We start from the raw sequence: 54,990 nt of genomic DNA, 5'->3' as shown, positions 1-54,990 counted from the left end.
TTCAATGCACGACAAAGCCCCCAAGCTGAGGCCTTGCACATGACTTCAAAGGCGTTACTCGTGGACCTGAACCTGTCGTTATTGTTGGCCTATGCACTCAGCGTACTGATGCTGGTGGCCACCCCGGGGCCAGTGGTGGCCCTGATCGTCAACACCAGCATGAACGCCGGGCCGCGTCAGGCCGTGTTGACCGCCCTGGGCACCAATGCCGCGTCGCTGCTGCTGGCACTGTTGGCGGTGCTGATGCTGACCACCGGCCTGGCGCTGGACCCACGCCTGATCGGCTGGGTCAGCCTGCTGGGCTGTTGCTTCATCGGCTGGCTGGCCTTGCAGGGGCTGCGGGAGGTGTTTGGCCCAGCCCCCGCACCCGCGCCGCCACGCACCAACAAGGGCCGCCAGGGCCTGGCCAGCGGTTTCCTGGTGGGGATCGGCAACCCCAAGGACATCATTTTCTTTGCCTCCTTCTTCCCCCAGTTCATCCAAGTCACCCGCTCCTTGCAGCACAGTGCGCTGCTGCTGACGCTGGTCTGGGTAGTGGTGGATTTTGCCGTGCTGGGGGCTTACATCCTGGTGGCGCGCCAGGGTTTCTCGCTGAAGTACAAACGCCTGGTGACCGGCCTCTCCAGCCTGGCGCTATTACTGGTGGCACTGCTGGGCCTGGGCTACGCCGTGCTGGAGTTGTGCAATGCCGGCGCCCAGCGATGACGCGTGGCTTTGCCCGGGACATTCGTAGTTCATGGAAACATTGCGGAAAAACCGCCCGCCAGCCGATAAAAATCTCCTGTGGGAAGCACGCCATGAATTAACATAGCCAAGCGCTATCCACCCCTCAGGACCACCCCCTTCCATGCTGTCCAGAATCCGATGATTGCTGTCTGGTCCCTACTGTGTCTGACCCTGTTGCTGGCCCTGCTGGCGTTGTGGCTGCTGCGCCGCGAACGCCGCGCCCAGGCCCAGTTGCGAGCCTATCGCACACTCGCCGAAGGCTTGCCCGACGACGCCGAGCGCTTCAAGCGCAGCCAGTACTTCGCGCGCATCGGCACCTGGGATTGGGAAGTGGACACCCAGCGGCTGTACTGGTCGGAAGCCATCTACGGCATGTTCGGTTTCAAGGTCGGTGAAGTGGTGCCCTCCTACGAACTCTTCTGCTCCTGCGTGCATCCGGACGATCGCGAACGGGTCCGCGCCGGCGAGTTGCGCTGCCTGGAAACCGGCGAGAACCATGATGAGGAATACCGCGTGGTGTGGCCCGACGGCAGCATCCACTGGCTGCGGGAAACCGGCAACGTGGTGAAAAACGTGCACGACACCACCATCAAGATGATGGGGGTGGTACGGGATATTACCGATGAAAAAGTCTCCACCAGCCAGCTGCAGCAACTGGCGCACTTCGATCCGCTGACCGGCCTGCCCAATCGCCTGATGCTGGAACAGCGCCTGTCCCGGGCCCTGGAGCAGGCACGTCACAACCAGACCCGAGTGGCCCTGGTATTCGTTGACCTCAACGGTTTCAAGGCGATCAACGACCAGTACGGCCACGCCGCCGGAGACCGGGTCCTGAGCGCCACGGCCCAACGTCTGCAAGGCATCCTGCGCACCAGCGACACCGTGGCGCGGATCGGCGGCGACGAATTCGTAGTGATTCTGGAGGGCCTGTCCCCGGGGCTCGACCTGGAAGAAGAAGCCCGGCGCATCGGCGAAAAGATCTTCAATCAACTGTCGCCCCCGGTGGAGGTGGACAGCCATCGCCACAGCATCGGCAGCAGCCTGGGCGTGGCGGTGTTTCCCGACCATGCCGGGCGCATGGACCAGTTGCTGCACGTCGCCGACCTGGCGATGTACGAAGCCAAGCGCAGTGGCAACAACCAATACCGCCTGGGGCAGTAATACCCGGCAGCCGGGTCTAGGCCTCGCGACCCGCGCCGAGCAACCGCTCATGCAGAAAGCCCAGGGCCGCTTGAAACAGCGGGTGCCATTGGGCCGACGGCGGGCTGGCCAGGGGATGCCAGAAAAACTCGAAGTGATGGCCGCCATCATCCTCGGTGAAATGCGTCCAGCACTCTGGCAATTGCGCCCCCACCCGACACTCATGAAAGGCCCACACCTGAGCGGAAAAACCCGAGTGCCAGAGCCCCAGAAAGCGGCTTTCCTCGGCCTGGACGCCAGCCTCTTCCGCCAGCTCGCGGACCGCCGCGGCGGCCGTCGACTCTCCCGCCTCCACCGTGCCCTTGACCAGTTGCAGACCCGCCAGCGGGTGGCGAAAAGCCAAGACCTCAAGCTCAGTGGTGTGGCGCAGCAGTACCGCACAAGCCTTGTTGGCAGGCATCGGCCTTTCTCCTGAGGTTCGGGCCTCAGCCTCAATCATCCCGGGTCAGCACTTCCAGCAACTCGATCTCGAAGATCAGGTTGGAATTGGGCGGGATCGCGCCCATGCTGCGCTCGCCGTAGCCCAGGTGCGCCGGCACCAGCAGTTTGCGCTTGCCGCCCACTTGCATGCCCATCAGGCCCTGGTCCCAACCCTTGATCACCCGCCCAGTGCCGATCACGCACTGGAACGGCTTGCCGCGATCATAGGAGGAATCGAAGCTGCTGCCGTCCTCCAGAAAACCCCGGTACTGGGTGGTGATCAAAGCCCCCTTGACCACGGCCTTGCCATCGCCCGGCTGGATATCGATCACCTGCAATTCGTCGCTCATGCTTCACTCCCGTTCAAACATTGCCCCGTCACGGGACCGCGGCGGGCTTTTTCGCAGAATTGCCGCTGCCTGGCAATCACTGCGCTGCGCCCGGCCCGTGCTGGACCTGGATACCGGTGTCGGTGCCGACAAACATCTCGCCGAACGCCGCCTCGACCTCCTCGACGCTGGCCAGCCCTGCATCCCAGCTGACTTCAAGGCTGGGCAAGGCCCGGCACCAGGCCAGGGTGCGGGAAAAATGCAGGGTCAAGCGCCCCGGCGCCAATTGCAGCCGCTCGATGCCGCCGTAGCCGGCCACGTCCTGCCCGCCCAGCTCTACATAGTAAGTGTCCATGCCCAGTTGCCGATCCTGCTCGTCAACGCATTCGGCACGCTGCAGCAGCAGGTAGTGCCCTGGCTGTTGCCCATCATCGGCAAAGCCCAGGATCTGGACTTCGTCCTCAGTGCAGGCACTGTAGGTGGTTGCATGAAACTTGAAGCTCATCAGCCTTTACTCCTTATACCGTTCACTGGCGCAACAACCCGGACTCATAGTCCAGCCAACCCTGTTCAAAGCATGCCTGCAGGTAGTCCAGCACGCTGTCCAGCAGCACCGAGGCAGGCACATTGATTGAGTAGAAGGCCTTGCTCATGCCCTCCCAACGGCAGCCCAGGGCATTGATCCGTTCCAGCACCTCGGGTGCCCGGGCCCGGCCGGTTTCAAAAAACACCAGGCGCAGCGTGCTGTTGCCACTGCTGCGCGCGATGTGCTTGAACCACTTCAAGCCATCGGCCTGCACCTGGACTGCTACGTCGTCCTCGTAACAGACATCCGGGGAATAGAAGGGAATATTGGCGATACGGTACAGGCCGTCTGGCTGCTGCTGCGCCCAGACACCTTCGCTGGCTGCCGGCGGATAGTCGTCGACCACGGTCAACCTGAGCATGATCTTGTCCATCACCTGTCCCTGGTTCATTGAATAAAAAGCGCCCGGCCGAGCTTGAGGCCGGCGAACGCCGAGCGCTTTTTCGCAGAATTGCCGGCCCGTGGCAATCCTTGAATCGCGCTCGGGCAAAGGTCTGTCGCTGCCCGGGAAGTTTCCGTTACCATTGCCGCCCCCACGCCCCACCCCGATAAGGACATCCCATGGCCACCGCCGATATCGTCACCCTGGTGCTGCTCGCCTTGCTGGCGCTGTACCTGGTCAGCCTCTACAACCGCCTGACGACCCGGCGCAACCGCTTGCGCAATGCCTTCGCCCAGATCGAAGTGCAACTCAAGCGCCGCTACGACCTGATTCCCAACCTGTTGGAAACCGTCAAAGGCTACCTGCAGCACGAGCGCCAGACCCTGACCGCCCTGGCCGAAGCGCGCAACAGTGCCCGGGACAGTCTGCAAGCGGCCGCCGCGCAACCCGGCGACAGCGCACGCATCGCCCGCCTGGGCCAGGACCAGAGCGCCCTGGATCAGGTTCTCGACCGCCTGCACCTGAGCCTGGAGGCCTATCCGGAACTCAAGGCCTCGCAGAACATGGCGCAGCTCAGCGAAGAGCTCACCAGCACCGAGAACAAGGTCGCCTACGCCCGCCAGGCCTTCAACGACGCCGTGACCGACTACAACCTGTGCAAACAGCAGGTGCCGGCGCTGTTTTTCGCCGGGCTGTTCGGCCACCGGGCCGACGCCGCCCTGCTGCAATTCGCCGACAGCGCGCAAATTCAAGACGCCAGCAAAGTATCGTTCCAGTAACCCCGCCGCCTGCCCCCGGAAGCTTGCATGAAGTTCTTTCAACACCAGGCCCGCGCCCGGCGCCACACCCTCAAACTGCTGCTGTTGATGACCCTGGCGGTGACCACCCTGGTCAGCCTCAGCAGCCTCGGGCTGGGCTTGTTGTGGCGCGAGCTGAGCCAGGAGTACGGCCAGCCCAAGGTGCTGAACTGGACCGTCGTCGCGGTCGTGGCACTGCTCATGCTGCTGGTGGTGGTGCTGGGCAGTTGGTACAAGACCTGGCGCCTGCGGGCCGGCGGCAAGGTGATCGCCGAGCATCTGGGCGGGCGCCTGATCAATGACTCACCGCGGGGCAGCGAGGAACAGCGACTGCTCAATATCGTCGAGGAAATGGCCCTGGCCTCCGGCGCCTCGATGCCGGCCGTGTATGTACTGCCGGAAGACGCAATCAATGCCTTCGCCGCCGGGCTGACGCCGCAGCAGGCGGTGCTCGGAATCACTCGCGGTGCCCTTATCCACCTGGACCGCGACGAGTTGCAGGGCATGGTCGCCCATGAGTTCAGCCACATTCACAACGGCGACATGCGCCTCAACACCCACTTGCTGGCGGTGATCCACGGCCTGCTGGTGTTCAGCCTCGCCGGCATCGCGGTGCTGCGCCAGGCCGAAAAGCAGCACCTGGGCAGCGACCGCCACCGCTTCTTCTGGCAGATCGTGTTCGCCGTGCTGGGCCTGGCCCTGCTGATCTTCGGCTCCCTGGGCAGCCTGCTGGGCAACCTGATCAAGGCCGCCATCTGCCGCCAGCGCGAGTTTCTCGCCGACGCCTCGGCGGTGCAGTTCACCCGCAACCCCCAGGGCATTGCCGGCGCCCTGAAAAAGATCGGCGGCAGCAGCGCCGGTTCACGCCTGCGCGCCTTCGCCGCCGCCCAGTACAGCCATCTGTATTTCCATCAGGGGGTGAAACTGCGCCTGGAGCGCCTGATGGCCACCCACCCGCCGCTGGCCGCGCGCATCCAGCGCCTGGACCCGCAGTGGGATGGGCGCTTCAAGCCGCTGTAAATGCGCTACCAGAGGGCAATGTCGTAAGTGATGTAGAGGCGGTTGCTGTCGCGTCCACGGGAGTAGTCGGAGCGATACACATAATTGCGCAGCTTCACCCCCAGCCCCTTGAGCGAGCCTTGCTGGAGCACATAGGCCAGTTCGCTGTCGCGCTCCCACTCATCGACGCGGGTCTTGGACTTGCCGTCATTGCCGCTCAGGTAGCGCGAGCTGAAGGTCAGGCCGGGGACACCCAGGCTGGCGAAGTTGTAGCCATAGCCGAGCATCCAGGTCTTCTCGCCCTCCTCGATGAACTTGCCGATGCCGGCGTTACTGAAGGAGTAGACCGTGGCGCCGCTGATATACGGCAAGCCGGCATCGCCACTGAGGCGCTGATAGCCACCGCCGAGGGAATGCCCGGCGATCGCGTAGGTCAGTTGGCCGCTGAGCATGCGGTTGGCGATCTTGCCGTCAAAGGCCGCGCCTGAGTCGGCGCTGCGGAAGTAGCGCAGATCGCTGGTCAACGTCCCCTGCCCCAGCGCCAGGTCGTGCTGAAGACCGACAAAGTCCTGTCGATAGAAGTTCTCAAGCTGGCCATGGAAATAGCTCAGGCGCAGGTTCTTGCTCCACTTGTATTCGGCCCCGCCGTAACGGAAGTCCCCGGACTGGCCGCCGCTGTAGCCGTCGGGCACCAGCCCCACGCTGTCGGTGGAATCCCGCAGTTTGAAGCGCTGCAGATAACCGCCCGTCAAACTCAAGCCGTCGATATCCGTGCTGCTGAGCTGGGTCCCCTGATAGGTCTGCGGCAGCAGACGGGCATCGTTGTAAACCAGCACCGGGGTCTTGGGCAGCAGGGTGCCGTACTTGAGCGTGGTCTTGGCCAGCCGCACCTTGGCCGTGGCGCCGGCACTGGCAAATTCGCCGGCGGCGCGACCGTCGTCATGCACCGGCAGCAGCCCGGTTCCACTGCGCCCCTTGCCGGAATCGAGCCGAACCCCCAGCAGCCCCAGGGCATCGACCCCGAACCCCAGGGTGCCGGGGGTGAATCCGGACTGATAATCGAGCAGGAAACCCTGGGCCCATTCGGTGCGCTCGCTCTTGGCGGTGCGCGCAGCCTTGGCGCTGAGGCCGTGTTCGTCGCGGAAGTTTTCGTTGAAATAGACGTTGCGCAATTGCAGCTTGAGGCTGCTGTCGTCGATGAAGTCAGCGGCCTGGAGCCCCGCCACCGGCGGCAGGCTCAAGCAGGAAAATACCGTTGCGCGAATCAGCAAATGGCTCATGTCGTACTTCTCGTTGTTGTTATTCAAGGCGCAGTTCGCCAAGCGCCCCGCAAGCAGGCGCGCCAGGCAACGAAAGAGGGTTTTGAACGAATCAGACGAACAGGGTCAGGGCGCCTGTCAGCAAGGCCAGGGCGGTAATGACCAGAGAGGTCAGCACGGCCCACTTCACCGTGGCTTTCTGGAAGTCGCCTATATCACGGTCCACCATGCCCACCAGCAGCAGGGTCGAGGCCACCAGCGGACTCATCAGGTGCACCGGCTGACCGAGGATCGAGGCCCGGGCTATTTCCAGGGGAGAAATGCCATAGGCCGCCGCCGCGTTGGCCAAAATCGGCACCACGCCGAAGTAGTAGGCATCGTTGGACAGGACGAAGGTCAACGGCATGCTGGTCAGCGCCACCACCAGCGGGAACAGGTGGCCCCAGGATGGCGGAATCCAGTCCACCAGGGTCTGTGCCAGGGCGTCGACCATCTTGGTGCCGGAGAAAATACCGGCGAAGATCCCCGCGGCGAACACCAGCAGCACCACGGTCATGGCGTTGCCCGAGTGGGCGAGAATGCGCTCTTTCTGAATATCCAGTTGCGGGTAGTTGATCATCAGCGCCAGGACAAAACCGATCAGGAACAGCACCGCCGAGTGCATCAGGCCCAGCACCAACGCGGTCATTACCGCCACCACCAGCAGCAGGTTGACGTAGGCCAGCTTGGGCCGCTTGTGCGGGGTGTCTTCCAGAATCGCCTTGATGTAGCAGTCACCGCCACCGCTTTGCAGTTGGGTATTGCCGATACGCTTGCGCTCGGCTCGTCCCAACAGGTAGGCGGTAAACACCACCCAGGCGGCGCCGCCGATCATGGTCGGCAACAGCGGCACGAAGTACTCGCCGGCATCCAGGCCAAGGGCGGCGATGGCGCGCGTTGCCGGTCCGCCCCACGGGGTCATGCCGCTCATGATGCTCAGGGACAACATGGAGATGGTGGCGAGGATCATCGGGTTCATGCCGATGCGCTTGTACAGCGGCAGCATCGCCGCGCAGGTAATCATGTAGGTGGTGGTGCCGTCACCGTCCAGGGCCACCACCAGCGATAGCAGAGCGGTGCCGATGGCGATCTTGGTCGGGTCGCCATTGACCCGCTTGAGAATCTTGCGGATCAGCGGATCGAACAGCCCCGAATCGATCATCAAGCCGAAAAACAGAATGGCAAACAGCAACAGCGCCGCCGACGGCGCAACCATTTTCAGGCCGTCGAGCATCATCTTGCCGGTGCTGCCGGCAAATCCGCCGAGCACTGCAAAGACAATGGGCACCACCGTCAAGGCCACGATGGGCGACAGGCGCTTGGTCATAATCAGGACGGTAAAGACCACCACCATGGCGAGGCCGAGCAAAGCGAGCATAGGTCGATTCTCTTGTTTTTATGATGAACGTGGCCGGCACGCAGGCGCACGGCCACCTGGGCGCCGGGCGGCCCGATCAAGGCGCCCGGCACAGGCAATAAATGGGGGGTTGGCAGTGTTGCCTTGCAGGTCTAGCTGAGCTTGCTGGCCAGCGTGGCGGGCGGGGTTTGCTCGACACTCTGGGCCGGGGCCGGCTCGCCGTTGAGCGTGCGCATCAGCACCTGGCGGTCGCACGCCTGCTCCGAGAGGGCGATCACCACCGTCGCCACGGCGTTACTGGCCAGGCTGGTCAAGGCCCGGGCCTCGGACATGAAGCGATCGATGCCGATCAGCAACGCCAGGCCGGCCAGGGGAATGTCATGAATCACCGTCAAGGTCGAGGCCAGCGCCACGAAACCGCTGCCGGTCACGCCGGCGGCGCCCTTGGACGACAGCAGCATGATCGCCAGCATGGTGACGACCTGGCCGGCACTCAGCTCGATGTTGCACGCCTGGGCAATGAAGATCGCCGCCAGGGACAGGTAGATCGCCGTACCGTCGAGATTGAACGAATAGCCGGTAGGCAGCACCAGCCCCACCACGCTTTTGCGGCAGCCCAGGGCCTGGAGTTTTTCCAGCATGCGCGGCATCACCGGCTCCGTGGACGAGGTGCCGAGCACCACCAGGAACTCTTCACGCAGGTAGCGCAACAGCTTCCACAGGCTGAAGCCATTTGCCCGACAAATGCCGCCCAGGACCACGCAGACAAAGAAGCCGCAGGCGACATAGAGGGTCATGATCAGCTTGGCCAGGGCGCCCAGGGAAGTGATGCCGTACTGGCCCACGGTAAAGGCCAGGGCCCCGAAGGCGCCGACGGGGGCGAAACGCATCAGGTAGGAGAAAATCTTGAACACCATGTGCGAGGCCGACTCCAGCACCTCCAGCACCGGCTTGCCGCGCTCGCCCAGGGACGACAGGGCAAACCCGCACAGCACCGCGATAAACAGCACCGGCAGTACCTCGCCTTTGTTGAAGGCGCCGACAAAGGTCTCGGGAATGATGTGCATGAAGAACTCCACCACCCCCAGCTTGGCTGCCGAATCGGTGTACTGGGACAGCCCCTGGGTATTCAACCGGGTGGGATCGATGTTCATTCCCGCGCCGGGCTGGAACAGGTAGACCGCCCCCAGGCCGATGAACAGGCTGATCAGCGTCAGGCCCAGGAACAGCAGCATCGTCTTGCTCAACAGGCGTCCCAGGGAACGCTTGTCGCTCATGCCGGCAATGCCGGTGACGATGGTGCAGAACACCACGGGGGCGATCATCATCTTGATCAGCTTGATGAAGGCATCTCCCAGAGGCTTGAGGGCAATGGCCTGCGCGGCCCAGAAGTGCCCCACCAGAACCCCGAGGAACACGGCGCAGAGGATCTGGAAGTAGAGCGATTTAACAACTTTCATGGCATCACCCATTTTTAGAATTGTGTGGATGCAACGCGGGTCGACAGCAACGACTAACCGGCCAGGCGCTGTGAAGCCGGCGCGTAGACAAACCCGGAGAACAACCGGCGGGCAGTGCGAACCACCGAGGCGCGGATGGTCTCAGGGTTTTTTCCGCTGTAGGACAATACGACATCTATTGCCCCGCTGGGGTGCTCGATACGGACCTTTTGCAAACGCGGTTCGTGGCCCCCGCCCAGCATCTCGGCCACCACGCTACCGGCGGTGACACAGGCGGTAGCCAGGCCGATGGAGCCGGTGATGGCCAGGGCCCGATGGCAGTTGTGGGGCATGAAATAGCGCACCGCGAGAGTGCCCCCCAGCCGGGCCTGGGACACCAGGACCGGCTTGGGGATCACTTTGTCGCTGACATCCCCCAGGCCCATGGCCAGGCCGGCCTTCAGGCGCAGGCTTTCCAGGCGCTGGAGAAAGTCCGCATCGGCGTCCAGTTCGGTCGGCGTTTCATCGCCGCGCTTGCCCAGACAAGCCGCCTGCACCAGCACCATGGGCATGGCCATGTCGATGCACGTCACGGCAATGCCGTCGATCAAATCCTGGGGCTGGCCCGTGGGGAACAACTGGCCGGTCTTGCTGCCGGCAGCATCGAGAAAGGTCAGGGCCACCGGCGCCGCGCTGCCCGGCACGCCGTCAATGGTGGTGTCGCCTTCGTAGCTGACCTTGCCATCGGGAGTCTGCACCTGGGCATTGACCAGGGTGCCGGTGTTGAGGTTGCGAATCCGCACCTGAGTCTGTGCGCCCGTGGCCTTGACCAGCCCCTGCTCGATCGCGAAAGGCCCAACAGCGCACAGCATGTTGCCGCAGTTGGGCGCGGTATCGACCCGACGCTGGGACACCATGACCTGAACGAACAGGTAGTCCACATCGGCATCCGGGTGCAGCGACGGACTGACGATCGCCACCTTGCTGGTTTGCGGGCTGCCGCCGCCGATACCGTCGATTTCCAGCTCGTGGCCGGAGCCCATCAGGTTGAGCAACAGCTCATCACGCTCGGACACCGCCACCGGCAGATCCCAGGCCAGAAAAAACGGCCCTTTGGAGGTGCCGCCGCGCATCAACACACAAGGAATTCGTTGCATGAACACTGACTCTTGTTAATCAATCGAGGTAATTGATGTTCTGGACACAAGAGTGTCAGGGATTAAAAAGTGTTTCCAATGCAAAGATCAGAGAGATTATTGCGTTACACGCATGAATTAAATATCGTGTCCGGCAGCGTTCCACCCGCCTCCCCGCCTTGAGAAACCAGCATGGAATATGAGCTCCAGGACATAAGATCTTTCGTGAAAATCGCCGAACTGGGGAGTTTTCACGAAGCGGCCGACGCCTTGCACCTGTCCCAACCCGCCCTGAGCCGGCGCATGAAGAAGCTGGAAGAGGGCCTGGGCACCGCCCTCCTCGACCGCACCACGCGCAAGGTCAGCCTGACCAGCGTCGGTCGCGATTTTCTGCCCAAGGCCCGACGCCTGCTGGACGACTTCGACGACTCGATCCTCAACATCCGTGAGCTGGCAGAACGGCAGATCGGTCAGGTGACCCTGGCCTGCATCCCCACTGCGGCCTTCTACTTCCTGCCGTCGGTGATCCGCCTGTACAACCAGCGCTACCCGAAAATCCGCATCCGTCTGCTCGACCTCAGTGCCAACGAAGGCCTTGAAGCGGTGCTGCGCGGCGAAGCGGACTTCGGCATCAACATGATGAGCGGTCAGCACCCGGACATCGAGTTCGTGCCACTGGTCAACGAGCCCTTTGTCCTGGCCTGCCGGCGCGACCACGAACTGGCCGAGCGCAGCTCGGTGACCTGGTCGGAACTGAGCGACTACCGCTTGATCGGCGTCGGTCGCCTGAGCGGCAACCGCATGCTGCTGGACCACGCCCTGTCCGGCTTGAGCTGGCGTCCCCAGTGGTTCTATGAAGTGCAGCACCTGTCCACGTCACTGGGCATGGTGGAGGCTGGCCTCGGGGTGTCGGCGATGCCGAGCCTGGCCATGCCCGCCGCCGATCACCCAACCCTGGTCAGCGTTCCGCTGACCGAGCCTGTGGTCAATCGCACCCTGGGCCTGGTGTACCGCCGCGGTGCATCGCTGTCGCCGGCCGCGGAAAAATTCGTGGCGATCCTGCTGGAGCAGTGGCCGCACTGACCCGCGCGCCCCTCCCGCGCGCCCTACACACCGACGTGCCTTGAAGGGCGCACCGCCAGTCTCAGAACATCCCCGCCGTTTTTATCCGGGCGCAGACTGGCAACACCCATGCGCTCATCGTCACCGGCGAGCCTTTATCATCACCTGCGCCCCGTTCTCCCTGGAGTCCCCCCGATGCCCCATGAAGGCAACCTGCTACAAGCCGCCGTCGTGTTCCTCTGCGCCGCCGTGCTCATCGTGCCCCTGGCCAAGCGCCTGCAACTGGGGGCCGTGCTCGGCTACCTGCTGGCCGGGGTGCTGATCGGCCCGTCGGTGCTGGGGCTGGTGGGTAACCCGCAAAGCGTCAGTCACATCTCCGAGCTGGGGGTGGTGCTGCTGCTGTTCATCATCGGCCTGGAGCTTTCCCCCAAGCGCCTGTGGGTGATGCGCAAGGCAGTGTTCGGTGTGGGGCTGGCCCAGGTGCTGTTGACCGGCACAGTGATCGGCGTGGTGGCCCTGTTCCTCTTCGGCCAATCGCTGAACAGTGCCATTGTCCTGGGCCTGGGCCTGGCGCTGTCGTCCACCGCTCTGGGCCTGCAAAGCCTGGCCGAACGCAAGGAGCTGAACAGCCCCCACGGGCGCATGGCCTTCGCCATCCTGCTGTTCCAGGACATTGCCGCCATTCCCTTGATCGCCATGGTCCCGGTGCTGGCCGGCAGCGATCACCACACCAGCAGCGCCGAGGATCTGCGTCATGGCCTGCAAGTGCTGGGCAGCATCGCCGTGGTGGTGGTGGGCGGACGCTACCTGTTGCGCCCGGTGTTTCGCATTGTCGCCCGCACCCGCTTGCCGGAAGTGTCCACCGCTACCGCCCTGCTGGTGGTGATCGGCACGGCCTGGCTGATGGATCTGGTGGGCGTGTCCATGGCCCTGGGCGCCTTCCTCGCCGGCCTGCTGCTGGCGGACTCGGAATACCGCCATGAACTGGAAGCGCAGATCGAGCCCTTCAAGGGCCTACTGTTGGGGCTGTTCTTCATCAGCGTCGGCATGGGCGCCAATATCAGCCTGCTGCTCAGCGCGCCCATTGCGGTGCTGGGCCTGACCCTGCTGCTGATCGGCCTCAAGCTGCCGCTGCTGTACGCGGTCGGGCGCCTGGCCGGCGACCTCAATCGCGAGAGCGCGGTGCGCCTTGGCGTGGTGCTGGCGGCCGGTGGCGAGTTCGCCTTCGTGGTGTTCAAGATCGGTCGCGACCAGGGCCTGTTCGAGGCCCGCCTGCATGACCTGCTGGTGCTCACCATCACCCTGTCCATGGCCCTGACGCCGCTGCTGTTGCTGGCCTGCTCGCGCTGGCTCAAACCCAAGGCCAAGCCCGTGGAAATGCCCGCCGAATACCGTCAGATCGACGCCGACAGCCCGCGGGTGGTGATCGCCGGCATGGGCCGCATGGGACAGATCGTGGCGCGTATCCTGCGGGCGCAGAAAATCCCCTTCGTCGCCCTGGACACCTCGGTGGATACCATCGAACTGATCCGCAGCTTCGGCGGCATGCCGGTGTTCTACGGCGACCCCATGCGCCCGGAGATCCTCAGCGCGGCCAAGGTCGGCACAGCGGAGTACTTCGTCATCGCCACTGATGATCCGGAAACCAACATCAAGACCGCCGAACAGGTACGCAAGCTCTACCCGCACCTGAAGATCATCGCCCGGGCGCGCAACCGCCAGCACGTGCACCGGCTGGTGGACCTGGAGGCCCAGGCCGTGCGGGAAACCTACTACTCCAGCCTGGAAATGAGCCGCCGCACCCTGGTGGGCCTGGGGCTCAGCCAGGCCCAGGCCGACTCGCGAATCCAGCGCTTTACCGAGCATGACGAACAACTGCTGGCGGCCCAGCACGCGGTGTACGACGACGCGGCCAAAGTGCTGCAGACCGCCCAGGAAGCCCGCGCCGAACTGGCCCGACTGTTCGCCGCCGACGAGCAGGACGAGCAGATCGAGAGCCCCCTGCCGCCGATGCGCTGAGCCGCCGGCCCTGCGCCACCTCGCAGGAGTCGGCTTGCCGGCGAAGGCGGTCTCAGGGACGCCGGGGAATGATCTGAGGGCCGTGGTGTACCCTTCGCTGGCAAGCCAGCTCCTACGGTGGCCCAAACACCGCATTTCGCTGTAGGAGCCGGCTTGCCGGCGAAGGGGCCCGTAAGTCATGCATCGCCCCGGCCGACGCCTTCGCTGGCAAGCCAGCTCCTACGGTGGCCCAAACACCACATTTCGCTGTAGGAGCCGGCTTGCCGGCGAAGGCGGTCGTGAGGGCGCCGGAAAGTGCTTTGAATCTCGCGGTGCACTTGAGCGACTACCGTCAGGTTCTGTCAGGAGCGCTTGTGTAAAGTGAGCGCCGCCTCGCCTTTGAATGGATACGCCCGATGAGCTCGACCCCAGAGAACGCCCCGGCCCTCAAGGAAATCTTCAACCAGCAACGCCTGGAACATATCGCCGACGCCATGCTCGCGGTGTATCCGGCCTTCGACCGTCAACGCTTTGTGCAACAGGCCAGCCACAACCTCGCCGAGCTGTCGTTGATGCAGCGTCTGGCGCGGGTCAGTCAGAGCCTGCACCAGGTGCTGGAGTTGGACTACCCCACCAGCCTGGAGTTGCTGCACGCCCTGGCACCCCGCCTGAACAATCGCTTCGTGTGCATCTTCCTCCCGCACTACGTGGCCAGCTACGGTCTGCATGACTTCGAACTGTCGATGGCGGCCTTGAAGTATTTCACCCGCTTCGGCTCCTCGGAATTCGCCGTGCGGCATTTCCTGCGCCAGGATTGCACCCGCAGCCTGGCCCTGATGGAGCAATGGGCCGACGACCCGGATGAACACGTACGCCGCCTGGCCAGCGAGGGCAGCCGCCCGCGCCTGCCCTGGTCGTTTCGCCTGGAACAGCTGCAGGCCGACCCGCAGCTGGCGGCGCCGATCCTCGAACACCTGCGCAACGACCCCAGCCTGTACGTGCGCAAATCCGTGGCCAATCACCTCAACGACATCACCAAGGACCATCCGCAGTGGGTCCTGCAGCGCCTGGAAGGCTGGCCCCTGGAGCAGCCCCACAGCGCCTGGATCGCCCGTCATGCCTTGCGCAGCCTGATCAAGCAGGGCGACCGTCGGGCCCTGGCGATCATCGGGGCCGGGACCCGGCCCGAGGTCGAAGTCGACCGCTTCCAGGTGGCTCCCGGGCAACTGCGCCTGGGAGACAGCCTCAACCTGTCCCTGACCCTGGTCTCCACCAGCCCCCGCAACCAGCGCCTGGTGGTGGATTACGCCATCGACTACGTCAAGGCTTCAGGCGCCACAGCGAGCAAGGTGTTCAAGCTCAAGACCTTCACCCTGCAAGGCCTGGCCCGGGTGGAACTGGGCCGCAACCAGCAGATCCGCGAACTGACCACCCGCCGTCACTATCCCGGACGCCATGGCGTGCAGTTGCTGGTCAACGGCGAGCGCCTGGCCGCCAGCCATTTCGACTTGCTCATCCCCTGACCTTCAAGGAAGACCTCGTGGCAATCATCAGCAAATGGGCGAAATCCATCGCCCGGGTCCTGGAAAGCAGCTTCAGCGTCAGCAGCACCATCGCCAGCCACTCCGGCGTCCTCGGCGACGCCCGGGAGAGTTTCATCCGTGACGTGCTCAAGCGATTTCTGCCGAGCAACATCAGCATCGGTGCCGGGCAGATCATCGACTCCGAAGGAGGCATCTCCAAGCAGATCGACCTGATCATCTATCGCAACGATTTCCCCACGCTGCGCACTTTCGGCTCGGCGGACGTTTACCTGATCGAAGGGGTGATCGCCACTGTGGAGGTCAAGTCCCAACTCAACGAAAAGAGCCTGTTCGAGGCCCTGGAGAACGGCAAGTCGGTGCGCAACCTCAAGCCCTCGGTGCTGCGCCATTCCCTCGACGAATACAGCGCGCGCATCTATGACCGCGACTATCAGAACCTGACGGTCTCGCAGATGAATTCGGTCATGGGCCTGGTGCTGCCGCCGGCGTATGTGTACGGCTATCGAGGCTATCCCGGCGCCAGCCTGGAGCCGCTGCGCAACAGCCTGAACGCCTGGCACAACATCCCCGACCGTGCCGGCGAACTGGACGTGACCCTGATGCCCGAGGTCATCGCCACCCAGGGCTGTGTGACCCTGAAGAACCTCAACAACCACCTGGCCCTGCCCCGGCCCGGCGCCGCTGACCTGGAGGCCTGTCGCCAGAGCTACAACACGGCCATGTCCAGCAGCATGAGCAAGCAGGAATTCTTCGGTTGCTTTCGCGAAAGCAACGCTGAGAGCTTCGACTACGGCATCGCCATCAAGGCCTACGAAACACCGCTGCAATACCTGATTTCCAGCTTGCTGGAGGCGGTGACCTCACGCATCGGCTACCAGCAACTGGGAGGGACGGCGATCCAGTACAACCTGTTGAAATACCACCTGAGTGAAGAGATGGAGGGCGGCTGGTCCGGCGCCGCGATCAACCTGACCCGGGTGCGTGATCCCAAGCTGGATCTGGCGGGCAAGTTCGGCCTGTGGAAAGCCAGGTCCTGAAGCGACCGACAGGAGCTGCGAACCACGACTGAGCAGCGCCTGGATGCCGCATCGCGAGCAATAGCCCATGGGCTGGCGCCGGGACGGGACGCTCAGTCCGGGGTGGCCTTCCCGGACAGGGCGATCAAGTGCTCGCTGCAGCCGAAACCGCCCACCGCATCGTCGTACCAGAACACTTCCACCACCGCAATGCAGCCGTCATAGGACTGCCCCAGCAGCGTGCCGTCGGCCTTGAACACCCGCAGGTAGCCGCCAACGCTGTAGCGCGAGCTGTCGCCATCACCGGGCATGGTCATGGTGGGAATCCAGGCGCGCCAGCTGAATAGTCGGTACCTCTGGTAGTAGAAGGCCTGATCCGGACTGTAGCGACGCGCCTCATACGGCTTGCCGTAGTAGAACGAGCCATAGGCCTGGTACGCCAGGAACACCGCCAGTGCGACGCCCAGAATGGGTTTGATTTTTTTCATCGGGGGGTCGTTCCTTTTACCCGTGGAAACGTCAAGAGGGGGGCAGGCCCAGCATGCGCAAACAGGCCTGGACAATGGCCTCGGCCAGGGCCCGACCATCGTCCTCGCCAGCGGCGATTACATCGTCGGTGGCGCCATGCACGCCGGCGTAGATCAGCGACGCAATCACCCCCGGCTGGGCCAGGGACCAGCAGCCGGCGTGCTGGCCGCCTTCGAGGATGCCCTGCAGCTGCGCAAGGATCGCGTTCTTTTGCGGATTGCCACGGTCGTGGTGATGGTGGTTGGGGTAGACGATGTCATGCAGGCGGTAAGTGTCGAGATAGGCCTGCACGCTGGTGCCGATCCAGCTGGAAACCTTCGCCACCCAGTCATCCTCGGGGCAGGCATTCACCGCCTCCTCCAGACGCTCCATGAAGCGCTGGGTATAGCGCTGCCCCAGGGCCACCAGCATGTCGTTCTTGGAATCGAAGTAGTGATAGAAGGTGCCCTTGGCCACCTCGGCGTGCTGGACGATTTCACTGATGGTGGTGGCTTCCACGCCCTGGCTGAGGAACAAGGCTTCGGCGGCGGCCATCAGCTCTTCCAGGCGCACTTCAGCCGGCTTGGTACGCGGCCGCGGCGGGGCGGCGCGCTTGGCAACCGGGGAGGTTTTGACACTCATGAACGAATCCGGGCTGATCGACAAAGGCCGACAGTCTAGGGGAATTGCCGGGAAAAAGAGAGTTGAGAACGCGTGTCATTTTCCATTGACCGACGGTCAGTCGAAATACTATGCTCGCCCCGAAAGCCCATTCCAGAACCTGCGGGAGACGCCTCATGAATCGCTATCGCCGCCCTGCCCTGGTGGCCGCCGCCTACCTCGGGACCTTTCTCGCGTCCCTGGACATCAGCATCGTCAACGTCGCCCTGCCGACCTTGCAACACGCTCTGGCCACAGACCTCAGCGGCCTGCAGTGGGTGGTCAATGCCTACGCCATCTGCCTCTCGGCGTTCATGCTGTCAGCGGGGCCACTGGGGGACCGCTTCGGCCACAAGCGCTGCTGGCTGATCGGGGTGCTGCTGTTCTGCCTCGGCTCGGCGCTCTGTGCCCTGGCCCAGGAACTCTCGCTGCTGCTGGCCGGGCGCGCGGTGCAAGGGCTGGCCGGGGCCCTGCTGATTCCCGGGGCGATGCCGATCCTCAGCCATGCCTTTCCCGAACCCCGGCAACGGGCCCATGTGATCGGCGGCTGGTCGGCCTTCAGCGCCCTGGCGCTGATCCTCGGCCCGCTGCTGGGTGGCCTGCTGCTGGAGCACCTGGGCTGGCAGAGCATTTTTCTGATCAACCTGCCCATCGGCCTGCTGGCCCTGGTCCTGGGGTGCTGGGGCATCAGCGAACGCAAGCATCCCCGGCACGCCGCACTCGATCCCCTGGGCCAGGTCCTCTGCGTGCTCTGGCTCGGGGCCCTGACCTATGGGCTGATCGTCGCCGGCGAAGACGGATTCGGTAGCCCCGGGGCGCTCACCTTCTTGCTGTTGTCGACCCTGGCGCTGCTGGCTCTGATTCAGGTGGAGCGTCGAGTGCAGCGGCCCCTGGTGCCACTCGCGCTGTTCCGCCAGCGCCCCTTCGCAGTGGCCAACCTGGCATCGTTCATCCTTGGTTTCTCCTGCTACAGCAGCCTGTTTTTCTTCTCGATCTTCCTGCAGCAGATCCAGGGCTGGTCCGCCGCCGACACCGGCCTGCGCATGCTCCCGCAGTTCGTGGTCACAGGCGTTGTATCGATGCTCTTCGGCCGGTTGCACCAGCGCCTCCCCCTGCCCTGGCTGATGGTCGGCGGCTATGGCCTGGTGGGCCTGGCCCTGAGCGCCATGGCCGGCTTCGACGCCCACACGCCCTACTGGCTGGTGGGCTCGCTGTTCGGCCTGCTGGGCCTGGGCATGGGCCTGGCGGTACCGGCCACCGGGCTGGTGGTGATGGCCTGTGCGCCAGCGGAGCGTGCCGGAATCGCCTCGGCCAGCATGAACGCCCTGCGCCAGACCGGCATGAGCGTCGGCATCGCCCTGCTCGGCAGCCTGATGAGCGCCCAGGCGGTGCAGGTGCTCAGCGAGACTGCTGCGGCGACCGGCATCAATGGCGCCGCCGAACTGGCGCGCCAGGCAGTGAACGAACACCGCCTGCCGCTGCACGACCCGTTGTTCGCTGAACTCTATGGCGCCGCCATGACCAGCGGCTTTCGTCTGGCCATGGCCCTGGCCGGATGCGTCAGCCTGCTGGCCATGGGAGTGCTGCTGGGAACTCGCCAGCAGCCGGTCCACGAACCTGCCACCGAGTCCTGTAGCTAGCCCCGACGGCAGGTCGGCTCGTTGACAACCTCAGCAGCACCACCGACCATCTGCCGCCGCCAGCACGGGCGGATGCCTGGATCGAGGAGTGGCAAGGGGTGAAAAGGATGAGCGCACTGCTGTTATCGCTGGCCGCTGCATGCAGCGCGGCCCAGGCCACGAGTGAGGTCGACGCTGCCCGCCAGTCCCTGAAGAACTACGGCCTGGCCAACTGCCTGGCCGAGCGTTTCCCGGAACCCTCGGCCATGCGTCAGGACGTCGGCCACGCCGCCGGCATGTACGGCGTGCTGGGGATAGGTCTGTACAACGTGCTGCAGAACGAAGACACCCTGGAAACCCTGCACAACCCCTACACCGCCACCACCGACTACGTGGAACAAGCCTACGAGCAGGCCTCGGGAAGCAGCAAGTACAGCCGCAACAAGGTGGTCTTGCATGCTTGCCTTGAGGTCTACAACTCCCGGGCCTTCGATGCCTTCATCCAGACCCAGGACCGCTATATCCGGCCTGACGGCTAAAGCGCCGCCCTCCCTGCCCGATGTCGCAAAGGCGTTGTTCGAGGTCGAATCCAGCCTGCCGACCCAGCGCGCGCTGTCCATACTCAAGGGCCTTGTCCCTGGTAATGGAATACCCCTGTGAACCTGCCACCGGTCCTGCCTGACACCGCCCCTGCCCTGGTCAACCCGCTACGCCTGGATCAGGACGATCTGCGGCATTTCAAGGAGCGTGGCTTCATCAAGCTGCGCAGTCTGTTGACGCCAGCGGCTGTCCTGCAACTGCGCGAACTGGCCAACAGCCAACTGCGCCCGGCCCCCTCGGGAACTTCGGCTCATGGCGACGGCTTCAGCCGCCTGACTCATCGGGTGACCCAGGTCGGCATCCTCGAACGCCTCTACCGGCAACCGGCCTTCGCCCAGGTGCTGACCCGCCTCACCGGCTGCCGCCTGATCATGAGCGAGGCCCAGAGTTTCGAGCTGGGGGTGGGACGCTCGGGCTTTGCCTGGCACTACGACTCGCTGAACTTTCGCTACATCCGCCCCCAGGACCCGGCCTTCAGCCTGTGGATGCCGTTGCAGCCGATCCGCCCCCAACTGCAAGGTGGCGGCATGGCCTGGGTGCCCCTGTCGCTGTTCTCGGCCCAGGAGAACTTCCAGTTCTCGCGCCTGCTGGCAGGGAAACTGGCACGGGGCGAGACGGTGGCCGAGTTTTCCGCTCACCTGCACCACACCTACTGCACGCCCGGGATGCTCACCGACAGCTTCGAGCAGCAGCGCATCGAAGAGGCCTTCGATCCCGGCGACGCCCTGCTGTTCAGCAAATACCTGTGGCACCGCTCCAGCCCCTTGCTGGCCGGCGACCTGGAACGCCGCCAGGCCGTGACCTTACGCCTGCTGGACTGGCGGGCCTGCCTTGATCCACTGATGCAGGAAGGCGAAACCCGCAGCGCCGGCGGCCTGGGTATGGGTCTGGACGGCGGCCCGCTGAACCCGCAGTCCTACGGCTCGCGTTTCGTCGATATCAAGCCCGGGGCACCGATCCGCAGCTCGGTCCATTGCGGGCCGATTCTCTGAACCAGGCTAGATCTCGGGCCCCAGCAACACCTGCTGCTGCGCCGCGCACTGCTCCACCAGATAGTCCCAGACCACCCGCAGCCGCACCGATTTGTGCAGCTCACGGCGGGTGCTGATCCAGTAGGCGCGCTGGATGCTTTCCGCCGGCAGCAGCGGCACCAGTTGCGGATCGGCGGCAGCCATGTAGCACGGCAGCACGGCGATCCCCAGACCTGAGCGGGCCGCTTCCTGCTGGGCGATGACGCTGGTGCTGTGGAACACCACCTGAGGGTTGCGGCAGAAGCTGTTGAGGAACATCAGTTCCTGGCTGAACAAGAGGTCGTCGACATAACCGATCCAGGCGTGGCGCCCCAGGTCCTCGCGGCTGCGCAGGGGCGGCGCGCGGTCCAGGTAGGCCTGACTGGCGTACAGCGCCAGGCGGTAGTCGGTGAGTTTACGGGTCACCAGCATGTCGGCGCTGGGACGCTCCAGATGGATGCTGATCTCCGCCTCGCGATTGAGGATGCTGACAAAGCGCGGCACCGCCACCAGCTCCACCTCCAGCCCCGGATAACGTTCGAACAGGCCATACATGCGGCTGGCGAGAAACTTGACCCCCAGGCCCTCGGTGACCCCGACACGAATCTTGCCCAGGGGCGCACTGGACTGGGTGATTTCCTCCTGCACCAGCAAGGCAACGTTTTCCATGGCTTCGGCGTGCTTGAGCAGCGCCTCGCCGGCCGGGGTCAGTTCGTAGCCCTGGGCGTGCTGGACGAACAGCGCAGTGCCCAGGGCCCTCTCCACCGCCTCGATATGCCGGGCCACCGTCGCGTGAGTAGTGTTCAGCCGCCGCGCCGCGGTGAGCAGGCGCCCGCTGCGTTGCAGCTCGAGGAAGTAGCGCAGATCGTTCCAGTCGAACATGGAAATCCTGGTCAATGTCGAAGAGGGACGCTGTTAGAAAACGCACAGCAGGTGGGTAAAAACTAACATTCTTTTGACGAAAGCTAACAACTAGGATGAGGACCAATAAGAACAGAAAAATGAGGTCACGGATGCTCCCTGCCTTTGACGCCTACGACTACATTGTGGTCGGCGCCGGTCCCGCCGGCTGTCTGCTGGCCAATCGCCTGTCCGCCAACCCCCAGCACCGGGTGCTGCTGCTGGAAGCCGGTGGCCGCGACAACTACCCCTGGATCCACATTCCCGTGGGCTACCTGTTCTGCATCGGTAACCCGCGCACCGACTGGTGCTTCAAGACCGAGGCCGAACCCGGCCTGCAGGGCCGCAGCCTGAGCTATCCGCGGGGCAAGGTGCTGGGCGGCTGCTCGTCGATCAACGGCATGATCTACATGCGCGGCCAGGCCGCCGACTACGATGGCTGGGCCGCCGCCGGCAACCCCGGCTGGAGCTGGGAGGATGTACTGCCGCTGTTCAAGAAAAGCGAAAACCATTTTGCCGGAGGCAATGAGCTGCACGGCGCCGCCGGCGAATGGCGGGTCGAACGCCAGCGCCTGTCATGGCCGATCCTCGATGCCTTCCGCACGGCTGCGCAGCAGAGCGGCATCCGCAACATCGACGATTTCAACGGTGGCGATAACGAAGGCTGCGGCTACTTCCAGGTCAACCAGAAGGCCGGGGTGCGCTGGAATGCGGCCAAGGCCTTTCTCAAGCCCATCGCCAATCGCCCCAACCTGGTGGTGCTGACCGATGTCGAGGTGCAGCGGCTGATTCTCGAGGACGGCCGCGCCACCGCGGTGCGGGCCATCAGCCAGGGCCGCCAGCAGAATTTCAAGGCACGCCGGGAGATCATTCTGTGCGCCGGCTCCGTCGGCTCGCCGAGCATCCTGCAGCGCTCGGGCATCGGCCCGGCACCACTCCTGCAGCGCTTGGGGATCGGGGTCAGCCATGCCCTGCCCGGGGTCGGCAGCAACCTCCAGGACCACCTGCAACTGCGCTTGATCTACAAGCTGGAAAACGCCCGCACCCTGAACCAGATCGCCGGCAGCCTGTGGGGCAAGATGGGCATGGGCCTGCGCTACCTGTATGACCGCAGCGGCCCGCTGTCCATGGCCCCGAGTCAGTTGGGCGCCTTTGCCCGCTCGGGACCGGAGCAGTCCAGCGCCAACCTCGAATACCACGTGCAGCCGCTGTCACTGGAGCGCTTCGGTGAGCCCTTGCACAGCTTCCCGGCCTTCACGGCCTCGGTCTGCGACCTGCGCCCGCAAAGCCGTGGCCGGATAGAGATACGTTCCGTGGAGCCCGGGGATGCGCCGCTGATCCAGCCCAACTACCTGAGCCATCCTGAGGATCTGCGCGTCGCTGCCGATGCCATCCGCCTGACCCGGCGTATCGTCGGCGCTCCGGCCCTGCAACCCTTCAAGCCCAGCGAATACCTGCCCGGGCCGCAACTGCAGAGTGAGGAACAACTGCATGAAGCGGCGGCCCGCATCGGCACCACCATCTTCCATCCGGTGGGCACCTGCCGCATGGGCCACGACGCCCAGGCGGTAGTGGATGCGCAATTGCGGGTGCATGGCATTCCCGGACTGCGGATTGCCGATGCCTCGATCATGCCGCGCATTACCTCCGGCAACACCTGCTCGCCGACCCTGATGATCGCCGAGAAGGCTGCCGAACTGATTCTTGCCACAGTCCCCAGGAGTACCGTCCAGCACAAGCAACCCGCCACCCCGGCATGACCGTATGAGTCGGCTTGCCGGCGAAGGCGCCTCCAAGGTCGGCACCTGGCTCAAGGGCCTCTTCGCTGGCAAGCCTGCTCCTACGGTCGGGAGGTAAACGAGGGTTCATCGCACGCTAGCGATGAATCGCAACAACGGCGCCGATTACGGCGCCGGCAGTGGAACAACAACAATAATCACTGTAAGGAAGCCCCCTATGTCAGAACACGCTCAGTCTCTCAATGCGCCTCTGGACGACTCCGCTGCCAAGGGCAGTCAGAAGGTGATCTTCGCCTCGTCACTCGGCACGGTGTTCGAGTGGTATGACTTCTTTCTCTATGGCGCCCTCGCGGCGGTGATCAGCAAGCAGTTCTTCGCCGGGGTCAACGACACCACGGCGTTCATCTTCGCCCTCATGGCCTTTGCCGCCGGCTTCGTGGTGCGCCCCTTCGGCGCGCTGGTGTTCGGCCGCCTGGGGGACATGATCGGCCGCAAGTACACCTTCCTCGCCACCATCATCCTCATGGGGGTGGCGACCTTCGCCGTGGGCCTGCTGCCCAACTACGCCAGCATCGGCATCGCCGCGCCGATCATCCTGGTGGCCCTGCGCATGCTCCAGGGCCTGGCCCTGGGGGGTGAATACGGCGGTGCCGCCACCTATGTGGCCGAGCACGCGCCACAGGGCAAGCGCGGTTTCCACACCAGCTGGATCCAGTCCACTGCGACCCTCGGCCTGCTGCTGTCGCTGCTGGTGGTACTGGCTTGCCGCTATTTCACCGGCGATCAGTTCGAGGTCTGGGGCTGGCGCCTGCCGTTCCTGCTGTCCATCGTCCTGCTGGGCATCTCCACCTGGATCCGTATGAGCCTGCACGAGTCGCCGGCCTTCCTGAAAATGAAAGAAGAAGGCCACGCCAGCAAGGCGCCGATCCGCGAGTCCTTCGGCAAATGGGAAAACCTCAAGGTGGTGCTGATCGCCCTGTTCAGCATCAACGCCGGGCAGGCAGTGACCTTCTATGCCGCGCAGTTCTACGTTTTGTTCTTCCTCACCCAGTTCCTCAAGATGGACCCGGCCCTGGCCAACAGCCTGCTGATCATCAGCGTAGTAATCGGCGCACCGATGTTCATCTTCTTCGGCTGGCTCTCGGACAAAATCGGCCGCAAGCCGGTGTTGATGCTCGGCCTGTTGCTGGCCACGGTGCTGTACTTCCCGATCTTCAAGGCCCTTGCCCACTACGCCAACCCGGCCATCGACCAGGCCAGCCGCCAGGCGCCCATCAGCGTCACCGCCGACCCGGCCACCTGCACCTTCCAGTTCGACCCGGTGGGCAAGGCGCGCTTCGACAGCCCCTGCGACAAGGTCAAGACCTTCCTGGTGAAACAGGGCCTGCCGTACAGCAGCATCGCCGCCCCCGCCGGCAGCCCGGTGCAGGTCAGCGTCGGTGACGTGAAGATCAACGGCTTCGACGAAGCGGCCCTGCGTGGCGCGGTGACCCTGGCCGGCTATCCGCAGCAGGCGGACACGCAGAACGTCAACAAACCCATGGTGGTGCTGCTGATCGTGGCGCTGATCCTGATTGCCGCCATGTGCTACGGCCCGCTGGCAGCGCTGATGGTGGAACTGTTCCCGACCCGTATCCGCTACACCTCGATGTCCCTGCCCTACCACATTGGCAACGGCTGGTTTGGCGGATTCCTGCCGACGGTGTCCTTTGCCCTGGTGGTCTACACCGGCGATATCTTTTATGGCCTGTGGTACCCGGTGCTGATTACCGGGGTCAGCCTGGTGGTGGGTTTGCTGTGTTTGCGTGAGACCCGGAATATCGATATCGACCACGTCTGACGAGGCCTTTGCCTGGCAAGCAGGACTTGCAGGAGCCGGCTTGCCGGCGAAGGCATCCGCAAGGCAGGCGCCCGGCTTGCCGGCCTCTGCGCTGGCAAGCCGACTCCTACGAGGGGGCGGCTTGAATAAAGCGCTGCTTTGCGCCACTGTCTCGGCACTTTTTCCGGCGGAGACCGAACATGCTGTTGATCCTTCCCGCAGTGGTGGCCCTGGCCTTGATCCTGGTGTTATGGCGCCGTCAGAACACCCTCACCGCGTTGCGCCGGGAAGCCTATATCCGCGATTTCACCTTGCCACCACGGCTGTTCGAACCCCTGCGCACCCAGCATCCGCACCTGCGCCTCAAGGACTGCCAACTGGTGGCTCAGGGCTTGCGTCAGTTCTTCCTGGCCTACCTCAAGGGCGGCCAGCACTACGTGTCGATGCCGTCCCAGGTGGTGGACGATCTGTGGCACGAGTTCATCCTGCATACCCGGGATTATCAGCAGTTCTGCGACAAGGCCTTCGGCCAGTTCCTCCATCACACTCCCGCCGCGGTGCTCGGCCAGAACGCTGCGCGCAAAAGCGACAACGGCCTGCGCCGGGTCTGGCGTCTGGCCTGCCTGGAAGAAAACATCAACCCTGCCCAGCCCAGCCGCCTGCCGCTGCTGTTCGCCCTGGATGCCAAGCTGAAAATCGCTCGGGGCTTTCACTACGTCGCTGACTGCCAGTCCCTGCGGCGTCTGACGGACAACGCCACCACGGCTGCCGTGGTGCACTGCGGCAGCGAGCTGTACAGCAGTTCCTTCGACAGCGACTCCTCCAGCAGTGGCAGCGACAGTGACGGCTCGCGTTTCGGCGGCGACGGGGACAGTGGCGGCAGCGATGGCGGCGGGGGCGACAGCAGCGGTTGCGGGGGCGGCGGTTGTGGCGGCGGGGGCGGCGACTGATCACCCGTGGGCCAGCGCCACCGACAGCCAGGTGGCCGAGGCAATGTCCTGGCGCTGTGATTTGCCTGGCGCGGGCGCAGACCAGGAGGCTTGCCTGAGCGTTGAGCGAAACCGACACAGGCACACGGGCTGGGCGCGATGCCCAGCACCCACATCAGAGCGCGCGGGCGTGAAAAAAACCGGGCGTTAGAACAAGCGGATCGCCAGTCCGAAAACGCTCGCCCCATACCATGACTTCTTCTTGCGACGGCAACAGCATGGGGCGTAATCGATACCCTTTGAGCAGGGCCTCGACGCCTTGAGCAAAATCATGCCCAACAAAAAGCATTATGGGCGCGACCAATCCGTTCGAGAACAAACGGCCTTGGCTATCCAGCCAGAGCTGTGCATGACCATGATGTACATCACCCAGGCAAACAAAGTGGGTGTGCAGCGCTTCTTGCCAGCCATGTACTTGTTCATCGGGGCACGCAGGACACCCAAACTCTATGTCACTAGAGGCACACTCCGCCCCCGCGCCGGTATGCCCTACGGTCAATTCGCCAAATGCTTGTAGGATGCGAAATGCCGGATGTGCGCGGGGTACGTGACTATCAACCACAACGGCCCTGCCAGGGGCCCACCCGGCATCTCTGAAAAACGGCTCTATGTTCGGAGTAAGGAGGTTCATGCGGCGAAGATAATCAAAGTGCAGGAAAACCGCAAAAGCCCTGTATACGGCCCCTGCCGGAAGGCTATCAGCTGCTCTGCGCGTCAAGTCGACATCCACGACTATCGACGGCCAGCCAATGCCGGCCTCGATCAAACCTGCCCAGGACCGGGGAAAACAAGGGGAAGAGTGATGTGGAAGCGGCGCATCGCGCGCCGCTCCACTGTTTCCGATCAATCAGGCGATGATGTCGGTGACAGCCGCCTGGCCCACGGTGCCCACGGCGAAGTCCACCGCGCCATGACCGGTCAGGTCGATCATCAGGCTGGTCTGGTTGGTTTCGACAAAGTAGGTGAGGATCGCATCGCCGGCGTGGCCAGTGAAGCCGCTGACGAAGTTCAGGGTGGCGCCGGTGGAGGCAAACAGGCCGCTGAGGTCGATCTTGTCCTCGCCACTGGCGAAATCCATGATCCAGTCCGGGGCGTCGAAGGTCGAATCTGAAGCTGCGCCGAACACGAAGGTGTCGGCCCCTGCCCCGCCCCACAGCGTATCGCCACCGCCACCGCCGTAGAGGATGTCGTTGCCGGCACCGCCTTCGAGGATGTTCGCCGCAGCGTTGCCGATCAGCAGGTCATTGCCCGAACCGCCGATGGCGTTTTCCACGGTCACGCCGTGGGCGATGGAGACGTTGCCCACCAGGCCGCCGACATCGGAGAAACCACCCTCGTTGAGGTTGATCTTCTGGTCCTGGGTGAAGCCGGAGAAGTCCAGGGTATCGTTGCCGCCGCCGTCCCAGACCGCAAACACCAGCTTGTCGGAGGCGCTCTGGGCGCTGTAGAAATCCCGCCCGGTGTTGGAGTTGAAGCCATAGACAGTGTTGTCGGCACGGGTCTCGTGGTTGGCGCCATAGAGCTTCTGCACGGCGACGATATCGTCCAGCAACGGCGCCGAGGCGTAGGCACCGCCGCCGTCCTTGCTGAAGTCCTGCCCGGTGTGGCTCTCGCTCCAGTAGCTCATCAGGCTGTAGCCACGGGTGTCCTGGGCGTAGGTGACGTCGTTGTAGGTGGGGCTGCCGCTGCCGGCGTTGTACACGCCCGGATGGGACAGGCCCAGGCTGTGGCCGATTTCGTGGGTCAGGGTCTGGCGGCCATAGTTGCCGTTGCCCGGTGTTTCGTTGACCCGGTACTGGTCGTTGATCAGGTACCAGGACTGGCCGTCATAGCTGCTGCCGGACGGCAAGTAGGCAAAGGCCGCGCCGCCGGTGCTGACGTTGTAGTTGCCGAAGCTCAGGTGGCCGTCGCCGCCCTTGGCGGACTCGGTGAAGGTGATGTTGGCCACGTCCGACCAGGACTGCAGGGACAGCTGGGCCTGAGCCTTCTGCAGCGCGCTGAACTCGCTGAAGCTGCCCAGGGCCGGGTTGTAGTTGGCCGGTTTGTCAGTGAGGAAGCTGTAGCTCAGGTCGATCTTGCCGTCGCCATTCTGGTCGTGCCAGGACAGGCCCTTGCGCAGGATCGAGTCGGCGGCCTGGTCGGCGGTGAACGATGGCTTGCCGTTCACCAGTTCGCTGCCGCCCCGGTCATACAGATGGCTGAAGGCCTGGACCTGTTGGTAGGCAGTGCTGAGCGCTGCGATCGGGTCGATCCCGTAGCCGATGGTTTCAGGGAGTGCTTTGGATAGTGCGTTTGACATTGTTACGTCCTTGTTCCAGACAAAAAATTTCCGATAGAACAGCAACGACCCCGCCTGCGAGATCGTCCTATCACTCGCCCATTGAGGCGCAAGAAACCTGACACACTCGTCAACCGCGAGTCCACGGTTTTTTTTGTCCGACAAAAGCCCGAAAAGCGCTCTGGCCCGGGGTAAATATTCCACTCGCGCACGGCTCTGGCAGCAGATAGGCTAAGCATCAATCCGGGGCTGCAAAGCTCGCTCAAGCCTCTGCCCCAAGGCTGTTCCACGAGGAGTCCGCGATGCGCAAAATCCTGCTGCTGGGCACTTTGATAATCTTCACCGGCGCCGCCCACGCCGAAGGTGTACCGCTATTCAACGTTTCCTGCCCCGGCAATCTGGCCGTCAGTGCCGACCAGGGCGGACCGATTTACATCAATGGCAAAGCGGTCAAGAGCAGCGCCGTGGATGACCGGCATTTCCAGGTCAAGACGCCGGAAACAACCCTGACCATCAGCGTCGAGGACGACGATTCGGTGACCGTGAAATACAGCGACAAACACGGTGCCAGTGGTCTGTGCGAAACCGTGGACGACTGAGGCCTCTCAGAACAAGCCCATCTGCCCGCCCACCAGGGTGCTGAAGTCGTCCTGCACGAACGGCAGGATGGCATCTGCCACCGGCTGCAGCTGCCGGGTCAGGTAGTGCTCGTAGTCGATGGCCGCGCGGCGGTTTTCCAGGGGCTCGGGGCCGGCCAGGGTGATCACGTAGCTGATCCAGCCACCGTTCTGGTACTGCAACGGCCGGCCCTGCTCACGGTTGTATTCATCCGCCAGGCGCGCGGCGCGAACATGGGGTGGCACGTTGCGCTCGTAGTCGTCCAGGGGACGGCGCAGGCGCTTGCGGTAGATCAGCCAATCATCCAGTTGCCCGGCCAGGGTGCGTTGCACGTAGTCGCGCACATAGTCCTGGTAGGGCTGGCGATGGAAGATCCGCTGGTACAGCTCCTGCTGGAATTCCCGGGCCAGGGGCGACCAGTCGGTGCGCACGGTCTCCAGCCCCTTGTAGACCATCTCCTGACGGCCATCGGCGCGCTGCACCAGCCCGGCATAACGCTTCTTGCTGCCCTCCTCGGCGCCGCGGATGGTGGGCATCAGAAAACGTTTGTAGTGGGTTTCGAACTGCAACTCCAAGGCGCTTTCCAGGCCATATTGCTGCTGCAGATGCTCGCGCCACCACTGGTTGACGTGGGCCACCAGGCCGCGCCCGATCAGCGCCGCCTGCTCCTCGTCATGCAGGCTGCCGAGCCAGACGAACGTGGAGTCGGTATCGCCATAGATCACTTGATGGCCCTGGGCTTCGATCAACTGCCGGGTACGCGCCATGATCTCGTGGCCACGCAGGGTGATGGATGAAGCCAGGCGTGGGTCGAAGAAGCGGCAACCGCTGGACCCGAGCACGCCGTAGAAGGCGTTCATGATGATCTTCAGGGCCTGGGACAGCGGCGCGTTGTGCTCGCGCTTGGCCACTTCACGGCCCTCGGCGACCCGGGTCACGATCGCTGGCAGGCAATGTCGGGTGCGGGAGAAGCGCGCACCGCGAAAGCCCGCGACCGAGTGCTGGTCATCCGGCTGGCGCAGGCCTTCCACCAGCCCCACCGGGTCGATCAGGAAACTGCGGATGATCGACGGGTACAGGCTCTTGTAGTCCAGCACCAGCACCGACTCATAGAGGCCGGGGCGCGAATCCATGACAAAACCGCCAGGGCTGGCCTGGGGCGGCAGCTCGCCGAGGTTGGGGGCAACAAAGCCCTGGCGATGCATCAGCGGCATGTACAGGTGAGTGAAAGCCGCCACCGAGCCGCCGCTGCGGTCAGCGGGCAGGCCAGTGACTGTGGCCCGCTCCAGGAGGAAGGTCAGCAGCTCGGTCTTGGCGAAAATCCGCGTCACCAGCTCGCAGTCCTTGAGGTTGTAGCGGGCCAGGGCCGGCTTGTCCTCGGCGAACATGCGGTTGATTTCGTCCATGCGCTGGTACGGGTTGTCGATCGACTTGCCCTCCCCCAACAGGGTCTGGGCGACGTTTTCCAGGCTGAAGGACGGGAAGCTCCAGGTCGCCGAACGCAGGGCTTCGATGCCGTCGATGATCAAGCGTCCGGCGGCCGAGGCGAAGTAATGAGTGCGGCTGCCGTGCTCGCGCCATTGCATCTCCTCGCCACCACGCCCCAGGCGCAGGGGCACCGCCAGGCGCCGGGCATGCTCATGCAGCACCCGCAGGTCGAACTGCACCAGATTCCAGCCAATGATCGCGTCGGGGTCGTGCCGGGCCAGCCACTGGTTGAGTTTCTCCAGCAACTGCTCGCGGCTGGCGCAGAACTCCAGGTCGAAGTCCACGGGGCTATCGTCCTCCCGGGCCTTGCCGAGCATGTACACCTGGCGCTGGCCACAGCCCTCCAGCGCAATGGAGTACAACTCGCCGCGCTCGCTGGTTTCAATGTCCAGGGACGCCAGCTTGAGTGCGGGCCGGTAATCCGGCGCCGGCTTCATCTGCGCCTCGAGTAACAGGCCGTCGGGCCCTGGCTGGCCGCCAAAGGATACCGGCGCAGTAATGAAACGCTCCATCAGGTAGCGCTCGGGCGGGCGAACGTCGCCCTCGAACACCTCGACACCGGCGCGGCGCAGGGTCTTGTCCAGACGCATCAGCTGATTGTGCTGCGGGCAATACATGCCCAGCACCGGGCGCTGGTGGAAGTCGCGCAACTGCAGGGGACGCAGCTCGACATCCGGGTCGTCGGCCAGCAAGCGCTCGGCCTGAGGACGCTGCACCGCCGGGACAAAGGCCACGGAAGTCTGCAACGGCAAGCGGATCCGGCGCGGGCCCTGGTCGGTGGCCAACCAGAATTCGACTTCCGTGCCCGCCGGCGTATCGCGCCAGTGCCGAGTCAGGACGAAGCCTTGTTGTACATCCACCGCTGCAACCTCAGAGCTGTTTCAAGGCGCCGATTCTACCTGTCCTGGCCGCCGATAGGGTGTCTGGATGATGGCTTTGCGGCTTTTGTCAGACAAGATGTAGTGCTTGAAAATTTTCACTACAAAACCGTTGACGAGAGGATTTCGCCCTTGCATGATGCAGACGTCCCCCCGATCGGGGGACGAGGCAAAGGTGTTATGAGCAAGCTCGTCTGACCGCCGAGCTGTGACCCGGATGTGTACTGCCCACAAGGCAGATTGATGAAACTGACCTGGCATTGACCGTCCAGTACCAAGACGGGAAGCCGGCGAAAACTCCTCAAGATGCTTGTGGCCGATGATGGGAATGTCGGCAGCTTCATCCAGGTTTACGCTGCTTCTCTTCGTTGTGACGCTATTGCGTAGCAGTTAATCAAGGCAACTACACGCATCAGGCTCTGGGCCTTATCTGTATCCGACAGACACCCTCTGTCGCCCTGTTTCCGGTATCAGGGTTCAACTTACCGACGTAGCAAGATGAATTAGCGAATCAACTTAGATAGATCGATAAATGGTCAAGGGGGCTACAAATGAATCTTAATAATCAACCCACTATTGATGAATTGGCACGTATGTTCGCCGCACAGAAAGACAGCCACGACAGCCACATCCTGTGGATTGCCAAGTCGGGCCAAGTGCATATCGACTGCCTGTCGCCCCATAGCCATGAAGCAGAGTTCGACCAGAACAACCGGGACCTGGCGGCCCGCCTGAAGATGTACCGCCGCGGCCAGGGCTACGTCGGCAAGAAAGCCGCCGCCGACAAGGACTTCATCGGCCGGGTACTGGAGACCCTGAAAGCCGAATGGCAGTCGCTGCGGGACAAGTCGGAAGTTCGGGTTATTGATCGGTTTTGTTGAGACAAGTTAAAACCGGATATAAGCCAACAAGGGGCGCTGAACTTTCAGCGCCCCTTTTTATTGTCTGCAATAAACCTGAGTAACTTTTCCCGCACACCGGGATCAGGTCAAGAACTTCATCATCTGACGGTTGGACAGAATAATGGCCAATTAGTAGCATTGCTCCCGCTCAAACCGACCTGAAGGTCGGCACACGGAGCTCAAGCCCCTTGTTGAAGACCCACTACAACCATCACGCGGGATACTCGATAGCCGAGTCCAACCTGGAGAAAAGGATTTTTTTGTGACTGATCGCAGCGGCGTTTTGCGTTACATCATTGAACGGTATTACTCGGGGGACATAGAAACTGCCTGTGCCCATACCGGGTACAGCAGCAAGCAGATCGAGGACTGGTGTTCTGGCCAATGCCAGCCGCAGCACATCACGGTCGAGTACTTCATTCACCGCGCCTTTACGCCTGAATTCCAGTCAGTGGTGGAGTTCGCCGAGTTCAAGCAGGACCAGCCAGTGATGGCGCAGTTGAAAACCCTGTTCAAGGGCCACGAAGAGCGGGCAGGCATCTACGCCTTCTATGACTCGATGGCCAACCTCATCTACCTCGGCAAAGCCACCAATCTGTTGAAAGAAGCCTACTCGGCTATTCGCCGGGATGTGGACATCCAGTTCCCCGCGGGAATCAAGAAGAAGCCCGATAAACGCTACGAAATCGTTCGCTACATCTCCGCCTACGATGTTGGCAGCTCCGATTGGATGGATTTCCCCAAACACGTTGAGTCGCTGATCCTCAGAATCTCCAAGCCTATCTTGAACAAGAACATCGGCCATATCGAACAGGCGTACACGCCTCCCGGTATCGACTGACAGGCTTTCTATCCCTCGAGCGGCCGGGAGATTGACCAAAAAAACAGGCAACAGGACGATCTACCGTCCTGTCGCCTTTTTACTGGCTTGCTTCAGAACGCAAAACACGAACACCCAAACGCCCCCCAGAACCCCTGGAAGTCACTCACCGGCACATTCGACAGCCGTGCCTTCTGGTGTCCATGGGCATGCACCGCGCACGGGCCGCTGCACTGGTGCACCTGGTTCTGCAACGGTGCACCGGGTTTCCAATGCCCCGACACCTTGACCACCGGCGACCAGTCCGGGGTCACTGCCAGGCTCGGTGGGGCCAGTTTGGCGAAGTCGCCGGCGGCGTGGACCACCTTGCCGTCCACCACGGTGAGCAAGGATTCGATCCACTTGATCGCCTCTTCCTCGACACTGAAGTAGTCCGCCGACAGGGCCACCAGGTCCGCCAGTTGCCCGACCTTGATCTGGCCTTTCTTGCCCTGTTCCGAAGAGAACCAGGCGCTGCCGTGGGTATAGAGCTCCAGCGCGGTGTCGCGGCTCAAGCCCTGGGGATACAGCTCCAGGCCGCCGACGGTCTTGCCGCTGACCATCCAGTACAGCGAGGTCCAGGGGTTGTAGCTGGAGACTCGGGTGGCGTCGGTGCCGGCGCCCACCGGAATGCCTTCGGCGAGCATGCGCTGGATCGGCGGGGTCATCTCGGCAGCCTTGGCCCCGTAGCGCTCGACAAAATACTCTCCCTGGAAGGCCATGCGATCCTGGATGGCGATGCCGCCGCCCAGGGCCCGCACCCGCTCGATGTTTTTCGGGCTGATGGTTTCTGCGTGATCGAAAAACCACGGCAGGCCGTTGAAGGGGATGTCGCGGTCGACCTTTTCGAACACATCGAGCATCCGCGAGATGGATTCGTCGTAGGTGGCGTGCAGGCGGAACGGCCAGCGCTGCTCCACCAGGTGGCGCACCACCGGTTCCAGCTCCTGCTCCATGGTCTGCGGCAGATCGGGGCGCGGTTCGAGGAAGTCCTCGAAGTCGGCGGCGGAGAACACCAGCATCTCCCCTGCCCCGTTGTGCCGCAGGAAGTCGTCGCCCTGGCCGTAGGTGACGCTGGCGGTCCAGTGCTTGAAGTCGGTCAGTTCTTCCTTGGGTTTCTGGGTGAACAGGTTGTAGGCGATGCGCACGGTCAGTTGCTGTTTGGCCGCCAGTTCGTTGATCACCTGATAGTCGTCCGGGTAGTTCTGGAAGCCGCCGCCGGCATCGATGGCGCTGGTCACCCCGAGGCGATTGAGCTCGCGCATGAACTGGCGGGTCGAGTTGACCTGGTATTCCAGGGGCAGCTTGGGCCCCTTGGCCAGGGTCGAGTAAAGGATCATCGCGTTGGGCCGGGCGATCAGCATGCCAGTGGGATTGCCATTGCCATCGCGGACAATCTCGCCACCGGGCGGGTTCGGGGTGTTGCGGTCGTAGCCCACCACCCGCAGCGCAGCACGATTGAGCAAGGCCCGGTCATACAAGTGCAGCACGAACACCGGAGTGTCCGGGGCCGCCTGGTTCAGTTCTTCCAAGGTCGGCATGCGTTTCTCGGCGAACTGGAATTCGTTCCAGCCGCCCACCACCCGCACCCACTGCGGCGCAGGGGTGCGCAGGGCCTGTTCCTTGAGCAGGCGCAGGGCATCGGCCAGGGACGGCACGCCTTCCCAGCGCAGTTCCAGGTTGTAGTTGAGTCCGCCGCGGATCAGGTGCAGGTGCGAGTCGTTGAGCCCGGGGATCACCGTGCGGCCCATCAGGTCGATGACCTGGGTGCCGGCGCCGCGCAGGGCCATGGCCTGGGCGTCGTTGCCCACGGCGATGAAGCGACCGTCCTTGATCGCTACCGCGCTGGCCCGGGGCTTGGCCCGGTCCACGGTATGCAGGCGGCCGTTGAACAGAATCAGGTCGGCAATTGCTTGGGGTTGCATGGCATTGCTCCAGATGAAAGTCGTGGGGAATCAAGCCGCGCTGCGCGGTTGCAACCAGCGGCGAAACAGACGCGTGACCCGGGGCATGAAGACGTAGACCACCAGCAGCACGATGCTCAGGGTAATCAGCACCGTGGCTGGCACATAAGCGCCGAGCCAAGGCAGTTGGGCAAACACCGGCTTCCATAACTGAGGCACCAGAAAGCTCAGCGGCAGGATCACCAGGAAGGTCACGCAGGCCTGCTTCCAGCGCGGTGGCGGGGTTGGCGCAGCAGCGTCCTGAGGGGTGAACCAGAACTCACGGTCAGCATTGATTTCGGTCTGGTCGCCATCGGCCAGCAAATGCTGCGCCTGTTGCACCAGCTCGCGGCGGTCGGCGGAATCCAGCCAGTGCTGCAACTGCTCGGTGCTGGCAAAGCGCAGCACGCTGGTGAACAGCCCCAGACCGCCACTGTGGCCACGGACCACGTCGATGCCCAGATGCCCCGGGTAGCTGCGGGCCTTGGCGATGATCTGCCGCAGCCAGGTTTCATAGGCCTGCTCCTGGCCGTGCTTGATCCGGTGGCGCACCAGCAAGGTCACCACACCGTCGGTGAGTTCGATATTCATCACAAGGCTCCAGCGTCGGGAAGGAGATCGCGCCGGATGCAGCAGGGCTGCACCCGCGCTTCACAGTTAAGGCCCGTAGCAGCCGGCTTGCCAGCGAAGCGCCCCGCAGGATCGCGTTGGCCGGCCAGCCACCTCCTACAGCTGACGTTGCGGCGCCTTGTGCACCATGCTGTAGGCATAGTCCACGCCCATGCCGTAGGCGCCGCTGTGCTCCAGCACCAGGCCCATGACCGCGTCGTAGGTGTCCTTGTGCGCCCAGTCACGCTGGTATTCCAGCAGCACCTGTTGCCAGGTCACCGGTACCGCACCGGCCTGGATCATCCGCTGCACAGCCATGTCGTGGGCTTCCTGGCTGGTGCCGCCGGAGGCGTCGGTGACGATGTACACCTCGTAGCCTTCGGCCAGGGCTTCCAGGGCCGGGAAGGTCAGGCAGACCTCAGTCCAGAGTGCCGCCATCACCAATTTCTTGCGCCCGGTGGCCTTCACCGCCTCCACCAGCTTGCGGTCTTCCCAGGAGTTCATGGAGGTGCGTTCGATAGGCTGCTGATCAGGAAACACTGCCAGCAATTCCGGCCAGATGTAGCCGCTGAAGCTCTGGGTCTCCACCGAGGTGAGAATGCTCGGCACGTTAAAGATCTTTGCCGCCTTGGCCAGGGCCACGGTGTTGTTCTTCAGGGTCTGGCGGTCGATCGACTGCACGCCGAAAGCCATCTGTGGCTGGTGGTCGATGAGAATCAGGGCCGAGTTGGCCGGGTTCAGCAATTCACGAATGGACATGGCGCGTTCCTTTTGCAGTCAGAGAGTGAGGGTCGAACATGACCGGCTGATGGCGCTGCTGCGCCCCTTTGCGTCCGGCTTGGTGGCTAATTTAGGGGATGGCTGAAACAGCGACAATTCCCTAAAATCGAGAATCATTGATTCCAAATAAGGGACAATCATGGACCGCATCCAATGCATGCGCGCCTTTGTCGTCACCGTTGACGAGAACGGTTTTGCCGCCGCTGCCCGGGCAATGGACGTACCCCGCTCCAAGGTCAGCAAACAGATCCAGGCTCTGGAAGAAGCCATCGGCGTGCAACTGCTGCAGCGCACCACCCGCAGCCTGCATTTGACCGAGGCCGGTGCCGAGTACTACGAAAGTGCCCGGGAAGTGCTGGCGACCGTGGACGAAGCCGAGCAGCGGGCCCGGGACGGCATCGCCGAATTGCGCGGGGTGTTGCGGGTCAATGCACCGATGTCCTTCGGTCTGCGTCGGCTCGGGCCGCTGGTGCCGCTGTTCCATGAGCAGCACCCGCTGATCGAGTTGCAACTGGTGCTCAGCGACCAGCAAGTGGACCCGGTGCGCGGCGGTTTCGATGTCACCCTGCGCATCGCCAGCCTGCCGGATTCATCCATGGTGGCCCGCCAACTGGCACCGGCGCCGCGGATCATGGTGGCCGCGCCCAGCTACCTGGCTCGGGCCGGAGTGCCTGGCCACCCCAAGGAGCTGAGCAGCCACCAGTGCCTCAACTATGGCTACCTGCAAAGCGGGGTCAGCCTGCAATTGAGCCACGGCAGCGACACCCAGCGGGTACACGTCACCGGACCGTTGCACGCCAACAATGGCGACCTGCTGGCCCAGGCCGCCGAGGCCGGCATGGGCATCGCCCTGTTGCCGGATTTCATCGTCGAGGATGCGTTGGCCGCCGGACGCCTGGTGCCGGTGCTGTGTGAATGGCAGGCGCCGCCCATCAGCGTCAACGTGGTCTATCCCTCGGCCCGGCGCGTGCCACAGAAGACCCGGGCCTTCATCGATTTCCTGGTGAGCCACCTGACGCAAAGGACGACCGCCTGATCGGCCTGAGGCGCGCTGGCGGACGAACGAGCGCATTCGCCCGCAAGCGGACTCCTACACTCAGGGGAGGCTCCTCACCCTGGGCGATCAACATGAACATCTCTCCTCGACTGGCCGTTTCCAGCGTGCTCGGCGCCCTTGCCTACCTGGGCCTGGCAATCTGGGGCCTCGGCGGTTTCACGGCGTTCTTCGCCCACCCGCCCCTGAACCTGATCGTCATCGTCACCTTGCTGATGGTGGTGGCCTCGCTGTACAGCGAGGTCAACCTCAGCAGCGGCGTGCAGGAGGACCAGGGCAACCGCTGGGTGCTTGGGGCCTTCGCCGTGATCGGCCTGCTGAGCGGCTTCGTTCCGGCCTACAGCGACCGCATCGACTTCTGGACCTTTGGCGACGAAGGCCTGCGCTGGCTGGGTGCCTTGCTGTTCACCCTCGGCGGCGTACTGCGCCTGTGGCCCGTGTTCATCCTCGGCCGACGCTTCAGTGGACTGGTGGCGATCCAGAGCGGGCACAGGCTGGTGGTGGACGGCCTGTATCGCCACCTGCGCAACCCCAGCTACCTCGGTCTGCTGGTGAACGCCGTGGGCTGGGCCCTGGCCTTTCGCTCCGGGCTGGGGCTGCTGCTGGCGGCCCTGACCCTGATCCCGCTGATCGCGCGAATTCATGCCGAAGAAGCCTTGTTGCGCAGCCATTTCGGCCAGGAGTACGACGACTATTGCGCCCACAGCTGGCGCCTGCTGCCCGGGGTCTACTGAGGTTCTGTAAAAAAAATCAGACACTCCTGACATCAGGACTGCACCGCTCTAGCACGCACCTCTCCCTCTGTTCGAAGGACGCTCGCCAGGGGACTTGAGCCTTTTACCCCCCTTACATTGGCTGGCGGATTCTTGCAGTATTGATCCGCCCTGGGGAGACGGACCCATTGATCCGCCCCACCAGCGCCCGGTTCACATAAAGAATAATCACAACGAACTCGACAGCGAGATCACCCGGCCGATGCATCCCCTGAACCCGTTTCACGGATTCGACAGATCAGCTCCCGCGCCCCTGCACAGTGGCCGCGGTGCGCTTGTCGACGCTCGGTTCTCACTGTCCTGCCGCTGCCACGCTCCTGCGCTCCATGAGGTCCATGAGGACCGCGCTGCCGTCATCGGTGTGTACTTCCTGGACAGGCCCTGCCCATGAAGCTTCTGGTCAACCTGCCCATGGCCCTGTGCCGTTCCCGTCTGCGCCACTCCTCACGTCCTCCGGATCACTCGCTTCTGGCCTGATCGCGCCCTCCTGCGCGTGCCGCTCCCAGACCTGATTTCTACCCTTGCAACCGCATCGTGCGCGGCGTCGTTGCAGGACCTGAAAACCTGTGCGCCTTGATGGCGCAAGCGAGACTCCTCATGAAATTTGCAGCCCTCGACGAAGCCCGTGACTTCCTGGCCGCCCACCCCGATATCGACATGATCGAGCTGTTCATCCTCGACGCCAACGGCGTGCCCCGGGGCAAGCTGCTGCACCGCGAAGAACTGCTGGCGGTGTATGAAAGCGGTCGCCCCCTGCCCAGCACCATCCTCGGCCTGACCCTCAACGGCGACGACGTGGAGAATTCCGGGCTGGTGTGGGACGTGGGCGATATCGACTGCCGTGCCTACCCGTTGGCCGGCAGTCTGGTGCGCCTGCCCTGGCGGCAGATCCCCACGGCCGCCGTGCAGGTCAGCATGCACCCGCAGGAGGGCCTGCCCGCCAGTATCGCCGATCCGCGCCACCTGCTGATCAAGGTCATCGACAGCCTCAAGGCCGAGGGTTACCACCCGGTGATGGCCTGCGAGCTGGAGTTCTACCTGCTGGACGCCAAGCGCGACGGCAATGGCCGCCCGCAACCGGCACTTGACGCCGATGGCGGTCGTCCGCGCAGCACCCAGGTCTATGGTCTGAGGGAGCTGGAGCAGATCGAACCCTTCCTCGCCGACCTCTACGCCGCCTGCAAACTGCAGGGCATTCCGGCGCGCACGGCGATCTCCGAGTACGCCCCAGGCCAGGTGGAAATCACCCTGGAACACGGCGATGCCCTGGAGGCCATGGACCAGGCGGTGCGCTACAAGCGCCTGGTCAAGGCCGTGGCCCACAAGCACGGGATGCAGGCCACCTTCATGGCCAAGCCCTTCGATCACCTGGCCGGCACCGGCATGCACATGCACGTGAGCATTGCCGACGCCGCGGGCCGCAACCTGTTTGCCTCCGAGGACCCGGCCGGCACCCCGCTACTGCGCCAGGCAGTGGGCGGCATGCTCGCTTCCCTGCTGGAATCGCTGCTGCTGTTCTGCCCCAACGCCAACTCCTACCGGCGCTTCCAGGCCAACAGCTACGCGCCCCTGGCGCCGACCTGGGGCGTCGACAACCGCACCGTGAGCCTGCGGGTGCCCGGTGGCCCGGCCAACAGTCGGCACATCGAACACCGCATCTGCGGCGCCGACGCCAACCCCTATCTCGCGGCGGCGGCGATCCTCGCCGGCGTGCATCGCGGCCTGCGCGAACACCTCGATCCGGGCGACCCAGTGCAAGGCAACGGCTATGCCCAGGCCACCGAGCTGCTGCCCACCGACTGGCTGACCTCGCTGATCGCCCTGGAGCAATCGGCCTGGGCCCGGGACGCCCTGGGCAGTGAATTCCTCGGGGTGTACCTGGCGGTCAAGCGTGCCGAGTACCGCCAGTTCATGGCCGAAGTCGGCGAGCAGGACTGGCGCTGGTACCTGACCCAGGCCTGAGCCGCAGTAACGATCTGCGGCGCAGGGCTCATGGGCAAGGCGGCCTGCAACCGCTTTGCCTGACCCGAGCTGCGCCCGGCAGATCATCGACAGCTCCTGAAGCGCTGGCGGCTGCCCTACACGCAGCCGCCCGGTTGATTTTTCTACGAGGATTGTTCCATGACAGCCGCCTTCGATCCGCGGACCCCGGCAGCCGAACGCTGCCCCAGCTACTACAGCGCCACCCTGAACCAGGAAACCCATTACCCGACTCTGCAAGGCACCCATCAGGTGGATGTGGTGATCATCGGCGGCGGCTTCACCGGCGTTGCCAGCGCGCTGGAACTGGCCGAACGCGGCCTGAAAGTCGCCATCGTCGAAAGCCACAAGATCGGCTGGGGCGCCACCGGGCGCAACGGTGGCCAGGTCACCGGCAGTCTCTCGGGCGACGAGGCCATGCGCAAACAGATGGGCCGCAGCCTCGGCAAGGAAGTCGATGACTTCATCTGGAACCTGCGCTGGCGCGGGCACCGGATCATCCAGCAGCGGGTGGAGAAATACGCCATCGCCTGCGACCTCAAGCACGGCCACCTGCACGCGGCCTACAAGCCCAGCCACCTGCCGGGCCTGCGGGCCGACTACGAAGAAGCGGTGCGCCGCGGCATGGGCGACGAAGTCAGCCTGCTGGACCGGGCCCAGGTGCGCGGCCTGCTGGAAAGCGACCTCTATCACGGCGCGATCAAGAACACCCGCAACCTGCACCTGCACCCGCTGAACCTGTGCATCGGCGAAGCCCGGGCTGCCGAAAGCCTGGGAGCGCTGATCTTCGAGCACAGCCAGGTGCTGGAGATCGTCCACGGCGAACGCCCGGCGGTGATCACCGCCCAGGGCCGGATCGACGCCAAGCAGGTGCTGCTGGCCGGCGACGTCTACCACAAGCTGGAGCCGAAAAAGCTCAAGGGCAAGATCTTCCCGGCCATGGGCGGCATCGTCACCACCGAGCCGTTGGGCGAGTTGGCCAAGCGCCTCAACCCCGAGGACCTGGCGGTCTACGACTGTCGCTTCGTGCTCGACTACTACCGCATGACCGCCGACGGCCGCCTGCTGTTCGGCGGCGGCGCCAACTACAGCGGCAAGGACTCGCGGGACATCGCCGGCGAACTGCGTCCCTGCATCGAGCGCACCTTCCCGGCGCTCAAGGGCGTGGCCATCGACTTCCAGTGGAGCTGCGCCATGGGCATCGTGATCAACCGCATCCCGCAACTGGGCAAGCTCTCGGACAACGTCTGGTACTGCCAGGGCTACTCCGGGCACGGCGTGGCCACCAGCCACATCATGGGCGAGATCATGGCCGAGGCCCTGACCGGCCACCTCGGCCACTACGACACCTTCGCCGCCTGCCAGCACATCCGCGTGCCCTTTGGCGACCAGTTGGGCAACCCGATGCTGGCGGCAGGCATGTGGTACTACCAGATGCTGGAGAAACTGCGCTGAGGGCCCGGCGCGAGTCGGGCGCCAACCCAGGCGCCGGCAAAGCTTGATGAGCCGGCCCTTTGTTCAGTAGTCTGCCCGCCCCTCGAAGGCATGGACCGCCCCAAACCCGCGGGCGGTCCCTGTGCTTCGTCTTGTCCAGACCCGCCCAAGCCCGAGGCTTGGGCCCAGCGAGACCGCCGTTATCCGAGTCCTCGACCAGGAAAGAATCGACCGTATCAATCAAGACCTGACCCGCGCCTGGAAGGCTGATGTTGAAACCACCTGCATCCTGTCGGGCATTGTGTTGCTCTCCTGCCTCATCCTCATCGGCCTGCTGGATGGCCCGCTGTTCGCCAAGGTCATCCTGTGCGGCTTCCTCTGCCTGATGGTCGGTGGCTGGTGCACCGCCAAGTGGCTCAACGCCCAGGCGCAACCCAGGGCTGACGTCACGGGAGTGAAGGTGGAGCAACTGGAAGGCTACTTTGACCGCCGCCGGGTTCAGACTGCCGGCAAGCCCTATATCGAATACAGCTTTGGCAAGCATTGCCTGCACATCCAGACCTCGGCCAACAGCTTCTTCAGTGGTGATACCCAGTTGAAGCTCAACCGCCGCTATCGCGTCGACGCCCTGTACCTCATCGGCCGCTGCAGCGACTACACCGGCTATTACCTGCTGGAAGAAACCTTCCAGGAAATCTTCGATGACAGCGACCTCAGCGCCGAGGAGAAAATCCAGGTTGCCAAGCGTGAGAGACGGATCAAACAGCACCTCAAGGAGCAGCAGACACGCCTGTACCGCCTCTACCGCAACCCCCAGGGCGAACTGGAGGCGGTGGCCCTGGGTTTCAATTTTGCCGCGTGCTTTTTCACCGTGCTCTGGTCGTTCTGCGCCGGCCTGCACGGGGTAACCGTCCTCACCCTGGCCGCCCTGGGCCTGACCCTGCTGATCCCCGATACAGGCGCCGGCTACCCTTGGTTCGCCCTGGGCTGGCTGCTCAGCGCCGGGCTCTTTGGTGCGTGCGGCAATCAGTGGCGAGCAAGGCTGGTGCTGCGCAAGGGCTTTGTCCAGGTCGATGCCCTGCTGTCCTGCAACCCCGACCAGGCCAAGGTGCAGTACAAAAGAAAGGTCGAAGAGGCAGCGCCGGGGTTCGGTCAATAGCGCCGCCGGGCAGGTCATTCCGGGTAACGCGCTACACAAAGCCCTAAGGTTCTCGTACCATCGCGCCGCTCACGAGCGGCGCCAGGGAAGGCCATGTACAGACACTCATGCCTCCCTGCCTGCGCCTTGTCCAAAGTCATTTTCAGGGTTCCCCATGTTCCGCGTAATCAAGGCTTCGTCCTTGCTGCTGGCCACCAGCATTGTTTCTGGCTGCATCAGCCAACCCGCCGCCATCGTCAGCGCCCCTCTGCAACCCGCAGCCAACGAACCCACGACCTATCTGGTGGGCGCTATTGGCCCGCAGTACCTGGGCGGCGGCGGTGCCGCCACCAACCTGCGCCTGCTGATTCGCAAACGCGGCTCAATCAATGGCGCCGCGGCACTCTGGGAGGGCGACCCACGACCAACGCCTGAGGACATCCATGAACCCCGCGCCGCCGGCAGTGTATTTGTCATGCCGCTCAAACCGGGTGATTACGAGTTCTACAACTTCCAGTTCTGGTCCATGGTCTACACCCCGGGGCTCGGCTCACGCCTGCAATCCCAGGAAGCGCGCGAAGAGTTCGTACTGCCGCTGCGCCTGGAGGCGGGCAAGGCGTATTACATCGGCGAGTTTCGCTCGGTCTGCAGCCAAGTGACCCAGTGCTTCTTTGCCTGGAGCAATCAAATGCCCCGTGACGCCGTGATTGCCCAGCGCCAGGTGCCGGGGCTGCCGGACCTGCAATGGATGCCGCTGGATCTGGACAAGGCCAAGCCCTTCATCCTTCCCGTCGACAAGCAAACCAGCCCAGCCAACGCCACTGCGGAGATTCATCCATGAAATCCTGCCTGAGCCTTTGCGCCCTTCTGCTGCTCGCGGGCTGCGCGGCAACCGACACCTTGCCGGACCGTCCGTTGACGGATGGCCAAGCCTATTTGATGCCCCTGCATGTGATGGTCGATGACCCATTGCGCGCCGCCGAATTGCGCAACGCCCTGCGTGCCACCGGAGTGTTCGAGAATGTCCAGACCGGCGCCGGCGAACCTGGCGACTACAGCGCTCGGATTCAATTCAAGTCCGACCGCGAGATCCCGCCGATGCCGCTGATCTTCCTCAGTGCCGCCACCCTGTTCCTGATGCCGCTGTCCAATGGCATCGATACCCGCACCGACATCACCCTGCTGCACGAGGGCAAGGTGCTCAAGCAATACAGCTATCGCAACCTGACGCATAAATACACTTGGCTGCTGGATCAGGGCGGTGAAATGCAAGAGCAGAATATCCAGCGCATCGCCCGCGCCTTTGCCGGCGACCTGCGTCAGGATCAACTGTTGCCAAGCGCGAGTCAGGCCCAATGAACCCCATAGGTTTGACTGCCCTGCTGTGCGGCGCACTGACCATCACCGGTTGTGGCACCCAAATGGCGCCGCTGGACTACCGCAGTCAACATCCCTATGTACCGCTGACCCTGGACCTGGGCCCGGTGAAAAGTCGCTTCGACGAACAGGAGCAACGGGAAACCATCGCCGCCCTGCGTCAAACCGGAGCCTTCTCCTTTCTCGATGGTGGCTACAGCCGCAGCGGCTACCGCCTGCTGATCAGCGAGCCAGGCGGCAAGAGCGCGGGGTTGCTTGGCGCGCTGAATGCCATCACCCTGCTGACCTTCCCCCTGCCCTACTCCTACCAGAGCAACTTGCGCGGCAGCCTGCTCAAGGACGGCCAACTGCTCAAGACCTACGACTACCGTCGTGAAGGCTATAGTGTGGCGGCCTGGTATGTTCCGCCGGTGCAGATCGAAAGCCGCAGAGAGATGCTCGATGAGCTGCTGCATGACTTGGAAAAGGACCGTTTGATTCCTCAGGAGAACCCACGCTGATGACTGCCAGCCTGTACCAGGGCGGCTGCCTGTGCGGGCAGATTCGCTTCGAGGCCCGGGGGCCTGCCGCCAATCCCCATACCTGCTCGTGCAAACTGTGCCAGCGCCACAGCGGCGCGCTGACGCTGGCGTGGGTCGAATTCCCCCGGGAACGGGTGACCTGGACTGGCCCTGGCGGCGCACCGGCGACTTTCAGGTCATCGGACTATTCCAGCAGGGCGTTCTGCCCACAGTGCGGCAGTTCATTGGGGGCCATCGATGATGAGCCGACCGTTGCCTTGCTGCTGGGTGCCTTCGACAGCAACAACCGCAAGGCACTGGCACCGACCCGCCATTCGTTCAAGGGCCAGCGCCCCCGCTGGTGGCATGGAGGCGAAAACCGCTGACTCTGACCGCCGGCGAATGGCGATGACTCTGCGGGCCTCTTCGCTGGCAAGCCAGCTCCTACGGTATTCAGGGTGGCGCGGTCTGTAGGAGCCGGCTTGCCGGCGAAGGCGATCGTACGGGCCCTTTCGCTGGCAAGCCAGCTCCTACGGTATTCGGGGTGGCGCGGTCTGTAGGAGCCGGCTTGCCGGCGAAGGCGATCCGGCGGACAACGCAAGTCCGTTGCTAGAGGCCGGCTGTCGCGGGGGTCCGTGGCAAGGCGCGTTTGTGAGCAGTGCGCAGGTAGGCACGCTCGATCAGGTGACGCACCGCGTCGGTGACGGGCTCGCCCATCAGGTAGGCATCGATTTCTTCGTAGCTGCAGCCGTAAGCCGTTTCGTCCAACTTGCCCGGGGCCAGTTCTTCCAGGTCCGCCGTGGGCGCCTTGTGCACCAGTTGGGCGGGAGCGCCGAGGGCATCGGCCAGCAGCCGCACCTGGGTCTTGGTCAGGCCCGACAACGGGGCCAGGTCGCAGGCGCCGTCGCCGTATTTGGTGAAGAAGCCCATCAGGGCTTCAGCGCCGTGGTCGGTGCCCACCACCAGGCCGTTGCTGAAGTTGGCCACGGCGTACTGAGCGATCATCCGCGCCCGGGCCTTGACGTTGCCCTTGGCGAAATCGCTGAGGGCCGCCGAGGGCTGCAAGCCTTCGATCCGCAGCTGATTCATCATTCCATCGACGCTGTCGGCAATGTTGCAGGTGCTGATGCTATCCGGGCGAATGAAGTCCAGGGACGCCTGGGCATCGCTTTCATCCGCCTGGCTTTTATAGGGCAGGCGCATGGCGATAAATCGCGCCTCCTGCCCTGCCCCGCGCAGTTGCTCCACCGCCAGTTGACACAAGCGGCCGGCCGTCAGGGAGTCGACTCCGCCACTGATGCCCAGCACCAGGGTCGTGCAGCCGGACTCGCGCAGCACTTGCTGGATGAAGGCCACTCGCCGGGCGATTTCCAGGGCTTCGCCACCAGGCACCAGTTGCCGGTCGATGCCCAGTTCCCGGGCAATGCGTTCTTGGGTTGGACTGCTCATATCAGGCCTCCAGAGGCGAGTTGGCAAGGTTGACGTTGAACACCTGGGCGGCGTACCGAAGGAACGACGGGTCTTCGCAGACGTTCTTGATCGGGTCGTCGGAGAACTTCACCACCGGTTCACCGTGGACTCGCACCAGCTTCATCACGATGCTCAGCGGCTCGACACCTTCGACATCGCAGGCCAGGCTGGTGCCCATGCCAAAACCGAACCGGGCCTGGCCACGCACGTGGCGCAGGATCGGCAGGCATTTCTCGAAGTTCAGGCCATCGGAGAACATCAGGTCCTTGGTCCGAGGATCGATGCCCAGCTCACGGTAGCGGGCCAGGACCTTGTCGGCCCAGAGGATCGGGTCCCCGGAATCCTGGCGCAGGCCGTCGTAGAGCTTGGCGAAGTACAGGTCGAAATCCTTGAGGAAAAAATCGGTGCTGATGCAGTCGGTCAGGGCGATGCCGAGGCGTCCGCGATACTCGTGCACCCAATTCTCCAGGGCCGCATTCTGGCTCTCGCGCAGCCGCCCCAGTTGCTGGTGCACCATCAGCCATTGGTGGGCCATGGTGCCGATCAGCGGCAGGTCGAACTCGTAGGCCAGGTGCGCATTGCTGGTGCCGACAAAGACCCCGGGGAAATCGCTGCGCATGATCTTCACCACTTCGCGCTGGGCCTTGAACGACAGGCGCCGGCGGGTGGAAAAATCCGAGACGCGGAACTCGGCAAGCTCGTCGCGACTGGCGTTTTTCTCCAGCCATTCAAACTTCTGATAGAGCCGGCGAGTGACATCCTCAAGCTCCACTTCGGGGTACTTATCGCGGTTGCGCAATTCGCTGACCATGGCCAGCACCGGCTGCTCGAACATGATGCAGTGCAACATCGGGCCGCGGACGCGAATGCTCAGTTGGCCGTCGACCGCCGCCACGTGGATGTAGCGCAGGTTGAAGCGGAACAGACCGAGAAACTGCTCGAAGTCCGGGGTCAGGTACTCACGAAAACGCTTGTTGAACAAAAAGCGCTGTTCGCCTTCGCGCATCTGCAGGCCGGCGAGCTTTTCCAGTTCCTGGCGGATCTCGGGGATCAGGTGCACCAGGGACTCTTTGGAGCGAACGATGAACTGGTACTCCACATCGACATTGGGGTGCTGGTGCAGCACCGCCTGCATCATGGTGAAGGTGTAGTAGTCGGTGTCCAGCAGGCTCTGAATCACGCCGTTGTTACGGTCGAATGCACTTTCCATGATGACTCCTCAAGCCTTGGCCAGTCTGGCGGTTTCTTCGCGGGTCGCGGCAACCGCGATGCCCGCTCGTTGCATATCGTCGATCGCCTGGGTAGCACCCTCGGCGCTGATGGCGCGACAGGCCGGCAGGTGAATGATCACCTTGAAGCCGGCGGCGGCCAGTTGCAGGGCGGTGGTCTTGACGCAGAAATCCAGGGCCAGGCCGCCGACGATGACCTGCTCCACGCCCTGGCTGTTGAGGTACTCGATGGCGCCGGTGGAGAGCTTGCCGTGCAAGTCGTGGTAGCAGGCGCCATAGGGGTGCAGGTCCGGTTCCACGCCCTTCCACACGAAGTAGTCGTAGTCATAAGGCGTGGGCAGCTCGTCCAGCAGGGTAAAACCCTCGGTGCCCGGCACGCAGTGGCTGACCCAGGTCAGGTCGGCGTGCGCCAGGCCAGTGGGCTGGAGCATCTGGTCGTGCCCGGCCACCACCCAGGGGGCTCGGGAACTGTGGGCGTCCTTGCTGCCGATGCGCAGGCTGGCCAGGGTCGCCATGAAATTCAGCTCGCCGCCGATGCGATCGCCTTCGGTCACGGGCAACTCGTCCGGGCACAGCGGGGTAAAGCTCTTTTGTGCATCGACATCGAAGGAAGCGGTCTTCATCGTTTGGCTGTTCATGCTGGGTCTCTCCTCTGCATGGAGCACAAAGTACATGTCATGTACTTTCATGGCAAGCCCTCTTTGGATTTTATTTTTCTCAATCGGACTTCAATCAAACCGAACAAATAAGCTGAAAAAGTAGATTCTCCGCCGACAAAAGCGATGCTAAGGTACACGTCATGTACCTAACGAGGAAAAGCAGATGTTTGAACTGGCCCTCTATGGCGGCGCCTTCAACCCGCCCCACGCCGGACACGCCCAGGTGATGCTCGAAGCCGCTCGCCACGCCCGCCGGGTACTAGTAGTCCCGAGCTTTTGCCATCCGGATGGCAAGCGCATGGCCGATTTCGAGCAACGGGCCAGCTGGTTGCAGACGATCACCACGCACCTGCAGCCAGAGTGCCAGGCCGAGCTGGCGGTCAGCCGCCTGGAGCGCCAACTGGCCCTGGCCGATCCGGGTCCGGTCTACAGCTTCACCCTGCTGCAACGCCTGGCCGACGACCTGGCCCTGGACGGCAAGCGCATCGCCCTGGTGGTGGGTGAAGACGTCGCTTGTCGGTTGCCCAGGTTCCACCGCGGCGAGGAATTGCTGCAACGCTTTTCCATCCTCTGCATCGAGGAACAGCCCGGGGTCCGCAGCAGCGTATTGCGCCAGTGCCTGGCCCGGGGCGAAACACCGCCCAGCCAATGGCTGGCACCGGGCATGAATCCGCTAAACTACGGCCTCTACGCCGTCCACGGAAGTTGATATGCACGACCGCACCACCCTCCCCAGCGCCTACTTGCACACCATCGACCTGTGCCTGCTGCGCTACAACCGCGAGCGCTGCGAGCTGGAAATCCTTCTCCATCAACGCGACAGCGAGCCTTTCACCGGGCACTGGGCGCTGCCGGGCATCGTGGTCAACGGCGATGTCGAGGACCGCAGCCTGAATGACGCAGTGGAACGCCTGCGCCGTTCAAGCAAGGTGGACATGCCCCTGGCCTGGCTGGAACAGGTGGGCACCGTAGGCGACGCCTTTCGCGACCCGCGCTGCTGGTCGTCCTCGACCTTCTACCTGGGGATCGTCAGCGAGCCGGTGGAGCCCGCTGCGCATCAGGGGTTCTTTGCTCTGGGCGAGGTCGCCAGCGGCGCCTTCAAGCTGCCCTTCGACCACAACGCGCTGGTGGCCCAGGTGCAGGAGCGGCTGTTTTCCAAGTCCCTGTACAGCAGCCTGCCGCTGATGTTTCTCGGCAACGAGTTCAGCGCCCCGGAGGCGGTGAGCATCTTCTCCCTGGTGCTGCAACGGCCAGTGCTCAAGACCAGCATTCGCCAGCGCCTGCTGAAGATGAGCGAAGCCGGCTACCTGCAGGAAACCGGACGCAAGAAAAGCGGGGATGGCGGCCGCCCTCAGGCCACAGTGGAAACCCTCAAGCCCACCGAGTTGTACCTGTTCGATCGTTGTTTTCTGGAGTAATACCGCCCATGAGTTCCGTCATCGAAAGCCAGTGCCTGCTGGAAACCCCGTACTTCAAGGTGGTCCGCGAAAACGGCTACTTCATCATCAAGGAAGCCCAGGCGGTGAACGGCGTGGTGGCCGTACCGACCCTGGCCGATGGCCGGCTGATGCTGGTGGACCTCAAGCGCCGAGCCATTGGCGGCCAGTCCATCGAGTTTCCCCGGGGCGCCATCGATGCCGGGGAAAGCGCCTGCGACGCGGCGGCCCGGGAACTGCTGGAAGAGACCGGCTGGCAGGCATCGCAAGTCCGCCAACTGGGCTTGCTGCACAGCAACACCTCGCTGATCGCCAGCGCGGTGGCGGTGTGTCAGGTGGAGATCGCCGAACAGCAGACCACCGCCACCGATGGCGAGGTGGACCACCTGCTGTGGGTCAGCCGCCAGGAGTTGCTGGCAATGGTCGCTGCCGGCCAGATCACCGACGGTCACACCCTGTCGGCAGCGATGATGCTGCTGGCCAGCGAGTCAGCCTGACGCCCCCACTTCTCCAGGGCGAAGTCGACAAAGCTGCGCAGCTTGGGCAAGCGATAGCGGTCCTGGGCATAGAGCAGATGCATCGTCCGGAAGGGCAACTGATAATCCTGCAGCACCGGCACCAGACGGCCCTGCTGCAGGTCTTCCTCCACCAGCGCATCGGGCATCATCACCAGCCCCAGCCCACCCCGCGCCGCCCGGTGCAGGCCGGACGACGTGTTAGTCAGCAGCGAGCCGGACACCGCAACCAGCACATCCCCCTCGGGCCCGCGCAACGGCCATTGCGTGGCGGTGGAGCTCCACTCGTCACCGGCCGGGTAGGCAAATGCCAGGCAGTTGTGCTGCTGCAGATCCTCGGGAACCTGCGGGGTGCCGCAACGCTCCAGGTACTCCGGAGCGGCGCAGATGGTCAGGGTGTAATCCTGCAGCGGCCGGGCAATCAGCGAGGAGTTATCCAGGTTGCCCAGGCGCACGGCCACATCGAAGGCGCCGTCGCTCAAGTCGAAACGCTGATTGGCCAGGGTCAGCTCCACCTTGACCAGGGGACAGCGCTGCTGGAACTCGCTCAAGGCCGGCGCCAGGCGCTCGGTGCCGAAGGTCAGCGGCGCGGTGATGCGCAAGGTGCCGGAGGGCTCGCCCTGGGCCTGCTCCGCCAGGCGCTCGGAGTCCGCTACCAGGCCCAGCACCGCCAGGCAGCGCTGGTAGTACTCGGTGCCGAACTCGGTGAGGCGCTGGCGGCGCGTCGTGCGATTGAGCAGGCGCACCCCGAGGCGCTGCTCCAGGGCACGCAGGTGATTGCCCACCATGGTGGTGGACATGCCGCATTCCCGGGCAGCGGCGGTCATGTTTCCCGCTTCCACCACCTTGACGTACACCGACATCGCCTGGAACAGATCCATTATCAACCCTGACTTCAAGATGATTAAAGAAATGGCGAGTTTATCTAGCCTGAATGGCTAACGATACTGGCAGCACACCCCCTGAGATGGAGTCGCCCGCCATGACCGCCGCCTGCCTGATGAGCACCTACCAGCCCCTTGCCCTGAGCTTCTGCAAGGGCCTGGGCAGCCGCCTCTGGGACCAGAGCGGGCGTGAGTACCTGGACGCCATCGCCGGAGTCGCAGTGACCGGTATCGGCCACTCTCATCCGCGCCTGGTCAGCGCCATCCGCGAACAGGCCGGCCTGCTGCTACACAGTTCCAATCTCTATGACATCCACTGGCAGCAGCAACTGGCCGCCAAACTGACCCAGCTGAGTGGCATGGAGCGGGCGTTCTTCAACAATTCCGGGGCCGAGGCCAATGAAACCGCGCTCAAGCTGGCGCGCCTTCACGCTTGGCACAAGGGCATCGAACAGCCCCTGGTGGTGGTCATGCACAACGCTTTCCACGGCCGTACCCTGGCCACCCTTTCCGCCAGCGATGGCCCGGCAGTGCGCCTGGGTTATGGCCAGTTACCGGAAGGTTTTCTCAAGGTGCCGTTCGGCGATCTGGCCGCCCTGGAGTCGCTGGCTGCCCAGCACGGTCCGCGCATCAGTGCGGTGCTGATGGAGCCGATCCAGGGTGAAGGCGGCATCCAGCTGGCTGCGCCCGGCTACCTCAAGGCCGTGCGTGAGCTGTGCACCCGGCGCAACTGGCTGCTGATGCTCGACGAGATCCAGAGCGGCATCGGTCGTACCGGGCGCTGGTTCGCGTGCCAGCACGAGGGCGTGGTGCCGGACGTGATGACCCTGGCCAAGGGCCTGGGCAACGGCATTCCCATCGGTGCCTGCCTGGCCCGGGGCAAGGCCGCCGAACTGTTCACCCCAGGCAGCCATGGCAGTACGTTCGGCGGCAATCCCCTGGCCTGCCGGGCGGCCTGCACCGTGCTGGACATCATCGAGGAACAGCAGTTGCTGAGCAACGCCGAGCAGCGCGGCGCCCAGCTGCTAGGTCGGCTGCGGGAGGCGCTTGCGGGGCATCCGGCAGTGCGGGAAATTCGCGGACTGGGGCTGATGGTGGGTATCGAGCTGGTGCAGCCGGCCCGGCAGTTGGTGCAGATCGCCGCCCGTGATCATGGCCTGCTGATCAATGTCACCCGGGGCACGACCATCCGCCTGCTGCCACCTCTGGTGATCGATGCGGCGGAAGTGGAGATGATCGTCGACGGGCTGCGCCAGACCCTCGAAACGCTGTAACCGCGCCAAGGCTGACGCGATGACGCTGGGCAAGTTCCGCGGCGCTCAGCACCTGCCCCGGGCTGGCCGGCTATGCATTTCAGTCGTCCAGCGCCTTGGGCGCCGCCGCAGGCTTGGCCGCCTTGCCGGCCTTGGCACTGGCCGGTTTGGCTTCCGGCTCGGGGGCCGGCGCTGGGGCCGCGGCCTGCTTCTCCGCCGCCGGCAACTGGTCGACCGCGCCGAAGACTTCCTTGAGCTCGATGGCCCCTGAGTGCTCGAGCTTTTTCTCGCCGTCCTTGCCCACCAGGATCACCTTGGTCTGGGCCCCCGCCCCCAGCTTGAGGCTGCGGATCAGGGCCATGGTGGATTGCGGATCGATGTCCTTGCCATCGCGCTGGCCGATGGTGTTGATCACCGTGTAAAGGACCATGTTGCGTTCGTTGAAGGCTTGACGGGTGGCCGGCTCTTCCAGGGACTTCTTCAGGCTCACCAGGGTCGGGTCCACGGTGCTGGGGGCGATCACGATCAATGGCCGTGACTTGCCCAGGTCCTGAGCCAATGGGCCGTCGTTGTCGGCCGCCAGGACCGGACCAGCGACAGCGAGCAGAGTAGCGAGGGTCAATGACCGAATGAACATGCGTCTCTCCTTATGTTTTCCACGCAGTAATGATTGCGCATTGCGGGAAAAGGTCCAGGCCGGGACTCAAAATCTGACATTTTTTTGTCCGGCTGGCCGGGCCTGCGCCTCGTAGTCCACAGGCGGTGGAAAACAAGGGATACAGAGCTTTCAGCGGTCATCGGAATGCATCTCGCGGTAAGGTTTTGTTGCATATAAGCGGGCTGTACGGAATATCGCAGCAGAGGTTCCCTGAAACTTTCACCCTCCCTTCCCTCGGCACCAGAATATGGCGTCTTTCATACAATCTTCCCTGAGCAACTCGTACATCAACCGTATCGAACGGCAGAACTTTAAAGTTGTTTGCAAAGTGTCATTTTTCAAACGCCAGAAAACAGGCGTAATTGCCCGTTCACCATGAACAACCCTTTCTATCTCGGGACTTTCGCCCCTCCAGCATCTCGATGAATTCACCTAGCAATACAAACAGAACAACGCATCAGGACGCAGACCGATATCAGTCAAAAGTTGCAAGTCGCTCTGCAGTTGAATGCACTGAACAATGATCTGGAACAAATAACTCAATGAACGCCTACTTGTTCTTCCATTGCCGACCGAACTATAGTGCGGCGCGGCACGGACAGCCCGTTACAACACCCTTATTGCGCGGCAACTCGTTACATTCCTGAACGTTATCCAGCTGCGGATTTTTTCGAATGAGCGTCCGATCCCGATGATCCCTCTTCTCGTCTGCGATGACTCGAGCATGGCCCGCAAGCAGGTGCTACGGACCTTGCCCAGCGAGTGGCGGGTGTCCGTGACCCAGGCCTGCAACGGCCGCGAAGGCCTGGAAGCCCTGCGTCGGGGGCTGGGCAAGGTGGCGTTGCTGGACCTGACCATGCCGGTCATGGACGGTTATCAGGTCTTGAGCGCGGTGCAGGAAGAAGGCATCGACGCGCAGATCATCGTCATCTCCGGGGACGTCCAGGAGGAAGCGGTACGTCGTACCCGCGAACTGGGGGCCCGAGCCTTCCTCAAGAAGCCCTTCGATCCCCAGCAGTTGCGTGCACTGCTCAACGAACTGCAGCTGCTGGACAGCCCGGGGGCGCTCCCTGCTGCCGCCCTGTCGCCGCCGCCCCTGGTGACCTTTCGCGACGCGTTCCGAGAAACCGTCAATGTCTCCATGGGCTACGCGGCGGCGCTGATCGCCAAGGTCCTGGATGTGTTCGTGCACCTGCCGATCCCTCACGTCAATGTGCTGGAGGCCGGCGAACTGCAGATGCTCCTGGCCGATGCCAATCGCGCCCGGCAGCTGACCGCCATCTGCCAGAGCTATATCGGCAGCGGCATTGCCGGCGAAGCACTGCTGATGTTCTACGACTCGGAAGTGGCCGACATCGCCCAGTTGATGGAACAGGGCACCGACCCCTATCAGGAAATGGAAGTGCTGATCGACCTGTCCAGCGTGTTGATCGGTGCCTGCTTGAGCAGCATTGCCGACCAGTTGGATGTGTTCTTTTCCGTGGGCCATCCCCAGGTGCTGGGCGAACACACCACCATCGACGAATTGATCGTGCTCAACCAGCAACGCTGGAGCAAGACCCAAGCGGTGGAGATCAGCTACAGCCTGGAAGAACAGAACATCCACTTCGACCTGTTGCTGTTGTTCACTGAGGGCTCCATGGCCTTGCTGGAACAGAAACTCGCCTACCTGATGAATTGAGCCATGCCCAAACGAATGGATTTCAGTGAACTGCACTGGTTGCTGGCGGTGGTCCAGAGCATCGATGTGGGGATAGTGGTGCTCGATCTGGAGTGCCGGGTCCAGGTGTGGAACAGCTTTATGGAGAACCGCTCCGGGGTGCCGTCCAAGCAGGCCATCGATCAATCGTTCTTCGAACTGTTCCCTGAGGTGGAGCGGCCCTGGTTCAGCCGCAAGGTCGGGCGTGTGGTGGCCCTGGGCACGCCGGCCTTCACCATCTGGAAGCAGCGGCCGTATCTGGTGCACTTCAACAATTACCAGCCAATCACCGGCCAGGGCGAGTTCATGTACCAGAACACCACGTTGCTGCCACTGCGCTCCTCCAACAGCGAGATCCATCATGTCTGCCTGGTGATCTACGACCTCACCGACGTGGCGATCAACAGCCTGGCGCTGCAGAAGGCCAACCAGCAGTTGCAGCAC

General features: G+C 63.5%; 54 protein-coding genes (1 of these 54 running past the window's edge). 32 read left to right on the top strand and 22 right to left on the bottom strand.

Going from position 1 to position 54,990, the window contains the following annotated elements:
- The first annotated feature begins 66 nt into the window (after positions 1-66).
- Both ACSSVC_RS16755 and ACSSVC_RS16750 read left to right on the top strand, forming a co-directional pair.
- The gene (locus tag ACSSVC_RS16755; RefSeq protein ID WP_346635836.1) at positions 67-705 is read left to right on the top strand and encodes a LysE family translocator; all 639 of its coding nucleotides are present in this window, start codon (positions 67-69) and stop codon (positions 703-705) included.
- Positions 706-864: 159 nt separating this feature from the next.
- Positions 865-1,887 (top strand): diguanylate cyclase domain-containing protein, encoded by a 1,023-nt coding sequence (locus tag ACSSVC_RS16750; RefSeq protein ID WP_404939483.1) that lies wholly within the window; start codon positions 865-867, stop codon positions 1,885-1,887.
- Positions 1,888-1,903: 16 nt separating this feature from the next.
- Here the strand turns inward: ACSSVC_RS16750 and ACSSVC_RS16745 are convergent, their stop codons facing one another.
- The 4 genes from ACSSVC_RS16745 to ACSSVC_RS16730 all read right to left on the bottom strand — a co-directional run bounded on the left by ACSSVC_RS16745 (position 1,904) and on the right by ACSSVC_RS16730 (position 3,652).
- Positions 1,904-2,326 carry an NUDIX hydrolase gene (locus ACSSVC_RS16745; RefSeq protein WP_346635818.1) on the bottom strand — a complete coding sequence of 141 codons (423 nt, stop codon included), beginning with the start codon at positions 2,324-2,326 and terminating at the stop codon, positions 1,904-1,906.
- A 31-nt stretch (positions 2,327-2,357) separates the two neighbouring features.
- Positions 2,358-2,696 carry an FKBP-type peptidyl-prolyl cis-trans isomerase gene (locus tag ACSSVC_RS16740; RefSeq protein ID WP_011060802.1) on the bottom strand — a complete coding sequence of 113 codons (339 nt, stop codon included), beginning with the start codon at positions 2,694-2,696 and terminating at the stop codon, positions 2,358-2,360.
- Between the two features lie 76 nt (positions 2,697-2,772).
- Positions 2,773-3,180, bottom strand: coding sequence for an Imm10 family immunity protein (locus tag ACSSVC_RS16735; protein WP_346635807.1), 408 nt, complete (start codon positions 3,178-3,180; stop codon positions 2,773-2,775).
- Between the two features lie 22 nt (positions 3,181-3,202).
- Positions 3,203-3,652 carry a DUF4265 domain-containing protein gene (locus ACSSVC_RS16730; RefSeq protein ID WP_404939481.1) on the bottom strand — a complete coding sequence of 150 codons (450 nt, stop codon included), beginning with the start codon at positions 3,650-3,652 and terminating at the stop codon, positions 3,203-3,205.
- A gap of 170 nt (positions 3,653-3,822) precedes the next feature.
- Between ACSSVC_RS16730 and ACSSVC_RS16725 the strand changes: the two genes are divergently transcribed.
- The gene (locus ACSSVC_RS16725; RefSeq protein ID WP_346635805.1) at positions 3,823-4,422 is read left to right on the top strand and encodes a LemA family protein; all 600 of its coding nucleotides are present in this window, start codon (positions 3,823-3,825) and stop codon (positions 4,420-4,422) included.
- Positions 4,423-4,449: 27 nt separating this feature from the next.
- Positions 4,450-5,460: a M48 family metallopeptidase gene (locus ACSSVC_RS16720; RefSeq protein ID WP_346635804.1), complete on the top strand. Its 1,011-nt coding sequence runs from the start codon at positions 4,450-4,452 to the stop codon at positions 5,458-5,460.
- Between the two features lie 5 nt (positions 5,461-5,465).
- Here the strand turns inward: ACSSVC_RS16720 and ACSSVC_RS16715 are convergent, their stop codons facing one another.
- From ACSSVC_RS16715 to ACSSVC_RS16700, 4 genes are all read right to left on the bottom strand, one after another.
- On the bottom strand, positions 5,466-6,719 hold the full coding sequence (locus ACSSVC_RS16715) for an OprD family porin (protein WP_346635835.1): 1,254 nt from the start codon (positions 6,717-6,719) through the stop codon (positions 5,466-5,468).
- Positions 6,720-6,810: 91 nt separating this feature from the next.
- Positions 6,811-8,115, bottom strand: a complete 1,305-nt coding sequence (locus ACSSVC_RS16710) for a CitMHS family transporter (protein WP_346635803.1) — start codon at positions 8,113-8,115, stop codon at positions 6,811-6,813.
- Between the two features lie 131 nt (positions 8,116-8,246).
- Positions 8,247-9,566, bottom strand: a complete 1,320-nt coding sequence (dctA, locus tag ACSSVC_RS16705; RefSeq protein WP_346635802.1) for a C4-dicarboxylate transporter DctA — start codon at positions 9,564-9,566, stop codon at positions 8,247-8,249.
- 41 nt (positions 9,567-9,607) lie between these two features.
- Positions 9,608-10,690: a 4-oxalomesaconate tautomerase gene (locus tag ACSSVC_RS16700; RefSeq protein WP_346635801.1), complete on the bottom strand. Its 1,083-nt coding sequence runs from the start codon at positions 10,688-10,690 to the stop codon at positions 9,608-9,610.
- 171 nt (positions 10,691-10,861) lie between these two features.
- Here ACSSVC_RS16700 and ACSSVC_RS16695 point away from each other — a divergent pair, with 171 nt between their 5' ends.
- The 4 genes from ACSSVC_RS16695 (at position 10,862) to ACSSVC_RS16680 (ending at position 16,310) form a co-directional block, all read left to right on the top strand.
- A complete protein-coding gene (locus tag ACSSVC_RS16695) occupies positions 10,862-11,752 on the top strand; it encodes a LysR family transcriptional regulator (protein ID WP_016966118.1) in 891 nt (296 codons plus the stop codon).
- Between the two features lie 174 nt (positions 11,753-11,926).
- Positions 11,927-13,750 (top strand): monovalent cation:proton antiporter-2 (CPA2) family protein, encoded by a 1,824-nt coding sequence (locus ACSSVC_RS16690; RefSeq protein ID WP_346635800.1) that lies wholly within the window; start codon positions 11,927-11,929, stop codon positions 13,748-13,750.
- A 395-nt stretch (positions 13,751-14,145) separates the two neighbouring features.
- Positions 14,146-15,252, top strand: a complete 1,107-nt coding sequence (locus ACSSVC_RS16685; RefSeq protein ID WP_492611025.1) for a DNA alkylation repair protein — start codon at positions 14,146-14,148, stop codon at positions 15,250-15,252.
- Positions 15,253-15,269: 17 nt separating this feature from the next.
- The gene (locus tag ACSSVC_RS16680) at positions 15,270-16,310 is read left to right on the top strand and encodes a DUF6602 domain-containing protein (RefSeq protein WP_346635798.1); all 1,041 of its coding nucleotides are present in this window, start codon (positions 15,270-15,272) and stop codon (positions 16,308-16,310) included.
- Between the two features lie 92 nt (positions 16,311-16,402).
- Here ACSSVC_RS16680 and ACSSVC_RS16675 read toward each other — a convergent pair whose 3' ends face one another.
- Together ACSSVC_RS16675 and ACSSVC_RS16670 are read right to left on the bottom strand one after the other, a co-directional pair.
- Entirely contained in the window at positions 16,403-16,777 is a 375-nt protein-coding gene (locus ACSSVC_RS16675; RefSeq protein ID WP_404939477.1) for a hypothetical protein, read from the bottom strand.
- Between the two features lie 31 nt (positions 16,778-16,808).
- A complete protein-coding gene (locus ACSSVC_RS16670; RefSeq protein ID WP_492611024.1) occupies positions 16,809-17,438 on the bottom strand; it encodes a TetR/AcrR family transcriptional regulator in 630 nt (209 codons plus the stop codon).
- 155 nt (positions 17,439-17,593) lie between these two features.
- Here ACSSVC_RS16670 and ACSSVC_RS16665 point away from each other — a divergent pair, with 155 nt between their 5' ends.
- The 3 genes from ACSSVC_RS16665 (at position 17,594) to ACSSVC_RS16655 (ending at position 20,667) form a co-directional block, all read left to right on the top strand.
- Positions 17,594-19,096, top strand: a complete 1,503-nt coding sequence (locus ACSSVC_RS16665; protein WP_404939473.1) for an MFS transporter — start codon at positions 17,594-17,596, stop codon at positions 19,094-19,096.
- Positions 19,097-19,203: 107 nt separating this feature from the next.
- Positions 19,204-19,614: a T6SS amidase immunity protein Tai4 family protein gene (locus ACSSVC_RS16660; protein WP_446440050.1), complete on the top strand. Its 411-nt coding sequence runs from the start codon at positions 19,204-19,206 to the stop codon at positions 19,612-19,614.
- A gap of 117 nt (positions 19,615-19,731) precedes the next feature.
- Complete coding sequence (locus ACSSVC_RS16655; protein ID WP_404939469.1) at positions 19,732-20,667, top strand: phytanoyl-CoA dioxygenase family protein; 936 nt, start codon at positions 19,732-19,734, stop codon at positions 20,665-20,667.
- 6 nt (positions 20,668-20,673) lie between these two features.
- Here ACSSVC_RS16655 and ACSSVC_RS16650 read toward each other — a convergent pair whose 3' ends face one another.
- Positions 20,674-21,567 carry a LysR family transcriptional regulator gene (locus ACSSVC_RS16650; RefSeq protein ID WP_492611023.1) on the bottom strand — a complete coding sequence of 298 codons (894 nt, stop codon included), beginning with the start codon at positions 21,565-21,567 and terminating at the stop codon, positions 20,674-20,676.
- A gap of 131 nt (positions 21,568-21,698) precedes the next feature.
- Here ACSSVC_RS16650 and ACSSVC_RS16645 point away from each other — a divergent pair, with 131 nt between their 5' ends.
- The 3 genes from ACSSVC_RS16645 to ACSSVC_RS16635 all read left to right on the top strand — a co-directional run bounded on the left by ACSSVC_RS16645 (position 21,699) and on the right by ACSSVC_RS16635 (position 26,093).
- Complete coding sequence (locus ACSSVC_RS16645) at positions 21,699-23,345, top strand: GMC family oxidoreductase (protein ID WP_404939465.1); 1,647 nt, start codon at positions 21,699-21,701, stop codon at positions 23,343-23,345.
- Between the two features lie 196 nt (positions 23,346-23,541).
- A complete protein-coding gene (locus tag ACSSVC_RS16640; RefSeq protein WP_404939463.1) occupies positions 23,542-25,164 on the top strand; it encodes an MFS transporter in 1,623 nt (540 codons plus the stop codon).
- Positions 25,165-25,343: 179 nt separating this feature from the next.
- The gene (locus ACSSVC_RS16635) at positions 25,344-26,093 is read left to right on the top strand and encodes a glycine-rich domain-containing protein (RefSeq protein ID WP_492611022.1); all 750 of its coding nucleotides are present in this window, start codon (positions 25,344-25,346) and stop codon (positions 26,091-26,093) included.
- A 154-nt stretch (positions 26,094-26,247) separates the two neighbouring features.
- Here the strand turns inward: ACSSVC_RS16635 and ACSSVC_RS16630 are convergent, their stop codons facing one another.
- A complete protein-coding gene (locus ACSSVC_RS16630; protein WP_129405577.1) occupies positions 26,248-26,850 on the bottom strand; it encodes an SUKH-3 domain-containing protein in 603 nt (200 codons plus the stop codon).
- 129 nt (positions 26,851-26,979) lie between these two features.
- Complete coding sequence (locus ACSSVC_RS16625; RefSeq protein ID WP_492611021.1) at positions 26,980-28,431, bottom strand: serralysin family metalloprotease; 1,452 nt, start codon at positions 28,429-28,431, stop codon at positions 26,980-26,982.
- 281 nt (positions 28,432-28,712) lie between these two features.
- Here ACSSVC_RS16625 and ACSSVC_RS16620 point away from each other — a divergent pair, with 281 nt between their 5' ends.
- Positions 28,713-29,009: a hypothetical protein gene (locus ACSSVC_RS16620; RefSeq protein ID WP_492611020.1), complete on the top strand. Its 297-nt coding sequence runs from the start codon at positions 28,713-28,715 to the stop codon at positions 29,007-29,009.
- Positions 29,010-29,015: 6 nt separating this feature from the next.
- On the opposite strand, the gene ACSSVC_RS16615 is transcribed toward ACSSVC_RS16620, so the two are convergent.
- Positions 29,016-31,376 (bottom strand): DNA polymerase II, encoded by a 2,361-nt coding sequence (locus tag ACSSVC_RS16615; protein ID WP_492611019.1) that lies wholly within the window; start codon positions 31,374-31,376, stop codon positions 29,016-29,018.
- A gap of 569 nt (positions 31,377-31,945) precedes the next feature.
- Between ACSSVC_RS16615 and ACSSVC_RS16610 the strand changes: the two genes are divergently transcribed.
- Positions 31,946-32,275 (top strand): hypothetical protein, encoded by a 330-nt coding sequence (locus ACSSVC_RS16610; RefSeq protein WP_011060776.1) that lies wholly within the window; start codon positions 31,946-31,948, stop codon positions 32,273-32,275.
- Positions 32,276-32,558: 283 nt separating this feature from the next.
- Positions 32,559-33,137 (top strand): GIY-YIG nuclease family protein, encoded by a 579-nt coding sequence (locus ACSSVC_RS16605; protein WP_346635778.1) that lies wholly within the window; start codon positions 32,559-32,561, stop codon positions 33,135-33,137.
- A gap of 92 nt (positions 33,138-33,229) precedes the next feature.
- Here ACSSVC_RS16605 and ACSSVC_RS16600 read toward each other — a convergent pair whose 3' ends face one another.
- From ACSSVC_RS16600 to ACSSVC_RS16590, 3 genes are all read right to left on the bottom strand, one after another.
- A complete protein-coding gene (locus ACSSVC_RS16600) occupies positions 33,230-35,080 on the bottom strand; it encodes an amidohydrolase (RefSeq protein WP_492611018.1) in 1,851 nt (616 codons plus the stop codon).
- A 30-nt stretch (positions 35,081-35,110) separates the two neighbouring features.
- The gene (locus ACSSVC_RS16595; RefSeq protein ID WP_404939453.1) at positions 35,111-35,689 is read right to left on the bottom strand and encodes an antibiotic biosynthesis monooxygenase; all 579 of its coding nucleotides are present in this window, start codon (positions 35,687-35,689) and stop codon (positions 35,111-35,113) included.
- Positions 35,690-35,824: 135 nt separating this feature from the next.
- Positions 35,825-36,466 (bottom strand): hydrolase, encoded by a 642-nt coding sequence (locus ACSSVC_RS16590; protein ID WP_346635775.1) that lies wholly within the window; start codon positions 36,464-36,466, stop codon positions 35,825-35,827.
- Between the two features lie 160 nt (positions 36,467-36,626).
- Here ACSSVC_RS16590 and ACSSVC_RS16585 point away from each other — a divergent pair, with 160 nt between their 5' ends.
- The 9 genes from ACSSVC_RS16585 to ACSSVC_RS16545 all read left to right on the top strand — a co-directional run bounded on the left by ACSSVC_RS16585 (position 36,627) and on the right by ACSSVC_RS16545 (position 45,129).
- The gene (locus ACSSVC_RS16585) at positions 36,627-37,523 is read left to right on the top strand and encodes a LysR family transcriptional regulator (RefSeq protein WP_346635774.1); all 897 of its coding nucleotides are present in this window, start codon (positions 36,627-36,629) and stop codon (positions 37,521-37,523) included.
- Positions 37,524-37,615: 92 nt separating this feature from the next.
- The gene (locus ACSSVC_RS16580; RefSeq protein ID WP_346635773.1) at positions 37,616-38,275 is read left to right on the top strand and encodes a methyltransferase family protein; all 660 of its coding nucleotides are present in this window, start codon (positions 37,616-37,618) and stop codon (positions 38,273-38,275) included.
- A 636-nt stretch (positions 38,276-38,911) separates the two neighbouring features.
- Positions 38,912-40,276 carry a glutamine synthetase family protein gene (locus ACSSVC_RS16575; protein WP_346635772.1) on the top strand — a complete coding sequence of 455 codons (1,365 nt, stop codon included), beginning with the start codon at positions 38,912-38,914 and terminating at the stop codon, positions 40,274-40,276.
- 159 nt (positions 40,277-40,435) lie between these two features.
- The gene (locus ACSSVC_RS16570) at positions 40,436-41,749 is read left to right on the top strand and encodes an NAD(P)/FAD-dependent oxidoreductase (protein WP_446440043.1); all 1,314 of its coding nucleotides are present in this window, start codon (positions 40,436-40,438) and stop codon (positions 41,747-41,749) included.
- A gap of 121 nt (positions 41,750-41,870) precedes the next feature.
- Positions 41,871-42,887: a DUF2628 domain-containing protein gene (locus ACSSVC_RS16565; RefSeq protein ID WP_492611017.1), complete on the top strand. Its 1,017-nt coding sequence runs from the start codon at positions 41,871-41,873 to the stop codon at positions 42,885-42,887.
- A gap of 154 nt (positions 42,888-43,041) precedes the next feature.
- The gene (locus ACSSVC_RS16560; protein ID WP_053150851.1) at positions 43,042-43,707 is read left to right on the top strand and encodes a hypothetical protein; all 666 of its coding nucleotides are present in this window, start codon (positions 43,042-43,044) and stop codon (positions 43,705-43,707) included.
- Positions 43,704-44,225, top strand: coding sequence for a hypothetical protein (locus tag ACSSVC_RS16555; RefSeq protein ID WP_346635769.1), 522 nt, complete (start codon positions 43,704-43,706; stop codon positions 44,223-44,225). The genes ACSSVC_RS16560 and ACSSVC_RS16555 overlap by 4 nt, the downstream gene beginning before the upstream one ends.
- The gene (locus tag ACSSVC_RS16550; RefSeq protein WP_346635768.1) at positions 44,222-44,743 is read left to right on the top strand and encodes a hypothetical protein; all 522 of its coding nucleotides are present in this window, start codon (positions 44,222-44,224) and stop codon (positions 44,741-44,743) included. The genes ACSSVC_RS16555 and ACSSVC_RS16550 overlap by 4 nt, the downstream gene beginning before the upstream one ends.
- A complete protein-coding gene (locus tag ACSSVC_RS16545; protein ID WP_346635767.1) occupies positions 44,743-45,129 on the top strand; it encodes a GFA family protein in 387 nt (128 codons plus the stop codon). The genes ACSSVC_RS16550 and ACSSVC_RS16545 overlap by 1 nt, the downstream gene beginning before the upstream one ends.
- A gap of 223 nt (positions 45,130-45,352) precedes the next feature.
- On the opposite strand, the gene nadE is transcribed toward ACSSVC_RS16545, so the two are convergent.
- Genes nadE through ACSSVC_RS16530 form a run of 3 tightly spaced genes read right to left on the bottom strand, consistent with a single transcriptional unit; the run spans position 45,353 to position 48,080 of the window.
- Positions 45,353-46,192: an NAD(+) synthase gene (gene nadE / locus ACSSVC_RS16540; RefSeq protein ID WP_404939441.1), complete on the bottom strand. Its 840-nt coding sequence runs from the start codon at positions 46,190-46,192 to the stop codon at positions 45,353-45,355.
- Between the two features lies 1 nt (position 46,193).
- The gene (gene pncB / locus ACSSVC_RS16535; protein ID WP_346635765.1) at positions 46,194-47,423 is read right to left on the bottom strand and encodes a nicotinate phosphoribosyltransferase; all 1,230 of its coding nucleotides are present in this window, start codon (positions 47,421-47,423) and stop codon (positions 46,194-46,196) included.
- Between the two features lie 9 nt (positions 47,424-47,432).
- Positions 47,433-48,080, bottom strand: coding sequence for an isochorismatase family protein (locus ACSSVC_RS16530; RefSeq protein WP_492611016.1), 648 nt, complete (start codon positions 48,078-48,080; stop codon positions 47,433-47,435).
- Positions 48,081-48,264: 184 nt separating this feature from the next.
- Here ACSSVC_RS16530 and ACSSVC_RS16525 point away from each other — a divergent pair, with 184 nt between their 5' ends.
- The 3 genes from ACSSVC_RS16525 to ACSSVC_RS16515 are packed head-to-tail and all read left to right on the top strand — an operon-like array spanning position 48,265 to position 50,034.
- Entirely contained in the window at positions 48,265-48,810 is a 546-nt protein-coding gene (locus ACSSVC_RS16525) for an adenylyltransferase/cytidyltransferase family protein (RefSeq protein WP_346635763.1), read from the top strand.
- A 1-nt stretch (position 48,811) separates the two neighbouring features.
- Entirely contained in the window at positions 48,812-49,519 is a 708-nt protein-coding gene (locus tag ACSSVC_RS16520) for an NUDIX hydrolase (protein ID WP_404939439.1), read from the top strand.
- Between the two features lie 8 nt (positions 49,520-49,527).
- Positions 49,528-50,034: an NUDIX hydrolase gene (locus ACSSVC_RS16515; protein ID WP_404939437.1), complete on the top strand. Its 507-nt coding sequence runs from the start codon at positions 49,528-49,530 to the stop codon at positions 50,032-50,034.
- Here ACSSVC_RS16515 and ACSSVC_RS16510 read toward each other — a convergent pair.
- On the bottom strand, positions 49,986-50,933 hold the full coding sequence (locus tag ACSSVC_RS16510; RefSeq protein WP_492611015.1) for a LysR family transcriptional regulator: 948 nt from the start codon (positions 50,931-50,933) through the stop codon (positions 49,986-49,988). The two genes, ACSSVC_RS16515 and ACSSVC_RS16510, sit on opposite strands and share 49 nt — an antisense overlap.
- 101 nt (positions 50,934-51,034) lie before the next feature.
- On the opposite strand from ACSSVC_RS16510, the gene ACSSVC_RS16505 reads away from it, so the two are divergent.
- Positions 51,035-52,210, top strand: coding sequence for an aspartate aminotransferase family protein (locus ACSSVC_RS16505; protein ID WP_346635759.1), 1,176 nt, complete (start codon positions 51,035-51,037; stop codon positions 52,208-52,210).
- A gap of 79 nt (positions 52,211-52,289) precedes the next feature.
- Here the strand turns inward: ACSSVC_RS16505 and ACSSVC_RS16500 are convergent, their stop codons facing one another.
- On the bottom strand, positions 52,290-52,826 hold the full coding sequence (locus ACSSVC_RS16500; RefSeq protein WP_346635758.1) for a DUF4174 domain-containing protein: 537 nt from the start codon (positions 52,824-52,826) through the stop codon (positions 52,290-52,292).
- Positions 52,827-53,538: 712 nt separating this feature from the next.
- On the opposite strand from ACSSVC_RS16500, the gene ACSSVC_RS16495 reads away from it, so the two are divergent.
- Entirely contained in the window at positions 53,539-54,528 is a 990-nt protein-coding gene (locus ACSSVC_RS16495) for a response regulator (protein WP_492611014.1), read from the top strand.
- Between the two features lie 3 nt (positions 54,529-54,531).
- Positions 54,532-54,990, top strand: partial view of a sensor domain-containing diguanylate cyclase gene (locus ACSSVC_RS16490; RefSeq protein WP_346635756.1) — the start only. 489 nt of this gene lie beyond the right edge of the window; only the first 459 of its 948 coding nucleotides appear in the window; it begins with the start codon at positions 54,532-54,534; the stop codon falls past the right edge of the window.

It is taken from the genome of Pseudomonas sp. E1BtOHC1 (genome assembly GCF_058744285.1).
This window is presented reverse-complemented; position numbering and strand designations above follow the sequence as displayed.

Excerpts from the sequence above, each read along its gene's own strand:
- ACSSVC_RS16730 (WP_404939481.1), bottom strand. The coding sequence starts at position 3,652 with ATGAACCAGGGACAGGTGATGGACAAGATCATGCTCAGGTTGACCGTG.
- ACSSVC_RS16665 (WP_404939473.1), top strand. The coding sequence starts at position 17,594 with ATGAATCGCTATCGCCGCCCTGCCCTGGTGGCCGCCGCCTACCTCGGG.
- ACSSVC_RS16580 (WP_346635773.1), top strand. The coding sequence starts at position 37,616 with ATGAACATCTCTCCTCGACTGGCCGTTTCCAGCGTGCTCGGCGCCCTT.
- ACSSVC_RS16695 (WP_016966118.1), top strand. The coding sequence starts at position 10,862 with ATGGAATATGAGCTCCAGGACATAAGATCTTTCGTGAAAATCGCCGAA.
- ACSSVC_RS16715 (WP_346635835.1), bottom strand. The coding sequence starts at position 6,719 with ATGAGCCATTTGCTGATTCGCGCAACGGTATTTTCCTGCTTGAGCCTG.
- dctA (WP_346635802.1), bottom strand. The coding sequence starts at position 9,566 with ATGGGTGATGCCATGAAAGTTGTTAAATCGCTCTACTTCCAGATCCTC.
- ACSSVC_RS16570 (WP_446440043.1), top strand. The coding sequence starts at position 40,436 with ATGACAGCCGCCTTCGATCCGCGGACCCCGGCAGCCGAACGCTGCCCC.
- nadE (WP_404939441.1), bottom strand. The coding sequence starts at position 46,192 with ATGAGCAGTCCAACCCAAGAACGCATTGCCCGGGAACTGGGCATCGAC.
- pncB (WP_346635765.1), bottom strand. The coding sequence starts at position 47,423 with ATGGAAAGTGCATTCGACCGTAACAACGGCGTGATTCAGAGCCTGCTG.
- ACSSVC_RS16610 (WP_011060776.1), top strand. The coding sequence starts at position 31,946 with ATGAATCTTAATAATCAACCCACTATTGATGAATTGGCACGTATGTTC.
- ACSSVC_RS16740 (WP_011060802.1), bottom strand. The coding sequence starts at position 2,696 with ATGAGCGACGAATTGCAGGTGATCGATATCCAGCCGGGCGATGGCAAG.
- ACSSVC_RS16545 (WP_346635767.1), top strand. The coding sequence starts at position 44,743 with ATGACTGCCAGCCTGTACCAGGGCGGCTGCCTGTGCGGGCAGATTCGC.
- ACSSVC_RS16735 (WP_346635807.1), bottom strand. The coding sequence starts at position 3,180 with ATGAGCTTCAAGTTTCATGCAACCACCTACAGTGCCTGCACTGAGGAC.
- ACSSVC_RS16575 (WP_346635772.1), top strand. The coding sequence starts at position 38,912 with ATGAAATTTGCAGCCCTCGACGAAGCCCGTGACTTCCTGGCCGCCCAC.
- ACSSVC_RS16495 (WP_492611014.1), top strand. The coding sequence starts at position 53,539 with ATGATCCCTCTTCTCGTCTGCGATGACTCGAGCATGGCCCGCAAGCAG.
- ACSSVC_RS16560 (WP_053150851.1), top strand. The coding sequence starts at position 43,042 with ATGTTCCGCGTAATCAAGGCTTCGTCCTTGCTGCTGGCCACCAGCATT.
- ACSSVC_RS16520 (WP_404939439.1), top strand. The coding sequence starts at position 48,812 with ATGCACGACCGCACCACCCTCCCCAGCGCCTACTTGCACACCATCGAC.
- ACSSVC_RS16530 (WP_492611016.1), bottom strand. The coding sequence starts at position 48,080 with ATGAACAGCCAAACGATGAAGACCGCTTCCTTCGATGTCGATGCACAA.
- ACSSVC_RS16525 (WP_346635763.1), top strand. The coding sequence starts at position 48,265 with ATGTTTGAACTGGCCCTCTATGGCGGCGCCTTCAACCCGCCCCACGCC.
- ACSSVC_RS16670 (WP_492611024.1), bottom strand. The coding sequence starts at position 17,438 with ATGAGTGTCAAAACCTCCCCGGTTGCCAAGCGCGCCGCCCCGCCGCGG.
- ACSSVC_RS16590 (WP_346635775.1), bottom strand. The coding sequence starts at position 36,466 with ATGTCCATTCGTGAATTGCTGAACCCGGCCAACTCGGCCCTGATTCTC.
- ACSSVC_RS16720 (WP_346635804.1), top strand. The coding sequence starts at position 4,450 with ATGAAGTTCTTTCAACACCAGGCCCGCGCCCGGCGCCACACCCTCAAA.
- ACSSVC_RS16515 (WP_404939437.1), top strand. The coding sequence starts at position 49,528 with ATGAGTTCCGTCATCGAAAGCCAGTGCCTGCTGGAAACCCCGTACTTC.
- ACSSVC_RS16550 (WP_346635768.1), top strand. The coding sequence starts at position 44,222 with ATGAACCCCATAGGTTTGACTGCCCTGCTGTGCGGCGCACTGACCATC.
- ACSSVC_RS16745 (WP_346635818.1), bottom strand. The coding sequence starts at position 2,326 with ATGCCTGCCAACAAGGCTTGTGCGGTACTGCTGCGCCACACCACTGAG.
- ACSSVC_RS16710 (WP_346635803.1), bottom strand. The coding sequence starts at position 8,115 with ATGCTCGCTTTGCTCGGCCTCGCCATGGTGGTGGTCTTTACCGTCCTG.
- ACSSVC_RS16635 (WP_492611022.1), top strand. The coding sequence starts at position 25,344 with ATGCTGTTGATCCTTCCCGCAGTGGTGGCCCTGGCCTTGATCCTGGTG.
- ACSSVC_RS16555 (WP_346635769.1), top strand. The coding sequence starts at position 43,704 with ATGAAATCCTGCCTGAGCCTTTGCGCCCTTCTGCTGCTCGCGGGCTGC.
- ACSSVC_RS16510 (WP_492611015.1), bottom strand. The coding sequence starts at position 50,933 with ATGGATCTGTTCCAGGCGATGTCGGTGTACGTCAAGGTGGTGGAAGCG.
- ACSSVC_RS16685 (WP_492611025.1), top strand. The coding sequence starts at position 14,146 with ATGAGCTCGACCCCAGAGAACGCCCCGGCCCTCAAGGAAATCTTCAAC.
- ACSSVC_RS16645 (WP_404939465.1), top strand. The coding sequence starts at position 21,699 with ATGCTCCCTGCCTTTGACGCCTACGACTACATTGTGGTCGGCGCCGGT.
- ACSSVC_RS16650 (WP_492611023.1), bottom strand. The coding sequence starts at position 21,567 with ATGTTCGACTGGAACGATCTGCGCTACTTCCTCGAGCTGCAACGCAGC.
- ACSSVC_RS16750 (WP_404939483.1), top strand. The coding sequence starts at position 865 with ATGATTGCTGTCTGGTCCCTACTGTGTCTGACCCTGTTGCTGGCCCTG.
- ACSSVC_RS16625 (WP_492611021.1), bottom strand. The coding sequence starts at position 28,431 with ATGTCAAACGCACTATCCAAAGCACTCCCTGAAACCATCGGCTACGGG.
- ACSSVC_RS16640 (WP_404939463.1), top strand. The coding sequence starts at position 23,542 with ATGTCAGAACACGCTCAGTCTCTCAATGCGCCTCTGGACGACTCCGCT.
- ACSSVC_RS16585 (WP_346635774.1), top strand. The coding sequence starts at position 36,627 with ATGGACCGCATCCAATGCATGCGCGCCTTTGTCGTCACCGTTGACGAG.
- ACSSVC_RS16600 (WP_492611018.1), bottom strand. The coding sequence starts at position 35,080 with ATGCAACCCCAAGCAATTGCCGACCTGATTCTGTTCAACGGCCGCCTG.
- ACSSVC_RS16675 (WP_404939477.1), bottom strand. The coding sequence starts at position 16,777 with ATGAAAAAAATCAAACCCATTCTGGGCGTCGCACTGGCGGTGTTCCTG.
- ACSSVC_RS16500 (WP_346635758.1), bottom strand. The coding sequence starts at position 52,826 with ATGTTCATTCGGTCATTGACCCTCGCTACTCTGCTCGCTGTCGCTGGT.
- ACSSVC_RS16660 (WP_446440050.1), top strand. The coding sequence starts at position 19,204 with ATGAGCGCACTGCTGTTATCGCTGGCCGCTGCATGCAGCGCGGCCCAG.
- ACSSVC_RS16620 (WP_492611020.1), top strand. The coding sequence starts at position 28,713 with ATGCGCAAAATCCTGCTGCTGGGCACTTTGATAATCTTCACCGGCGCC.
- ACSSVC_RS16700 (WP_346635801.1), bottom strand. The coding sequence starts at position 10,690 with ATGCAACGAATTCCTTGTGTGTTGATGCGCGGCGGCACCTCCAAAGGG.
- ACSSVC_RS16505 (WP_346635759.1), top strand. The coding sequence starts at position 51,035 with ATGACCGCCGCCTGCCTGATGAGCACCTACCAGCCCCTTGCCCTGAGC.
- ACSSVC_RS16725 (WP_346635805.1), top strand. The coding sequence starts at position 3,823 with ATGGCCACCGCCGATATCGTCACCCTGGTGCTGCTCGCCTTGCTGGCG.
- ACSSVC_RS16690 (WP_346635800.1), top strand. The coding sequence starts at position 11,927 with ATGCCCCATGAAGGCAACCTGCTACAAGCCGCCGTCGTGTTCCTCTGC.
- ACSSVC_RS16595 (WP_404939453.1), bottom strand. The coding sequence starts at position 35,689 with ATGAATATCGAACTCACCGACGGTGTGGTGACCTTGCTGGTGCGCCAC.